Annotated in this window: 33 protein-coding genes; 22 read left to right on the top strand and 11 right to left on the bottom strand. The window is 65.1% G+C overall.

From position 1 onward, the window contains the following. Positions 1–163 precede the first annotated feature (163 nt). Both BN423_RS05565 and BN423_RS05560 read left to right on the top strand, forming a co-directional pair. Positions 164–1678, top strand: coding sequence for a M20/M25/M40 family metallo-hydrolase (locus BN423_RS05565; protein ID WP_019239277.1), 1515 nt, complete (start codon positions 164–166; stop codon positions 1676–1678). Between the two features lie 114 nt (positions 1679–1792). After that, a complete protein-coding gene (locus tag BN423_RS05560) occupies positions 1793–3127 on the top strand; it encodes an MFS transporter (RefSeq protein ID WP_019239276.1) in 1335 nt (444 codons plus the stop codon). A 152-nt stretch (positions 3128–3279) separates the two neighbouring features. Here the strand turns inward: BN423_RS05560 and BN423_RS05555 are convergent, their stop codons facing one another. From BN423_RS05555 to BN423_RS05510, 10 genes are all read right to left on the bottom strand, one after another. Further along, complete coding sequence (locus tag BN423_RS05555) at positions 3280–4557, bottom strand: Fic family protein (protein WP_019239275.1); 1278 nt, start codon at positions 4555–4557, stop codon at positions 3280–3282. A gap of 224 nt (positions 4558–4781) precedes the next feature. Beyond that, the gene (locus tag BN423_RS05550; RefSeq protein WP_019239274.1) at positions 4782–5792 is read right to left on the bottom strand and encodes an ABC transporter ATP-binding protein; all 1011 of its coding nucleotides are present in this window, start codon (positions 5790–5792) and stop codon (positions 4782–4784) included. A 1-nt stretch (position 5793) separates the two neighbouring features. Further along, a complete protein-coding gene (locus tag BN423_RS05545; RefSeq protein WP_019239273.1) occupies positions 5794–6777 on the bottom strand; it encodes an ABC transporter ATP-binding protein in 984 nt (327 codons plus the stop codon). Positions 6778–6966: 189 nt separating this feature from the next. Further along, entirely contained in the window at positions 6967–8505 is a 1539-nt protein-coding gene (locus BN423_RS05540) for an ABC transporter substrate-binding protein (protein WP_019239272.1), read from the bottom strand. Positions 8506–8604: 99 nt separating this feature from the next. After that, the gene (locus BN423_RS05535) at positions 8605–10149 is read right to left on the bottom strand and encodes an ABC transporter substrate-binding protein (RefSeq protein WP_019239271.1); all 1545 of its coding nucleotides are present in this window, start codon (positions 10147–10149) and stop codon (positions 8605–8607) included. Positions 10150–10204: 55 nt separating this feature from the next. Beyond that, complete coding sequence (locus BN423_RS05530; RefSeq protein WP_019239270.1) at positions 10205–11107, bottom strand: ABC transporter permease; 903 nt, start codon at positions 11105–11107, stop codon at positions 10205–10207. A 6-nt stretch (positions 11108–11113) separates the two neighbouring features. Then, positions 11114–12046, bottom strand: coding sequence for an ABC transporter permease (locus BN423_RS05525; RefSeq protein WP_019239269.1), 933 nt, complete (start codon positions 12044–12046; stop codon positions 11114–11116). Continuing rightward, entirely contained in the window at positions 12040–14025 is a 1986-nt protein-coding gene (locus BN423_RS05520) for a prolyl oligopeptidase family serine peptidase (protein WP_019239268.1), read from the bottom strand. Before BN423_RS05520 ends, BN423_RS05525 begins: the two co-directional genes overlap by 7 nt. A 1-nt stretch (position 14026) precedes the next feature. Continuing rightward, a complete protein-coding gene (locus BN423_RS05515; protein WP_019239267.1) occupies positions 14027–15178 on the bottom strand; it encodes an amidohydrolase family protein in 1152 nt (383 codons plus the stop codon). Beyond that, complete coding sequence (locus BN423_RS05510) at positions 15169–16335, bottom strand: amidohydrolase family protein (protein ID WP_019239266.1); 1167 nt, start codon at positions 16333–16335, stop codon at positions 15169–15171. Before BN423_RS05510 ends, BN423_RS05515 begins: the two co-directional genes overlap by 10 nt. 388 nt (positions 16336–16723) lie before the next feature. Here BN423_RS05510 and BN423_RS05505 point away from each other — a divergent pair, with 388 nt between their 5' ends. The 8 genes from BN423_RS05505 (at position 16724) to BN423_RS05470 (ending at position 27798) form a co-directional block, all read left to right on the top strand. Further along, entirely contained in the window at positions 16724–19279 is a 2556-nt protein-coding gene (locus BN423_RS05505) for an ATP-dependent helicase (RefSeq protein ID WP_019239265.1), read from the top strand. Positions 19280–19841: 562 nt separating this feature from the next. After that, the gene (gene brnQ / locus BN423_RS05500) at positions 19842–21194 is read left to right on the top strand and encodes a branched-chain amino acid transport system II carrier protein (protein ID WP_019239264.1); all 1353 of its coding nucleotides are present in this window, start codon (positions 19842–19844) and stop codon (positions 21192–21194) included. 251 nt (positions 21195–21445) lie between these two features. After that, complete coding sequence (locus BN423_RS05495; protein ID WP_019239263.1) at positions 21446–22702, top strand: PTS transporter subunit IIC; 1257 nt, start codon at positions 21446–21448, stop codon at positions 22700–22702. Between the two features lie 128 nt (positions 22703–22830). Continuing rightward, on the top strand, positions 22831–23115 hold the full coding sequence (locus BN423_RS05490) for a PTS sugar transporter subunit IIB (RefSeq protein ID WP_019239262.1): 285 nt from the start codon (positions 22831–22833) through the stop codon (positions 23113–23115). A gap of 39 nt (positions 23116–23154) precedes the next feature. Then, positions 23155–23643 carry a PTS sugar transporter subunit IIA gene (locus BN423_RS05485; RefSeq protein WP_019239261.1) on the top strand — a complete coding sequence of 163 codons (489 nt, stop codon included), beginning with the start codon at positions 23155–23157 and terminating at the stop codon, positions 23641–23643. Positions 23644–23656: 13 nt separating this feature from the next. Continuing rightward, entirely contained in the window at positions 23657–24448 is a 792-nt protein-coding gene (gene trpA / locus BN423_RS11200) for a tryptophan synthase subunit alpha (RefSeq protein ID WP_026097286.1), read from the top strand. 4 nt (positions 24449–24452) lie between these two features. Then, positions 24453–26636 (top strand): BglG family transcription antiterminator, encoded by a 2184-nt coding sequence (locus tag BN423_RS11195; protein ID WP_026089016.1) that lies wholly within the window; start codon positions 24453–24455, stop codon positions 26634–26636. 205 nt (positions 26637–26841) lie between these two features. Further along, positions 26842–27798 (top strand): ROK family protein, encoded by a 957-nt coding sequence (locus BN423_RS05470; RefSeq protein WP_019239257.1) that lies wholly within the window; start codon positions 26842–26844, stop codon positions 27796–27798. Between the two features lie 259 nt (positions 27799–28057). On the opposite strand, the gene BN423_RS05465 is transcribed toward BN423_RS05470, so the two are convergent. Next, complete coding sequence (locus tag BN423_RS05465; RefSeq protein ID WP_019239256.1) at positions 28058–28750, bottom strand: GntR family transcriptional regulator; 693 nt, start codon at positions 28748–28750, stop codon at positions 28058–28060. A gap of 510 nt (positions 28751–29260) precedes the next feature. Here BN423_RS05465 and BN423_RS05460 point away from each other — a divergent pair. The 12 genes from BN423_RS05460 (at position 29261) to BN423_RS05405 (ending at position 44231) form a co-directional block, all read left to right on the top strand. Continuing rightward, complete coding sequence (locus BN423_RS05460) at positions 29261–30883, top strand: mannitol dehydrogenase family protein (RefSeq protein WP_019239255.1); 1623 nt, start codon at positions 29261–29263, stop codon at positions 30881–30883. Positions 30884–30969: 86 nt separating this feature from the next. Further along, a complete protein-coding gene (uxuA, locus tag BN423_RS05455) occupies positions 30970–32055 on the top strand; it encodes a mannonate dehydratase (RefSeq protein WP_019239254.1) in 1086 nt (361 codons plus the stop codon). 328 nt (positions 32056–32383) lie between these two features. After that, positions 32384–34381: a BglG family transcription antiterminator gene (locus BN423_RS05450; RefSeq protein WP_019239253.1), complete on the top strand. Its 1998-nt coding sequence runs from the start codon at positions 32384–32386 to the stop codon at positions 34379–34381. Continuing rightward, the gene (locus BN423_RS05445) at positions 34378–34689 is read left to right on the top strand and encodes a PTS lactose/cellobiose transporter subunit IIA (protein ID WP_019239252.1); all 312 of its coding nucleotides are present in this window, start codon (positions 34378–34380) and stop codon (positions 34687–34689) included. Before BN423_RS05450 ends, BN423_RS05445 begins: the two co-directional genes overlap by 4 nt. Positions 34690–34759: 70 nt before the next feature. Beyond that, positions 34760–35086 (top strand): PTS sugar transporter subunit IIB, encoded by a 327-nt coding sequence (locus BN423_RS05440; RefSeq protein WP_019239251.1) that lies wholly within the window; start codon positions 34760–34762, stop codon positions 35084–35086. Between the two features lie 57 nt (positions 35087–35143). Continuing rightward, a complete protein-coding gene (locus BN423_RS05435; RefSeq protein ID WP_019239250.1) occupies positions 35144–36529 on the top strand; it encodes a PTS sugar transporter subunit IIC in 1386 nt (461 codons plus the stop codon). Positions 36530–36735: 206 nt separating this feature from the next. Beyond that, a complete protein-coding gene (locus BN423_RS05430) occupies positions 36736–37824 on the top strand; it encodes a DUF871 domain-containing protein (protein ID WP_019239249.1) in 1089 nt (362 codons plus the stop codon). 79 nt (positions 37825–37903) lie between these two features. Further along, positions 37904–38464, top strand: a complete 561-nt coding sequence (locus tag BN423_RS05425) for an RDD family protein (RefSeq protein WP_232385512.1) — start codon at positions 37904–37906, stop codon at positions 38462–38464. A gap of 246 nt (positions 38465–38710) precedes the next feature. Next, a complete protein-coding gene (uxaC, locus tag BN423_RS05420; protein ID WP_019239247.1) occupies positions 38711–40123 on the top strand; it encodes a glucuronate isomerase in 1413 nt (470 codons plus the stop codon). A 103-nt stretch (positions 40124–40226) separates the two neighbouring features. After that, positions 40227–41231, top strand: coding sequence for a sugar kinase (locus BN423_RS05415; RefSeq protein WP_019239246.1), 1005 nt, complete (start codon positions 40227–40229; stop codon positions 41229–41231). 62 nt (positions 41232–41293) lie between these two features. Next, complete coding sequence (locus tag BN423_RS05410; protein WP_019239245.1) at positions 41294–42634, top strand: MATE family efflux transporter; 1341 nt, start codon at positions 41294–41296, stop codon at positions 42632–42634. Between the two features lie 280 nt (positions 42635–42914). Beyond that, the gene (locus BN423_RS05405) at positions 42915–44231 is read left to right on the top strand and encodes an ATP-binding protein (protein WP_026089015.1); all 1317 of its coding nucleotides are present in this window, start codon (positions 42915–42917) and stop codon (positions 44229–44231) included. The last annotated feature ends 46 nt before the right edge of the window (positions 44232–44277 follow it).

Here is a 44277-nt window from a genome sequence, read left to right as displayed (position 1 = left end):
TTCCGGGGGTGCCTATAAAACGTTCGTTTCGCGCATTTTGGGATCCGTGCGCCCGAAATCCTGCCTCCCTGCGGACATCCTGGCCGGCTGGCGGGGTAGCCCGCGCGAAAGGGCTACAATACTACCATCCCAACAGGATGGTTGCCGGCTTAGGAGGCATCACATGCACGCGAAGATGTTGATGAAGGGCGCGGCAGCCGCCGCGGCGGTGGGTATCGGCTCCGTTGCGGGGTTCTGCGCGGTGCGGGCGGCGCGGATGAAGCCCGCGCGTCCTGCGGGAGCGCCGCTCGATGCAGGTGTGTACCATGCGGATGACGACGCGGTCAAGCGCTTCCAGGAGCTCCTGCGCGTGCCCACCATATCGCGCGACGACCCGAAACTCGTCGACCGCAAGCCGTTCACCCGCTGGGTTCCCACGCTGCGCCGCCTGTATCCGCTCACGTTCGCCGCGTGCGAGCTCCACATGATCGACGAGTTCGGCATGCTCATGCGCTGGCCGGGGACGAACCCGGCGCTCGATCCCATCGTCATGATGGCGCACCACGACGTGGTGCCCGTCGACGGTCAGCACTGGGAGCACGACCCCTTCGGCGCGGAGATCATCGACGGCGAGATTTGGGCGCGCGGGTCGCTTGATACGAAGTGCATCATCGGCGCGTTCTTCGAGGCCGCCGAGTACCTGATCGGCCGGGGCTATCAGCCGCCGCGCGACGTGTGGTTCTTCTCCTCGAACGCCGAGGAGGTGAGCGGACCCGCCGCGCGCGACGCCGTGGCTTGGCTGCGCGACCACGGCATCCACCCCGCCATGGTGCTCGACGAGGGCGGCGCCGTAGCCGGCGACACACCGCTCGGGGTGAAGGTGCCCGTGGCGATGGTGGGCGTGTCCGAGAAGGGGCACGTGGACCTCACGGTCACGGCGCGCGCCGACGGCGGGCACGCCTCGACGCCCGCGCGCACCGACGCTCCGCTCCTGCTCGCCCGCGTGTGCGACCGCATCGCGTCGAACCCGGGCATGCCGTGCTTCACCGAGGCGCTCGACGCGACGCTCGCCGAGCTCGCGAGCAGGAGCAGCATGCTCTACCGGCTCGTGTTCTCGAACCTGTGGCTCACGCGCCCGCTCGTGGCGAAGATCATGGCATCGAACGGCGAGACCGCCGCGATGCTGCGCACCACCTACGCGCTCACGCAGCTCGAGGGGTCGCCCGCGCACAACGTGCTGCCGCCGGTGGCGCGCGCGAACTTCAACGTGCGCGTCGCCCCGTTCGAGACGGTGGACGACGCTGTGGCGCGCGCCCGCGCCCTCGCGGTGGAGGAGTGCCTGGCGAGCGGTGTGTCGCCCGACCACGTGACGGTCGAGATCGCCCAGGCTGTGCCCTACACCGAACCGGCGCCCATCAGCCCGTTCGAGAACGACGCGGCCTTCGATTACCTGCATCGGTGCGTCTCGGGCGTGTATCCGGAGGCCGGCTTCGCGCCGTACGTCCAGAACTCCTGCACGGATTCGCGCGAGTTCAACGCCATCTGCGAGCACGTGTACCGCTTCTGCGGTTTCGAATACTCCGCCGAGGCCCGCGCGCTCATCCACGCGGAGAACGAGCGCATCGGCGTCGACGTGTACAAGCGGGGCATCGGTTTCTACGTGGCGTTCCTGGCGAACCTCGGTCAGCTCGAGATGTGATGACGGGGCGTTTGCGCCTCGCGCGCTGCGCCGGTGACGCCCGCGGGCAACGGCGTGCTACGGTGACGCGACGGTGCATCGAAGCCCGTCCCCGATGAATGAGAAAGGATTTGCATGGCTATCAGCAAACAGGCGGTGAAGGCGGCGAGCCGACTCGATTACGTGAGCGTCGCCTTCGCCTCGCTGCCCTTCATGGGCATGATCAGCTTCTGGCAGGTGTTTGACGGCATCGTGCCGCTCATGCTCACCGAGACATTCCACCTGGATAACGCCGCGACGGGCGTGGTCATGGCGCTCGACAACGTCTTCGGCCTCTTCCTCTTGCCGCTCTTCGGCATCCTGTCCGACCGCTGCTCGAGCAAGCTTGGCCGCCGCACCCCGTTCATCATGGTGGGCTCCGTGGTGGCGGCCATCGCCGTGCCGCTCATCGCCGTGGCGAACAACCTGCGCAGCTTCCCGCTGTTCATCGCGATGATCCTGCTCACGCTCGTGGCCATCTGCGCCTACCGCACCATGACGGTGGCCATCGTGGCCGACATCACGCCGCGCCCCCTGCGTACCAAGGCGGACTCCATCGAGAAGATCGTGGGCTACGCGGGCACGGGCGTCATGCTCGTGGCCATCACGCTGCTCGTTCCGGACGTGGAGCACCCGGACTACCTGCCGCTCTTCGGGCTCCAGGCGGCGTTCATCCTGGGCTCGGCCATCCTCTACTTCTGGCGCGTGCGCGAGCCCCGTCTCGTGGAGCGCATGCACGAGAAGAGCCTCGAGATGGGCATCAAGGAGGCGGACATCGATACCGACGATTCGCCCGAGGCCGGCGGCAAGCAGCGCATCACCGACCCGTCGGTGCGCATGTCCATCATCATGATCCTCGCCGCGACGTTCTTCTATTACATGAGCTACAACGCCATGACCACGAACATCTCGCGTTACGCGGACGCGTTCTTCGGCATGGCGGGCGGCAGCTACGCCATTATCAACATCGTGACCATCGCGGGCGGGCTGCTGTCGTACGTGCCCATCGCGAACCTCTCGCTCAAGTACGGGCGCAAGGTCATGGCGGTCATCACCTCCGCGGTGGTGGTCATCGGCTCGGCGATCATCTGGCTCGTGCCGGGCTTCAACCCGTTCTTCTATGTCGTATTCCTGTTCATGGGCGCGGCTCTGGGCGGCGTCGATTTGTGCGTGTACCCCATGCTGCTCGAGCTCTGCGATTCGAACAGCGTCGGCCGCTACTCCGGCTACTACTACACCGTCTCCATGGCGGCGCAGGTGGTCACGCCCATCCTCTCCGGCTTCGTCATGGACGCGGCGCCGACGATGCTCTTCGGCTACATCACGCTCATGGGCGCGTTCATGCTGTTCACGGTGCTCGCCGCCAAGCACGGCGACTCAATCCTCATCGACGAGGTCGCCCGCCGCGAGGAGGCGTACGAGGAGAAGTAGCGGGGCGGGCGTTGCTCCGGCTCCAAGCTTGCGTTCTATACCGCACCAAATGGAATATGACCGCGAGGACACATTGGTGGGCTCGCGGTCATAGTTGTATCGAACGAGAAACGCGATGGGCGGTGCCTCGTTTTGGAATGCTCGCGACCGATTTATCGCGGCGGCCGCTGTGGAACCGGCCGCTGCGGCTTTACCGTGGCGGTATCTCCGCCCGGCGTGGCAAGCGCGCGCTCGTAAAGCGTGAAGGCATTCAGAACGTCTGGTGCGACATAGATGCCGCTTTTGCGATTGCGCGCGTTCTGTACGAGGATTCCCGCAGCCTCAAGCGATGCAACGGCGTTGCGCGCCGCTTCGTAGCTTCTTCCGGTGAGCCGTTTGGCGGAGTTAATGCTCACGACAGGGTTGTCGACGAGCTTATCCAACAGGATGTCCGCCGCCGAATGGGCGCGCGGCCGCAGGGTCGAGCGCCAAGAATCCTCAATCGCTGACAGCCGCTGCTCGAACGCAGACGCTCGATCGCAGCTCAAGCTGACGGCGCGTGCGAAATATTCGATCCAATCGTTTGCGGCTACCACGAACGAATCGCTCGCGGGGTCGTCCTCGTCTGTTCTATATGCTGAAAGATTCGCGATATAACGGTCTTTGTCGGTGGCGAGCACAAGCGATACGGGCGGAATCGTGCGCGTTGCGACACCCCTTCGTTTCATGATGATGTGGATGAGCGTGCGACCCGTACGTCCATTTCCGTCTGCGAAGGGGTGTATGGTTTCGAGCTGAGCATGCGCGATTGCAGCGATGGCGACCGCTGGTAACTCCGATGAGTTGATGAAGGACACGAGGTCTTTCATCAGGAGGGGCACGCGCTCGGGAACCGGTGGAACGAAGGCGGCTCCGATAGGGTTCACGTTGTTGCCACCAATCCAGTTCTGTGTTGTACGCAGCACGCCGCCGTAGCTCGCCATATCTGTATGTTCGAGGAGCCTTTTGTTGACATCGCAAATGGTCTCCACCGTGATGGTATGTTCCCGTGCCGCTTCGATGATTCCCTCCTGCATGGAGGAGATATTTGCAAGGATCGCGGCCTCGTTCCGGTCGAGCCGATGCGGGACGCCCAGCTCCTCGAGCGCCTCATATTCCAGGAGCTTACCGGCGTTCATCGTGAGGCCCTCGATCTTTGAAGAGGCCATCGCTTCGGAGCGCAGGATAAGGCGGGCAAGGGGCTCAGTTCCCATGAGATGCTGAACGCGCTCGTTGAGGAGGGAAATGTCCGCTTGCGCTTGCGCGACCGCTTGGGAAGCCGAGGCGGTGAGAACGATATCCTGCTCCATGAGCATGGTGGGGATGTATGGATGGTACGTCCCCGACTGCCGCTCGTTGCGGTTCATGCCCCAGGTGTCATTGAGCCAGTAGCGTTGTTCATAGGTTCCCATGGTTCAACCTAACCTTGTTCAACCGTGTCAGTAAAACAAGGTTATCGCACAACCTTGTTTTTCTGAATGAGAAAAACAAGGTTATCGGATAACCTTGTTTTTTGAGGGACGGAATACCAGGTTCGTGCGTCGCGCGCGGACGCCGCCTACGAACAACGCTCGCGAAGCGGCCGTGGGGCTTCTCCGCGAGCGTTTCGCGTTCACTGCTATGTGCGGCGCGCGGCCTACCCCTCGAGCGGGTGGTGGCAGGCGCAGAAGCGGCCCTCGCCGAAGTCGCGCATCGCGGGCTTCACGGTGCGGCACGTGTCGTCGGCGTAGGGGCAGCGCGTGCAGAAGCGGCAGCCGGCCGGCGGGTTGATGGGCGAGGGGATCTCGCCCTCGAGCAGCTGGCGCTTGCGGTCGGCCTGCGAGGGATCCGGGATGGGCACGGACTCGATGAGGAGCTTCGTGTAGGGGTGGAGCGGGCGCGTGTAGGCGTCCGGCGTGGGGCACACCTCGCAGAGCTGCCCCAAAAACATCACGCAGATGCGCGTGGAGATGTAGCGCACCACGGCGAGGTCGTGCGAGATGAACAGGAACGAGATGCTCGTCTCGCGCTGGAGCTTGCGCAGGAGGTTCAGGATCTGCGCCTGGATGGACACGTCGAGCGCCGAGACGGGCTCGTCGCAGACGATGACCTCGGGCTCGGGCGCGAGGGCGCGCGCGATGCCCACGCGCTGGCGCTGGCCGCCGGAGAGCTGGTGCGGGTAGCGCTCGTAGAACTCCTTGCCCAGGCCCACGCGCTCCATGAGGGCGAGCACGCGCTCGCGCTGCTCGGCCTTGGAGACGCCGGCGGCGCGGAGCGGCTCGGCGATGATCTCGCCCAGGGTGAGGTGCGGGTCGAGCGACGAGAACGGATCCTGGAACACGATCTGCATCTTCTTGCGCGCCTCGCGCAGGGCCTTGCCCTTCACCTTGGTGATGTCCTCGCCGTCGAGGTAGACGTTGCCCGAGGTGGGGTCGATGAGGCGCACCGCCATGCGGCCGAGCGTGGACTTGCCGCAGCCGGACTCGCCCACGAGCGCGAGGGTCTCGCCGCGCGCGATGCTGAACGACACGTCGTCGACGGCCTTCACCACGCCGGCGTTCGTCTTGAAGTGCTTGGTGAGGTGCTCGGCGCGCAGCACCGCGGTCTCGGCGCCGGGCGCTGCCGGAATGGTCTCGGGCGTGGTATCGGTCATGGTCTCGGTCGCCATCTTAGCGCACCTCCTGGGGCTTGAAGCAGCGGACAAGGTGGCCGTCGCCGGCGTCCTCGAGCGCGGGCGCCTGCGTGCGGCAGCGCTCGTCGGCGAACGGGCAGCGGGTGCAGAAGCGGCAGCCCTCGGGGAAGTTCCCGAGCGCGGGCACCGTACCGGGGATGGTGTGCAGGTCGTGCTCCATGTCGCCGTTCACGCGCGGGATGGCGTCCATGAGGCCGATGGTGTAGGGGTGGAGCGGGCGGTTGAAGATCTCGGCCTTCGTGGCGTGCTCCACGATCTGGCCGGCGTACATGACGTTCACCTCGTCGCAGATGTCGGCCACGACGCCGAGGTTGTGCGTGATGATGAGGATGGACATGCCGCTCTCGCGCTGCAGGCGCTTCATGAGCTCGAGGATCTGCGCCTCGACGGTCACGTCGAGGGCGGTGGTGGGCTCGTCGGCGATGAGGAGGTCGGGGTTGCAGATCATGCCCATGGCGATGCAGATGCGCTGGCGCAGGCCGCCGGAGAGCTGGTGCGGGTAGGACTTGTAGCGGCGGTCGGCCTCGGGGATGCCCACCTCGCGGAACATCTGGATGACGCGCTCCTTGGCCTCGGCGCGCGAGACCTTCTCGTGCAAGAGGATCGCCTCGCGCACCTGCTTGCCCACCGAGATGGAGGGGTTGAGCGCCGTCATGGGCTCCTGGAAGATCATGGCGATGCGGTTGCCGCGGATGTCGCGCATCTGCGGCTCGGGCAGGGCGAGCAGGTCCTCGCCGTCGAAGGTGATGTGGCCCTCGGCGACGGAGATGCCCTTGTCCAGGATGCGCATCACGGTGCGCGCCGTCATGGACTTGCCGCAGCCGGACTCGCCCACGAGGCCCACGGTCTTGCTGCGCGGCACGGTGAAGCTCACCCCGTCCACGGGATAGGCGGCCTCGCCGTTCTTGAGCTTCAGGACATCCCTCAACCCATCGATGACCAGCAGGTTCTCATCTGCCATTGCTTCTCCTCCTCGTGATAGCCCGGTGCCTGGGCACCTACGCATCATGTGGTCGGTATCGATTCATGTCGGCCGACGCCGGTTGCGCGGACGCGTGCGCGGCGCGTCGGACGGCATGAAGCGGTACGGTGGACGCCCCCAAGGGCGCGGGCTCGCGCAGAACCCGCGCCCCCAGAGCCTGCGGCTCGCTTACTTGGTGAGCTTGCCGAGGTAGTACACGTAGGTGCCGGCAGAAGAGGGCAGGTAGCCCTCGATGCCCGCGGTGTAGACATCGTAGCTCACGGTGTCGTACAGCGGCACGATCGGGCACTCGACCTGCATGTCGTTCAGGATCTCGACCACGAGGTCGTGACGGTCGACGACGCTCGGGATGGAGTTCATCTCGGCGACCTTGGCCTTGAGCTCGTCGGAGATGGGGTAGTAGTACACCGAGGTGTCGCCGAGCAGCAGCTGGATGAAGCTGTCCGCGGCGAGCATGTCGGTGCCGAGCGCGTTGATGAACATCTGGAGCGTCTGGTCCATGAGCTTGGAGGACCAGGTGTTGACGTCGACGCTCTCGACCTCGACGTTGATGCCGATGGCGGCGAGGTCCTGCTGGATGCACTGGGCGCACTGCGCGCCGGCCTCGTCGGTCGTGGTGATGGAGTAGGTCTGGGAGAGGTCGGTCGTGGACTTGGCGAGCTCTTCCTTGGCCAGCTCGGGGTCGTAGGCGTCGAAGGTCACGACGCCGTCGTACTCCTCGCCGAGGAGCTTCTTGGCGAAGAACTGCTTCGCGGGCTCGGCCGAGCCGCCGGTCACGACGTCAACGATGTTCTGGGTGTTGATGGCGTGGAAGATGGCGCTGCGGAAGGCCTGGTCGCCCACGAGGATGCCGAGCATCTGCTGGCCCCACGCCTCGAACTCGACGACGTTGAGGTTCGCGTCGCCGCGCGCGGTCTCCACAGCGGTGTCGGCCATCATGGAGACGCAGTTCACCTCGCCGTTCTGGAGGGCGACGAGCGAGGTCGAGGAGTCCACGGGCGCCTGGACGACGACCGTCTTGAAGGCGGGTGCGCCGCCCCAGTAGTCCTCGTTGGCCTTGAGGGTGACCGTGCGGGCCTCGTCGACGGACTCGAAGGTGTAGGCACCGGAGCCGATGGGGGGCTCGGAGGCGTAGTCGTTCGCCTCGGGGTCATAGGAGCCGTTGGGGATGATGTAGATGGTCTCGGCGAGGATGTTCATCCACGAGGTGTCGTCGCGCACGACGGTGATCTTGACGGTCTTGTCGTCGACCTTCTCGACGTCCGTGATGTAGTTGGACATGTAGGGACCCTGCGAGGGGTCGGCGCTGAGCATATCCCAGCTGTAGACGACGTCGTCGGCCGTGACGGGGGTGCCGTCGGAGAAGTTCGCGTCGCGGAGCGTGGCGGTGACGACGTTGCCGTCCTGCTCGTAGGTGTCGACGAGCATGGGCTCGACGTTGCCCTCGCCATCGAACATGAACAGGTTGTCATAGATCGAGTGCATGGTGACCTTGTCGGCACCCGTGCCCACGATGGGGTCGAACGAGTCGTTGCTCGCGACCGAGATCATCGTGAACGTGTCGGTGAGCGCGATGCCGCCCGCGGCGTCACCGGATCCGCTGCCAGCGTTGCCGCCGCAACCGGCAAGACCGCCCACGCCCAGCATGGCGAGGACCGCGGCCGAGCCGCCCACGAACTGCCTACGCGAGACCTGTGGAGTGCTCATCTTTCCTTCCTTTCTGGGGCTTGTGCCCCTATTTACTGGGGCGGAAACCCACCCCTGGTTACCCTGTGAGCGCAGCGGGCGCACGCCGTAGCACCGCGCTTACTGCTGCTCGTTCGTGAAATCACCCACGTAGTACACGTAGGTGCCGCTCGAGGACGGCAGGACGCCGCCCAAGCCCTTGGTGTAGACATCGTAGGAGTTCTTGTCGTAGAGCGGCACGATCGGTGCCTCCTCCACCATATCCCCCATGATCTCGATCACGAGGTCGCGGCGGTCGGCGATGCTCGGGATGGCGAGCATGTCCGCGACCTTCTGGCGCAACTCGTCCGAGATGGGGAAGTAGTAGAACGTCCCCTCGGCCAGGAAGAGCTCCACGAAGCTATCGGGCGTGAGCATATCGGTGCCGAAGGCGCCCAGGAACATCTGAGCGGTCTTGTCGATGAGCGCCTGCGAGTAAGTGTTGGAGTCGACGGCGCCCACCTCGATGTTGATGCCGATCTTCGCCAGGTCCTGCTGGATGCACTGGGCGACGTCGGCCGCGTCGTAGGTGTAGATGGTGAACGTCTGCGAGAGGTCGGTCTCGGACTGGGCGATGAGCTCCTGGGCGAGCTCGGGGTCGTAACCGGTGAACTCCACGGAGCCGGCGAGGTCGCCCATGATCTTCTTCGAGAACATGTCGGTCGCGGGCTCACCCTCGCCGTCGTTGCAGATGTCGATGATGTTCTGGCGGTCGATGGCGTGGAAGATGGCCTGGCGGAACGCCTGGTCGCCCGTGCAGACGCCGAGCATCTGCTGCGACCACGAGGCGAAGGTGCTCACCTCGAGGTTGGGGTCCTCGCGCGCGGTCTCGACGGCGGAGAGCGCGATCTGCGTCACGAGGTTCGCCTCGCCGTTCTGGAGCGCCACGAGCGCCGTCGAGCTGTCGACGGGCGCCTGGACGCGCACGGTCGTGAACTCCGGCGCGCCGCCCCAGTAGTCCTCGTTGGCGGTGAGGGTCACGGTGCGCGCCTCGTCCACGGAATCGAGCAGGTAGGCACCGGTGCCCGTGGGCGCGGAATCGGCGTAGGAGCTCGACGCGTCGTAGGTGGCGGCCTCCATGATGTAGATGTACTCGGCGAGGATGTTCTTCCACAGCTCGTCGTCGCGGAGCGAGTGTACGAGCACGGTGGCGTCGTCGACCTTCTCGATGCTCGTGATGTACTGGCGGATGTAGGGGCCGTTCACGGTGTCGTTCTCGTAGACGTCGAACGAGAACACCACGTCGTCGGCCGTGAGCGGCGCGCCATCGGTGAACGAGACGTCGGTGCGGAGCTTGATGGTGACGTCGAAGCCGTTCTGCTCGTAGCTCTCGGCCAGGCAGGGCTGCAGGTTGCCGTCGGCGTCGAAGACGAAGAGCGTGTCGAAGAGGGCGTGCAGGACGACCTTGTCGAAGCCCGCGGCGGCGTTCACCGGGGTGAAGGTGCCGTTCGTGATGAGCGAGATGATGGTGAGCTCGTCCCCGAGCGGGATTCCGTAGGAACCCGAGGCGGCGGAACCCGTGTCCGAGCCGCCCGAGCAGCCGGCGAGGCCGCTCACGCCCATCGCGGCGAGGAGTGCGGCCGAGCCGCCGAGGAACTGCCTGCGGGTGGGTTGCGTCATGCTCATGTGTGTCCTTTCTCTACGGAGCCGTCTGCAAGCGCGGTGGATGCCGCGCGGATCCTTAGCGGCTGTGCGGGTCGAGCGAATCGGTGAGGCCGTCGCCCAGCAGGTTGAAGCACAGCGAGGTGACGAGCACCGCGATGCCGGGGAAGACGATGAGGTACGGGGAGGTACGGATCAGCGGCAGCGCGTCGTTGATCATGGCGCCCCACTCGGGCGTGGGGGGCTGGATGCCCATGCCGAGGAAGCTCATGCTCGAGGCCGAGATGATGGAACCCGAGATGTTCATGAGAATATTCACCAGGATGGGGCCGAAGGCGTTCGGCAGCACGTGGCGCCAGATGATCTGCGGCGTGGTGACGCCGGCGGCGCGCGCGGCCTCGACGTACTCGTTCTGCACGACGCCGATCACGATGGAGCGCACGATGCGCGCCGTGCCCGGCACACTCGTCACCACGAGCGCGATGATGATGCCGTGCATGCCGCGGCCGATGACCGCCACGAGGGCGAGCATGAGCAAAAGCGACGGGATGCACACGAGCGAGTCCATGATGCGCATGACCACGATGTCGAACGTGCCGCCCAGGTAGGCGCAGGCCGAGCCGATGGCCGTGCCGATGACGAGCGAGAGCGCCGCCGTGGTGAGGCCGAAGAACAGCGAGTAGCGCGCGCCGTAGACGGTGCGGGCGAACACGTCGCGGCCGAAGGCGTCCGTGCCGAACCAGTGCTCGAGCGAGGGCGGCTGCAGGCGGGCGGCCGCGGTGATGGCGGTGATCTGCTCCTCCGAGAAGATGAAGCCGGAGACGATGGCCGCGATGAGGATGATGACGAGCACCACGAGCGCCACGACGGACACCTTGTGCTTCATGAACGCGCGGATGATGTCGCGCGTCTGGCTGCCGCCGGTCTCGACGGCGGCTTTCACGAGCTTCTCCTCGCGCTTCTTAGAACGTTTCGTAACCATGCGTCATCACGCCTTCTCGATGCTGTCGCGGAACTTGGGGTTGAGCAGGGCGTTCACCAAGTCGAGCACGAGCATGATGATCATGTAGGTGAACGAGAGGAAGAGCGTCGCGCCCAGCACGATGGGCGTGTCCTTCATGTTGATGGCGTTCAGGATGGCGCTGCCGAAGCCCGGCAGGCCGAAGACCTGCTCGGCGATGATGGCGCCGCCGAGGAGGCCGGCGAAGCTCATGCCGAGGTTCGTGAGGACGGGCATCATGGCGTTGCGGATGACGTGGATGAAGACGATGCGGTTCTCGCTCGCGCCCTTCGCCCGCGCCGTGCGCACGTAGTCCTGGTTGAACTCATCGAGCATGGTGATGCGCACCATGCGCGCCACGTAGGCCGCCGAGGGCAGCGCGAGCGTGGCCACGGGCAGCACGAGGTTCTTCCACGTGCCGATGCCGTGCGAGGGGAGGATGCCCAGCTGCAGGGAGAAGAGCAGCATGAGCATGAGGCCGAGCCAGAAGCTCGGGATGGAGGCGAACACGAGCGCGATCGTGGTGGTGCCCACGTCCACGGCCGTTCCCTTCTTCAGCGCCGCGAGCACGCCGATGGGGATGCCGAGCGCGGCGGAGAAGAGCACCGCCAGGAAGGCGACGGTGAGCGTGGTGGGGAACTTCGGGATGAGGATGGCCGCCACGTCGTTGTGCTGCGTGTAGGACTCGCCGAAGTCGCCCTGGAGGGCGCCCGCCATGTAGTCGATGTAGCGCTCGGGCAGCGGGCGGTCGTAGCCCACGGAGTGGTTGAACGCGTCGATCTGCTCCTGCGTGGCGTTGATGCCGAGCGCCGCCTGGCCGGGCGTGCCCGGCGAGAGCGAGAGCACCACGAAGGTGAGCACCGAGACGATGAACACCGACGGAATGATGAACAGGATGCGCTTGATCATGTATTTCAGCATGAGCCGATTCCCTTCAGGTGCTCCTCCAGGAAGAGGTGCATCTCGGCGATGGTGCGCCAGAACTCCTCGGGCGTGCCGCCGCGGTTATGGCTGCCCTGCGCCAGCACGCGCAGCAAGATGGGGGCGTCCCCGGTCGTCGCGGCCTGCACGCGCGCGGCGAACTTCTTGCCGTGGTAGGGCGGGACGTTGTTGTCGCACTCGCCCGTTTGGATGTAGACGGGCGGGTAGGCGACGTCTTGGACGTTGTGGTAGGGCGAGTACGAGAGCAAGTACTCGAACATCTCCTTCGAGGCGCGCGGGTCGCCGTACTCGGTGATGTACATGGGGCCGCGGTCGTCGTCGGCCACGTGGATCATGTCGGTCTGGGGCACGGAGTCGATCACGCAGCCCCACAGGTCCGGGCGCATGGTCACGAGCGCGCTCATGAGCAGGCCGCCGTTCGAGCAGCCCACGATGCCGATGTTGCCGGCGCTCGCCCAACCGTCCTTGATGAGCTGCTCGGTGACGCCGATGAAGTCCTCATAGCAGTGGCGCTTGGAGTCGAGCATGCCGGCCTCGTGCCACGCCGGGCCGTACTCGCTGCCGCCGCGCAGGTTGAGGTGGACGTACACGCCGCCGGCCTCCACCCAGCGCGGCACCTCGGTCATCGAGACGAGCTCGGTGTACCAGGGGAGCGTGGGGCTGTTGTAGCCGCCGTAGGCGTACATGAGCGCGGGCGCGGTGCCGTCGGGCTGCGCGTCGCGGGCGCGCACGAGGTAGTAGGGGACGAGCGTGCCGTCGCCCGTGGAGGGCGCGAAGTGCTGCTCCACCACGATGTCGGGGTGGGTGGCGTCGCTCGTGGCGTAGACCTTCTCGAAGCGCTCGCCGTCGAAGGCCAGGATGCACGGGGGCATGGTGAAGCTCTGGAACGAGAGGAAGGCGCGGGCGTCGTCCTTGCCGGCCACGCTGAGCTCGCCCATGGGGTCGGGCAGCTCGATGGCCTCGCCCGTGGCGACGTCGATGAGGCGGGCGCTCACGTCCTCGAGGGCGAGGGCGTAGAGCTTGCCCGCGCACGAGAAGCCGCCCGTGAGGAAGAAGCGGTCCTGCGGGGCGAGGACGGTGCGCTGGGAGCCGTCGTTCGCCACGGCGACGACCTCGCCGTGGTCGTTCTCACTCGTGGAGACGAAGCAGTGGCCGTCGGCCGTGGAGTCGATGTACTGCCACGCCTCGGGCGCCTCGGAGAGGCGGTGCACCGCGCCGCTGGCGGTATCGCAGGCGTACCACAGCGCGCGGGAGTAGTCGCTCGCCGCGCCGAAGAGCGCCCAGCGGCCGTCGCCGGACATCTCGACGTAGGCAATGATGTAGTTCTCGTCCGGGGCGAAAAGGGTCTCCTCGGTGTCCGTCGCGGGGTCGTAGCAGCGCCAGGAGCTGCGGCACTCGTGCGTCTCGAGGTTCGACTCGGTGAGCGCGTAGTAGATCTTGCCCGTCGCGCGCGACCACGCGATGGAGAACGTGCCGTCGGCCTTGAAGACGGGCGCCTTGCGCTCGAGGTCGTAGACGACCACGGACGGGCGCGCCGCGCCCATGTGCTGGGCGAAGAGGCCGATGATGTCGGTGCGGCCGGGCGCGGGCAGCGCGCGGAAGAGCTCGAGGTCGCCGAGGCCGGGCAGGTCCTTCAGGGTGCCCGTCTCGTTGAAGTCGGCGTCGAGGATCGCGATGTCGTAGCCGCCGCCGTCGGTGGAGCGCGAGGTCACGTAGCCCTCACCGAAGGGCTCGACCGTCATGTAGTTCTCGGGCAGCTGCGTGGCCTTGAGCTGGGCGATCTTCTCGTCCACGCCGCGCGTGGCGAAGTAGGCGTCCGTATAGGCGTTCTCGCGCGCCACGAAGTCGCGCACCTCGGGGTCGTCCTTGTCGCGCAGCCAGGCGTAGGGGTCGGCGAGCTCGATGCCGTGCCAGTTCTCGACCACGTCGACTGTCTTGCACGCGGGGTAGTTCTTCATGCTAGGCCTCCTCGGAAAAGACCGTCGCGCCGTCGATGATGACGCGCTTGAGCACGGCGTCCGTGGCGAGCGAGGGCAGCGCGGTCCAGATGCAGAGGTCGGCGTCCTTGCCCACCTCGAGCGTGCCCACGCGGTCCTCGACGCCGATGATGTGCGCCGCGTTCGACGTGACCATGGCGAGCGCGCGCACCGGGTCCATGCCCCAGCGCACGGCCTCGCCCATCTCGAAGATGAGCTGGTTCTTCACGGTGATGGGGCCGTCGGTCATGACGGCCACGGGGATGCCGCGCTCGTCCAGGCCGGCGCAGCACTCGGGGTCGAGCTTGCCGCCCTCGCCCGGGAAGAGGGGCTCGGCGGTGGGCCCGAAGATGACGCCGCGCACGTGCGGGTCGGAGAGGGTGTCGTAGAAGTCGCTCGCGCCCTGGGCGTGGTCGATGGTGACCTCGATGTCGAAGTCGCGGGCGATCTCGACCACCTGGGTCATGTCGTGCATGTAGGTGTGGACCTTGAGCGGGATCTCCTTCTTGAGGACGGGGATGCCGTGCTCGAGGCCGAGGTCGAACTCGGGCGCCTGCTTCTCGGGGTCGGCGGCCGCCTCCTCCTTCCGGCGCATGTAGTCCTGGACGTCGCGCAGGTAGGAACGGAGCAGGTAGATGATGCTCATGCGCGTCATCGGGCTCTTGGTCTGCTTGGAGTACACGCCCTTGGGGTTGATGCCCGTGGCGGCCTTGAGCACGGCGGGGTGCTTGATGAGGCGGTCGTCGCCCGCGCTCTTGAGCACGATGCCCCAGCCGCCGATAACGTTGCCGGAGCCCGGCACGAGGCAGCTCGTGGTGATGCCCTGCTCGAGGTTCTTCGCGAAGAACTCGCTCGTGGGGTCGATGCCGTAGAGGGCGTCGAGCTCCGGCGTGCGGGGCGTCGTGAGCTCGTTCAGGTCCTGCTGCTCGCCATGCCCGCCGAAGCCGCCCACGTGGCTGTGCGCGTCCACGAAGCCGGGCGTCACGACCATGCCCATGGCGTCGATGACCTCGGCACCGGGGATGTCGATCGTCTCGGCGATCGCGGCGATCTTGCCGCCGTCGATGGCGATGTCGGCGCGCGTCACGCCCGCCTCGGCCATGGTGTAGAGGGTGGCTCCCTTGATCACATGCATGTCTTCTCGTCCCCTTCCGCGTAGACGACCTCGCCGGCCTGGAAGGTGCGCACCGCATGCGCGTCGTAGGTCTTGAGGGGGTTCGCGCTCCACACGCACACATCGGCGCGCATGCCGGGCGCGATGGCGCCGATGGTGTCCTCGACGCCCAGGATCTTCGCCGGGGCGGAGGTGATGGCGGCGAGCACGCGCTCCTCGTCGTGGAGCTCCTTCATGAGCTCGGCGGCGTTCCAGATGAGGTCTTCGCGCGCGCCGAGGGTGTTGGAGTACTCGCCGGCGAGCGCCACGTCGACGCCCTTGTCCATGAGCTTGGCGACGGCCTTCCACGAGAAGGGCGCGGGGGCGCCGGCCTCGTCGAGCGGGGAGCTGGGGTTGCGCACGATGAGCGAGACGCCGCGCTCGACCATCCAGTCCTCGTCGCCCGTGAGGCCCGAGCCGTTCAGGATGACGAAGCGCACCTTGGGGTACTTCGCGAGGATGTCGCGGACGTGCGCGATGGCCACGCCGCTGTCGCACGAGACGATGAGCGGAAGCTCGCCTTCGACCACGGGCTTGAGCGCCGCGAGCTTGTCGTTCGGCTTCTCCTCGGGCTTGGGGTCGTAGGCCTCGGCCAGGCGGAGCTGCTCGTCGAGGTGGGTGAAGATCCACATGCGGGTCTGCGGGGCGGCGCCGCGCTTGCCGTAGGCGTCGCGCATGCTGCCCATGACGGAGGCCGCCATGGCGACGTTGCGCTTGATGAGGAGGTCGTAGGGGTTCACGCCCGTGAGGCCGACGACGGAGATGGCGCCGCCGAAGAGGTTGTTGTCCGTGGGGGCGACGCCCTGCGCCGTGAGGCCCCAGGCGCCGAGCTGCTGCGTCGAGGCGGCGCGGCCGTTGAACGCGTAGAACGCCTCGAGCTCCGGCGTGATGGGCTCGGAGAGCTCGTCGTTGTCCTGGGAGGACGGGCGGATCTCGGTCATGGAGCCGTTGACGCCCCAGTGGCCGATCGCCTGGACGAAGCCGGGCATGACCTCCATGCCGGTGGCGTCGAAGACCTCCTCGCCCTCGCGGGCCGGGAGATCCGGAGCGACCTCGGTGATCACGCCGTCTTCGATGCGGACGCTCGCAGGGAACGCGTTGCCCCTGCCATCATGGACGGTGCCGTTTGCGATGAGCATGGACCCTCCTTTTTGATATATACGACCATGAAACCCCATCACTTTAACAAAGTGCCATAGAGTTTGTATACAGAGTGACCCCGGTGCCAGAAACGAAACAATTGCTGGAGGCGCGGATGGCATGGGTGCGCACGTATCGCATATAATTGCGTATTCTCACATGTATATTCAATAATATGACAATTTGCTCGAATACCATCGTGCGTCCTAAATATGCCCGTATTCGTGCGCATTTGGTGTCTTGGGTGGGATCGGGCTCCCATGCGGCGGTATGCGCGGTGTCTTGCTGTGACGCACCGTCCGGATCACCACGCCGGGTTCATATCCCTGTCCGGTCGGGCGGGTATACTGGGTGCGCTCGATCCAGAACGTTCGGAGGTCCGCTTCCATGCCCACGTACGCTGTAGACATCGATTCTCTCAACCCCGCGCAGAAGGAGGCCGTGCTCACCACCGAGGGGCCGCTTCTGGTGCTCGCCGGCGCGGGCTCGGGCAAGACGCGCGTGCTCACCTACCGCATCGCGCACATCGTGGCCGACCTCGACGTTCGCCCGTGGCGCATCCTCGCCATCACCTTCACCAACAAGGCGGCGGCCGAGATGCGCGAGCGTCTGCAGGCGCTCCTGCCGGATGGCACGCGCGGCATGTGGGTGTGCACGTTCCACGCCATGTGCGTGCGCATGCTGCGCGAGGACGCCGACCTGCTGGGCTACACCGGGCATTTCACCATCTATGACGACGACGATTCGCGCCGCATGGTGCGCGACATCATGCAGGCGCTCGGCATCGAGCAGAAGCAGTTCCCGCTCAACATGATTCGCTCGAAGATCAGCGCGGCGAAGAACGCCATGGTGGGGCCGGAGGAGTTCATGCGGCAGGCGAACACCCCGCCCGAGCAGAAGGCCGCCCAGGTCTACCTGGAGCTCGAGCGCCGCCTGCGCGCGGCGAACGCCATGGACTTCGACGATCTCCTCGTGCGCGCGCTCGAGCTTTTGCGCACGCGCCCGGAGGTGCTCGAGAAGTACCAGGAGCGCTTCCGCTACATCTCGGTGGACGAGTACCAGGACACGAACCACGTGCAGTACGAGATCGCCAACCTGCTCGCCGCGAAGTACCAGAACCTCATGGTGGTGGGCGACGACGACCAGTCCATCTACTCTTGGCGCGGTGCGGACATCTCGAACATCCTCGACTTCGAGCAGGATTTCCCCCAGGCGCGCGTCGTGAAGCTCGAGCAGAACTACCGCTCCACGGGGCACATCCTCTCGGCCGCCAACGCCGTGGTGCGCCATAACTCGCAGCGCAAGGACAAGCGCCTGTTCACGGCCGAGGGCGACGGCGAGAAGATCCAGGCGTACCAGGCTGCCGACGAGCGCGACGAGGGCCGCTGGATCGCGGGCGAGATCGAGAAGCTGCACGCGGGCGGCATGAGCTACGACGACATCGCGGTGTTCTACCGCACGAACGCGCAGTCGCGCATCCTGGAGGATATGTTCCTGCGCGCGGGCGTGCCGTACAAGATCGTGGGCGGCACGCGCTTCTTCGATCGCGCGGAGATCCGCGACGTCATGGCGTACCTCAAGATGGTGGTGAACCCGGCGGACGAGATGAGCGTGAAGCGCGTCATCAACACGCCGCGCCGCGGCATCGGCTCGACCTCCATCGCCAAGATCGAGGCGCTCGCGCGGCAGAACCGCTGCAGCTTCTTCCAGGCCTGCGAGTTCGCGTGCGCCGAGACGGGCATGTTCAGCGCGAAGGTGCGCAACGCCCTCGGCGACTTCGTGGCGCTCGTGCGCGAGGGGCGGCGCATGGACGGCGAGCTCCAGCACGTGGTCGAGGCCATCGTGGAGCGGAGCGGCCTCATGCAGGCGCTGCGCGCCGAGGGCACCATGGAGTCCGAGGGCCGCGTGGAGAACATCCAGGAATTCCTGGGCGTGGCGGCGGAGTTCGAGGAGAGCCACGACGACATCGAGGGTACCCTCGAGAGCCTGGAGGAGCTGCGCGCCGCCGGCATCGCCGATGAGTCAATGGGGACGGGTTCATTTGACTCACGCGATGCCGGAGATACGGTTGGGGACGGCGTGTTCCCGCGTGAGTCAAATGAACCCGTCCCCATTGACTCGGCGCCGGGCGAGATCGAGCGCGCGTACGGGCCGCTTGCCTGCGCGGCGCTGCCGGCGCTCCTCGAGTGGCTCGCGCTCCGCAGCGACCTCGACTCCCTCGCCGGCGAGTCGCGTGCCATCACGATGATGACCGTGCACTCCGCGAAGGGCTTGGAGTTCCCGGCGGTGTTCGTCGCCGGCCTCGAGGAGGGCATCTTCCCGCACGTCGCGGGCTTCTCCGACGACCCGGCCAAGCTCGAGGAGGAGCGCCGCCTGGCCTACGTGGCCATCACGCGCGCCCGCAAGCGGCTCTTCCTCACCTACGCGGCGACGCGCCGCACATACGGTTCCACGCAGGCGAACCCGCGCAGCCGGTTCGTGGGCGAGATCCCCGCGGAGGACATCGAGTTCTCCGGCGTGGGATCCGCGGGCTTCGAGGGCACGGGCTGGGAGAAGCGCGGCGATCGCCACGGCACGTTCGGCTCCGGCGTGGGGTCGGATATGTACGGAGGCCGGGTGTTCGGCTCGTACACGCGCTCGACCGGCAGCGTCTCGCGGCGCACGCACATCAGCCCGGACGCGGGGCTCAAGCCCGCGACGTTCGGCAGCGGCACGAGCCGGGTCGCGCGCGGGCATGCGGCGGCGCCCAAGGTGGAGCAGCGGCGCCCGGACGCGGCGCGCGCCGCCGAGACCTTCGCGCCCGGCGACACCGTGAGCCATAAGACCTTCGGCACCGGCACGGTCATCAGCGCCTCGGGCGACATGATCGAGGTCAAGTTCGACAAGACCGGCCAGGTGAAGAAGCTCATGAAGGGGTTCGCGCCCATCGTGAAGGTGGGGTAGGGGAGCTGCTGGGGCGGTCGCCGTGCCGCCCTGCAGCGTTGCTGCATCGCCCCGTGGCGTCGGCCGCACCGCCTCATGGTGCCGTCGTGCCGCCCCGTGGTGCCGACCTTCTCTTCCACCGGGAAAACGCGGGGATGTCGGGGATCGCGGCAACGTTTCCGGCTTGCTATCGCTGTTGCGGAGGGGTTTGGTTCCCAAAGTGAGCGAAACGAGCGTTTTATGAGGGGGTGCCCAAGTAGCCGGGAATGCGGCAACCTCCCTACCTGCGCTTTCTTCAGCGTTCAACCCCTTGCTACTTCCGGGGGTGCCCATAAACCGTTCGTTTCGCGCACTTTGGGTTCGGGGAGGGTTGTACAGCGCCGTTTTTACCCGAACAAGTCAGTAGTTCCGCATACTTCAACGGGCGTGGGCGTGTCCGGCTACCTGGCGCGCCCCGCCACGTGCCTCGGCGTGCAGCGCTGCTGCGTTTCACCCTAAGACACGGTAGAATGGGACACCGTTTGAATGTATGAGCCGGCGCACCCGTGACGCGGGGCGCCATGGCGGATGTGGAGGGGCGCGGATGGCCGGCCAGACGGGCGCATCGCATGCAGCTGGGCAGGTATTGACCCCGCGGCAGGCGCTGTACGTGGGCGTGACCCTGTTCTCGATGTTCTTCGGCGCGGGCAACCTCATCCTGCCGCCCTTGCTCGGCGTGCAGGCGGGGTCGGAGGTGCTCCTGGCGCTCGCGGGCTTTTTGCTCACGGGCGTGGGTCTGCCGGTGCTCGGCATCGTTGCCGTGGCGCTTGCGGGCACCGTCCGCGAGCTCGCCGACCGCGTGCACCCGCTCTTCTCGCGCATCTTCGTGGCGGCCGTGTACCTCGCCATCGGGCCGTGCCTCGCGATCCCGCGCACCTCGTCCACGGCGTTCGAGATGCTCGAGCCGCTGCTGCCGACAGGCGTGCCCGTCGAGGCTGCGCGCCTCGCGTTCTCGGTCGCGTTCTTCGCGGTGGCGTACCTGCTCGCCATGCATCCCGGCAAGCTCACGCGGCTGCTGGGCAAGATCACCGGCCCCGCGCTCATTGCGCTCATCGTGGCGGTGGTGGGCGCATCGATCGCCGCGTACCTCGGCGGCGAGGTCGCGCCCGCTCCCGCGCCGAGCGCCCCGTACGATTCCGCCGCAGCCGTGCAGGGCTTCCTCACGGGCTACCAGACGATGGACTTGCTCGCATCGCTCACGTTCGGCCTCGTCATCGCCACGAACATCAACGCGCTCGGCGTGACCGAGCCCGGCCGCGTCATGCGCGCGGTATGCGTGGCGGGCGCCATCGCGGGCGCGCTGCTCATCGCGGTGTACGGAGGCCTTTGCCTCGTGGGCGCGGAGCTCGCCGTGCCGCTCGCCGGCGCGACGAACGGCGCGGTGGTCATCACGGCCTCGGCGACGCTCCACTTCGGCGGCGTCGGCACGGTGGTGGTCGCAGCGATCTTCCTGCTCGCGTGCCTCAACGTGTGCACGGGGCTCATCAGCTGCTGCGGTACGTATTTCGCCGAGGAGCTGCCGCGCGTGCCGTACCGCGCGTGGGCGCTCGGCTTCGCCGTGGTGTCGTGCTGTATCTCGAATTTCGGGCTCGATGCCATCCTCGCGTTCTCGGTGCCGCTGCTGAACGCGCTCTATCCTGTGGCGATCTGCCTGGTGATCATGGGCATGCTGCACCGCGCGTGCGACCGCGTGCCGCTCGTGTGGCGCTGGGTGGTCGGCCTTGTGGCCGTGGTGAGCGTCATCTGCTCCGTGCGCGATGCCTTCTTTCCCGGCGTGCATATCTGGTTCGACGCGCTCCCGCTCGCCGATTGGGGCATGGCCTGGGTCACCCCGGCGCTGCTCGGCGCACTCGTGGGCATTTGCGCATCGCTCGCCAAGCGCAAGCGGGTCGCGTAGGGGTCGGTTGTTCGGAACGTCGAGTCGGAATTAGGCATTTTGACGCATAGCGTTCCAGCTATCTGCACAATGTAAAAATGAAGAAATATCCATTTAAGGCTTGCAGAATGGTCGGGCCTCCCCTGGTCTTGCTTCTTTGCACGCTTTTGCCACAAGTCAAGTGAATCCATTGCATCTGTACCGATCTTCCTTCGAACCATAGGCTCTAGATATGGGGCTATACGCTATGGAATTTGTTCGAAGGAGGAAAGATGGAAGTTCTTGCCGGTGCCCTTGACTGGTTTGCAGGCCTCTCGTCTGCGGTTATTACCATGATCGGCATTTTCATCGTCGCGCTTGTTCTCGCTCGCTTGGGCGTGTTCGGATCGCTTCGTGCTGCCGTCCAGGTTTCGGCTGCGATCGTGGCTATGTCGACCATGACTGGTATGTTTGCAAGTGCGATGTCGCCCGTACTCTCCACCGTAGTTGAGTCGCTGGGGTTCAATCTAGACGTTATAGACCTTGGCAATCCTTCTGCATATCAGATTCTCTTTTCGTTACCATTCTACGCCCTGCTGCTGCCCATTGGCTTTTTGGTAAATGTTGTGCTCATCACCCTAAAGTTCACCGATACGCTTGATGTCGACATCTTCAACTACAGCGTGTTCTCGCTGAGCGGTGCCTACGTTTGGGCGATTACTGGGAACATCCCTCTTGCCATTGTCGCATTTGTGATAACCGAAATCGTGGTGCTCAAGCTCGCCGACATCACGGCGCCTAAGATTCAAGAGGCGTATGGCCTTGATGGTGTTTCGATTCCGCATGGTAACGCAGTCGTGTTCGCTCCTGTGGGCATGGCAGTGAACTGGGTAGTCGAAAAAATCCCCTTCTTGGCGAAGATTGACTGGTCGCCCGAGGCAATTGAGAACAAATTCGGTAAGGCGGTGCAGCCTTGGGTTATCGGTTTTGTTCTCGGTGTCGTTTTCGGCATCGTTGGCGGCCAAGGGTTTGACGGCACGCTCATGCTTGCTATCAGTACCGCTTCATTCATGATTATCTTCCCCCGCATTGCAAACACGCTGATCGAGGGCATCACTCCCGTGGCAGACGGCATGCGTGAACACTTTGGTAAGCGTTTCAATCGCGATCTGAACATCGGCCTTGACGCTGCAATTCTGGTGGGTGAGCCCGATGTCATGGCCACGGGCATCATCGTGACCCCATTTGTTGTGCTCCTTGCATTCATCCTTCCTGGTAACCGCGTCATGCCGCTTGCCGACCTTGCTGTTGCAGCGCCGTTTCTTGTGAGCTGCTGCATGCCGTATGTGAAGAAGAATATCTTCCGCGGTTTTATTTGCGGAATCATCATCATGATCATTTCGCTTTACATGTGCTCGCTTACTGCGGACTGGTATACGCAGGTGGCAGTGCTTGAGGGTACGCCATTCGAATCGATTACCACGTCACTTGGCTTCGCTTCTTCGTGGTTGAGCGCGCTCATCGGTCAAATAACCGCGTTCTTCATGTAGCCGACCAAGCGGAATCAATCTGACGGCATGCATTCCATTTCTGGGCGGTCGCGCGCGCGGCATCTCCCATCTACCGCTCGCGACCGCCCCATCAAACCATTAGTGACATCTAGAAAGTAGGGATTGACATGATTACCAAGAAAATCGTTGTGGCGTGCGGCACCGGTGGTATTACCTCCCGCAATATCGGTCTCAAAATTAAGGACTACCTTGCCGGAAAGGGCATTGAGGCTAGTGTGGAGACCTGCAAGCTTGTCGAGGTCAAGGAAGTGGCCGCTACGCAGCATCCCGACCTTGTGTGTTCAGCGTCTGCGCTTCCCTCGCTCGACTGTCCGACGGTGCGCGCGACGGCAATTCTGACAGGCGTTGGAGCCGATCGCGTTCTTGAGCAGATTTACGACCTCCTCAAATAGACATGCCATTGCAGCGCATTAGATATGAAGGATTTGGCTATGGAAACACAGCAAATAGACCTCGACTTGGAGGTGCTCGGGTCGTATTTCGCGGATGACGCGGATGCGCCAGCAACTTGGGAGGAGGCACTGCGCACGCTAGGTGCGGCGTTCGTGGAGCACGGCTGCGCTACCCCTGAATACATTGAAGCTGCTGTTACGCGCGAGCGTGCCTTCCCAACCGGTCTTGACCTGGGCGCATGGGCGGTCGCGCTGCCTCACGGTGATCCGATTGGCGTCTTGCACGGTGCTATATCTGTTGGCCGATTCGAGCGACCTGTGCGTTTTCGTCGTATGGATGACGCGGAGCGGGAAGTGGAGGTTGAAGCGGTCTTCTTCATGGCGGTCGATGATCCCGAGCGTCATCTCGCAGTGCTCTCGAAGCTCATGGAAGTGATTGGCAGCGGTTCGTGTCGTCGGGAGATGCTTGTCGCGTACGACGGTGAAGCCATTGCAAATGTAGTTAAACAACAGCTCGAGCGTTTCTAGGGGTGTGATTGAAATGAATTGCATGCGAGTTTCGCTTGCCAATAAGAAACTGAGCGGGGATAAGGTGCTTGTCGCATATTATCCGCTTTGTGACCCAGCGATTGGCGATGCTGTTGATGCTGCTGGAATGTATCTTGACGCGGGTGCAGACGTGCTTGAGATGGGTATCCCATACGCAGACCCGTGTCTCGATGGCGCAACGGTGCGGGCATCCATGGAGCGCGCGCTTGCACAGCATGCGCCCGAAGACGCATGGGACGATATCGCCCGCATCAGGTCGGCATATCCTGCGGCAAACTTACAGGTTATGTGCTATGGAGACATCATTAGCGGTATGGGTGTTGATGCATTTGCCGCTCGCGTAGCAGAGAGCGGGGCGAATGCCGTTCTCTCTCCGGATTACCCCGATGCCAATCGCGACGAACTTGATGAGAAGCTTGCTGCTTACGATGTGCTCTCGCTCAAGTTCGTCCCATACAATCTTGACGCTGTAGATATCGAATCTCTGCGCCCTTATGATGACGGCTATCTGTTTATGCAGGCCGTTGATGGCGCAACGGGCGCGCGCTCTGAGGTCGATCCTCACGTTGGGGATAATATCTCCGCACTTAAGCGCGCTGGATTCAAGTCGAATCTTTGTGCCGGTTTTGGTGTATCCTCTGCATCTGATGCGCGGGAGCTTGTCACGCTTGGCGCGGATGGCGTCATTGTCGGCAGCGCAATCATCTCCGCTGCGCTTGAAGGACGGATGGCAGAATTCATCGCGAGCCTTCGGGCGGCGCTTGATAGCTTTGGAACGGCTTAATGAGATGGGTGAGCTGGTGTCAATCAGCAGGCGTTGCCTTCAGGAATTTCGATTGCTGGTTGAGGCTGCCGGCTCGCCTATGACGCTTCGGGCGCTTGCGCAATCCGTTGATGTGAGCGAGCGGACGGTACGCTATGATCTCGAGTCTCTGGAAACTTGGTGCCACGGGCGCGATATCTTGCTCGTTCGTCGCCGTGGGGTCGGGGTGTTTATCGATCGCGAAAGCCTTCCAAGGGCGCGGGATGTGCTTCATGAAGCAGGATCGCTTACCGGCGTATTTCTCAGCGCAGATGAGCGTATGCGAAGCGTTGTTTCAGCCATTCTTACTGGGGAAGAAGAGCGCACCCTCGACGAGCTTGCTAGTCGTTTCGATGTAAGCAGGTCCACAATTCTGCGCGATATGGATGGTGTCGAGGGTTGGTTCAAGAACCATGGGCTGACCGTCGCTCGTCATCAAAAGCGGGGTATTAGGCTTTGCGCAAATGAGATGCAGCGGCGTCTTGTTATGGTTGATTTTTGTCGTGAGGAGGTCGGTCTTTCACCGCTTTCGTGGAGCCACATTGCCACTGCTGAAGCTGAGGTAGAGGCGGCCGGGCTCTTCGGCTTGCTTGATCGACACGATTTCATCGATGCCATTGACGCGCTCGATCGCCAGACCGAGGTGGAGGGTGAGGAGCTTACCGACGATTCGTTCATCATGGTTTCCTACTATCTCGCGATTATGCGGGTGCGTATCGCACGGGGATGCTTTGTTGGTGCTGATGATTGCCGTCTGCCGGCGCGCTCAATGCAAACAGCGGGCGAGCTGCTTGAGCGAATGCTCCGACAAGGTGATTCACGGCTTTGGGAAACATTAGACGATGCTGCTCGCACATCCGAGCAGCACGTACTCGCCGCGGTTCTGGATGCCTCCGGCCGTGCTCAGTCGCGGGATTATCCTGTAGGCGAACTTGCAGTGCGCGTGTACGGTGCGCTTATTACAGCGATGTCAGCTCATTTTGGATTCGATTTCACCATTGAACATGAGCTCATGGCAGCGCTTAAGAACCATATCGATGCAATGCTTGCTCGTAATGAGATTGGAATTGGATATGGCGAGCTTGCTCCGCTCGAAGTAACCGAGCGTTTTCGCGATGCTGCCGAGATTTGTCGGGCGGTCATTGATCGATACTGTGACCAGGTGGGGCTTCACATCAGTGATGCGGAGTTGTCGTACATCGTATTGTATTTCGCGGCCGCGCTTGAGCGTTTTAATACGGCGCCCGAAATGGATCGTTCTCTTCGCGTTGTGCTTGTATGCGGCGCGAATATCGCAACCGTTGCATTTCTTGAACGCGCCCTCAAGCGTACTTTTCCAGCGTTGCGCATCGTAAGGAGCATCTCGGCTTCCCAGCTGAGGGAATGTGACTGTGCCGATTTTGATGTCATTTTAACGACGGTTGCCATAGACCGCGTATTACCGCGCCCCATCATTCGCGTGAGCCCCATGCTCACACGGCTTGATGTACGTCGCATCGGTGCGTTCCTGCATGATCGAAATGGTGGATTTGAGCGTCCAGATCCTGTTTCGGACATTTTAGAGATTGTCGAAGGGGCTTCGGAAATACAGGATGCGGAAGAGCTGCGCTCAAGACTGCAACGGTATTTTGATAAGGCGGGAATGACGCATGGCAATCTTGAGCCAGAAAACGAGTGCCACCCTCATGAAGATGTGCTCCCGAGTCTCGCGGATAGCGTGCCGCGCCGTTTCGTCCGTGCGCATATCCAGGCGCCAAATTGGGAGAGCGCTGTGCGTCTCGCAACAGGTCCCATGCTTCAAGCTGGAGCCATGACCGAAGAATATCTGCAAGGAATCTTCGACTTGAGTCGGCGCTATCAACAGTTCGGTGTTATCTGCCCAGGACTTTGCATGCCGCATGCGAATGCAGATCCTGATAACGAGCTCTCGTTGTCGCTCGTTACGTTCGAGCGCCCATTTGATGTGGACATGGGGCAAGAGCATCGTGTTCCCATCAAGGTCATGTTTGTCATTGCGCCTGTTGATGGTTCTCGTCATAGTCGCATCGTTGATGAACTTATCACGCTATGCGACAGCTTCCCGAAGTTTGTCGATGATCTTGCCGCTGCCGAGTCTTCAGATGAGCTGTATCGTTCCTTTCTGCGCGCGTGTGCACGTCTTGAGGGATGAAGCCGAGCGAATCCTATCTTTTGGAATAAGGTTCGAATACCTCTGGTTCATTTATCATTGTCCCGCTTTCCGCCCTGCCGCGCCGGCGCGCTTACCGAATCTCCGGCGCCATCCGTTCCGCGCCGTGCCACAATAGCAGCTGATGTGGCGAATTCGACCGCGCGGGCGCGCCGGCGCTCGGCGGGCATTACGAAAGGACGGGCATATGGCAGCGAACGACAAGCTCTTCATCGGCCTCGATGTGGGCGGGACCTCGGTCAAGATGGGGCTTTTCACCGAAGACGGCGAGCTCATCGGGCGGGGCAGCGTGCCCACCCCTCCGCTCATCGATTCCGACGGCTACGCCGCGGTGACGGACGGCATCTCGAAGGTGCTCGCTGCCTCGAGCGCCGAGGTCGACGCGGTGCACGGCATCGGCCTCGCCATCCCGTGCCCCGTGCCGGCGGACGGCGTCATCCGCATGCAGGCGAACATCCAGATCAACGCGCCCGGCCTCGAGGCGGCGCTCCAGCGGCACTGCCCCAACGCTACGGTGAAGTTCGAGAACGATGCGAACGCCGCCGCGATGGGCGAGCTGTGGGCCGGTGCGGCGCGCGGCCGTAAGAGCTGCGTCTTCGTGACCATCGGGACGGGCGTGGGCGGCGGCATCGTCGTCGACGGCCATGTGGTCTCGGGCGTGGCGGGCGCGGGCGGCGAGATCGGCCACCTGTGCATGAACCCGGACGAGGAGCGCGTCTGCGGGTGCGGCGGCAAGGGTCACCTCGAGCAGTACGCCTCCGCGACGGGCATCGTGACGAGCTACCTCGAGGAATGCGAGAAGCGCGACCGCGAGCCCGTCGCGCTCGACGGTCCGTCCGACTCGCGCTCCGTGTTCGCCGCGGCGAAGGACGGCGACGAGGCGGCGTGGGCTGCCATCGACATCATGTGCGATTACCTGGGCCGCGCGCTCTCGATGATCGCGAATGTGGTGGATCCCGAGGCGTTCGTGCTCGGCGGCGGCACCTCGAACTCCTCCGACCTCTTCCTCGAGCGCCTCGAAGCGAGCTACCGCCGCTACGCCATCCCGGTCACGGCGGACAAGCCCATCGAGATCGCGTCGCTCAACAACGACGCGGGCATCTACGGCGCCGCGTACGTGGCGCTGCAGGCGGCGGCCGCGTAGATAGATAATAGACATAGCTAGGCGTTCGCTCGCATTCCGAAAGCGTCGCATATCTCGGGGGTGGATCGCGTATAAGCGGTTCATCCCCGACTTATGCGACGCTTTTCGCGCGGGCGGGCGGGAAAGTCGCGCGCCGCGTGTTCGCGCGGACAGGCGGAAAAGTCGCGCGCCACGCGTTCTCGCGGGCAGGCGGGAAAGCCGCGTGCCACGCGTCTGCGCGGGCAGGCGGGAAAGCCACATGCCCGCGCCCCCCCCGGCGTTACAGGCGGTCGAAGTAGTCGGGGAAGGCGTCGGTCACGGCGAGGTACTCGGAGAACATGAGGTGCGCGTGCGCGATGGAGAGGAAGTTCGCTTCCTCGGGGTCGTGGCTCGTGATGGCCTTGAGCATCTGGTGGTGCTGGTTCATGATGGTGTCCCACTCGAGGCCTTTGACCTGCGTGCGAAGCCAACGGAAGCGCTGGAGATGCGTGTTGTGCGCCTCCAGCGTGGACCATACGGTGTGACGGCCGGCGATCTTGAAGATGAGCTCGTGGAAATCGTTGTCGTGCTCGAAGAACGCGCGCGCGTCGCCGCTTGCCACGGCCTGTTCCTGCAGGTCGATGACGTGCTCGAGCGAGTCGCGGCCCTCGTCGGTGAGGCGCGCGCAGCATTCCATGATCACGCTGCTCTCGAGGTGCTCGCGCATGAAGCGGGCATCCTCGGCGCGCTGCAGGTCGATGCGCGAAACGTAGGTGCCGCTCTGCGGGATGGTGTAGACGAGGCCGAGCTCGGAAAGGCGCACGAGCGCCTCGCGCACCGGCGTGCGGCCGAGGCCGAACTGCTCCTCGAGGTCGCGGACGGAGAGCTTCTGGCCGGGGGTGAGGTCGCAGTAGATGATGTCGCGGCGCAGCGTATAGTATGCGACGTAGGAGAGCGACGGGTAGCCGGCTTGTTCGGTGGTGGTTTCGGCCATGATGGCACCTTTCTGGGGCCGTGTGCGGGCGGCGGTCGTGCTGTATAGATGCGGCGCGGAGGGTGCGGCGCCATGAGTATGGTAGCCCCTCCCCGCGTACCCTCTGTTATATCAGTTCGACGCGCGCCGTGCCAGCTGAGGCGGGGGATGCGCGCGAGCACGGCGCGTCGCGAAGGGGTCTTGGAGCGGCCGCAGGCTGCTCGTTCGGGCGCGACGGCCGCTCCCATAGAGCCGTTACGCGGAGCGCCCGAACCTCGCGCTGGACCTCAGACTGATATATCAGATACGCTGAATGTACAACTCAGCGCGGAAAATCGACCGTTCGCAGAAGCATTATCAGGAAAAACGTTACTGCAGCATAGGGCTCCCCTCAATCTGATATATTAGAAATCGGTTCGATACAGAGGAACCTGTACCCTGCGTATCGACGCGATGCGACGGCCGGGAGGCATCCGCATTGCCTCACCGCGCTGTGGTCGTTCCGGGATCTGGATGATGGGAGTTGTTCGCATGGTCTCGCTGAAGCATTGGCAACTGTCCCGCGACGAGCTTACGAAGATGGGGGTGAAGCTCCCCTCGTTCGACGTCGACGCGACGCGTGCCGCCGGCGCGCGCCAGCCGGCTTGGATCCACTTCGGCGGCGGCAACCTCTACCGCGCCTTCCACGCCGAGATCGCCCAGGATGTCATGGACGCCGGCGGGCTCGACCGCGGCGTCGTGGTGGTCGAGACCTTCAGCCCCTTCACCGTCGACGAGGTCTACGCCCCGTACGATGAGAACATCCTGCAGGTCATCATGCACGAGGACGGTGCGCTCGAGGAGCGCGTGCTCGCGAGCACCGCGGCCTCGCTCTTCTGCAACCCCAAGCGCCCGGACGACTACGCCCAGGTTCAGAAGTATTTCGAGAGCGACGAGCTGCAGTTCGCGTCGTTCACCATCACCGAGAAGGGCTACGCGCTCAAGGATCCCTCGGGCGAGTTCTTCGGCTACGTCGCCGCCGAGATCGCGAACGGCCCCGAGGCCGCGGCGAGCACGATGGGCATCGTGGCCGCGCTGCTGCTCGCCCGCTACGAGGCGGGTGCCGCGCCCATCGCCCTCGTCTCGACGGACAACTTCTCGCAGAACGGCCGCCGCTTCCGCGACGCCGTGCTCACCATCGCGAACGGCTGGTACGAGGCCGGGCACGTGAGTCAGGGCTTCATCGAGTACGTCTCGGACGAGTCGCGCGTGAGCTTCCCGTGGTCCATGATCGACCGCATCACCCCCAACCCCGCCGAGGCCGTGGCGCAGCGCCTGGCCGCCGAGGGCTGGAGCGACCTGCCGCTCATCCCGAACGGCCCGGTGAACTTCGCCGGCTTCGCGAACACCGAGCAGGTGCACTACCTCGTGGTCGAGGACAGCTTCCCCAACGGCCGCCCCGCGCTCGAGCTCGGCGGCGTGATCCTCACGGATCGCGAGACGGTGGACAAGGCCGACACCATGAAGGTCACCACCTGCCTGAACCCGCTGCACACCGGTCTTGCCGTCTACGGCTGCCTGCTGGGCTACACGAAGATCGCCGACGAGATGCGCGACGAGGACCTCGTGGCGCTCGTGAAGCGCCTCGGCTACGACGAGGGCATGCCCGTGGTCGTGAACCCCGGCGTCATCGACCCCAAGGAGTTCATCGACGTGCTCGTGGAGCATCGCCTGCCGAACCCGAGCCTGCCTGATGCCCCGCAGCGCATCGCGCAGGACACCTCGCAGAAGCTGCCCATCCGCTACGGCCACACCATCAACGCCTACCTCGCGGCGGGCAAGAGCACGAGCTCGCTCGTGGGCATCCCGCTCGTGATCGCCGGCTGGCTGCGCTACCTCGAGGCCGTGGACGACACGGGCGCCGCCTTCACGCCGAGCCCCGACCCGCTGCTCGCGGGGCTGCAGAAGCGCCTCGCCGACGGCGGCATCGAGCTGGGCGTGACGGACGCCGCGGCCATCCACGCCACCATGCAGCCGATCCTCTCCAATTCGGAGATCTTCGACTGCGACCTGTACGAGGCCGGCCTGGGCGATCGCATCGAGGGCATGTTCGCCGAGCTCAACGCCGCGCCCGGCGCCGTCCGCGCGACGCTGCACGCCCATCTCGCCGCGTAGCCGCACGGGGCTGGCGCGGGCTAAGCCTGTCCCCGAATGTAGCAAAAAGTAACGTTTTGAACCCGTCCCTAAATGAGAGGAAGATCATGGAGCTGACATTCCGCTGGTATGGACCGAACGAGGAGAAGATCACCCTCGAGCAGATCCGCCAGATCCCCGGCTGCTCGGGCATCGTGGGCACGCTGTTCGACATCCCCGTGGGCGAGGTGTGGCCGCGCGAGCGCATCCACGCCCTGCGCGAGATGGTCGAGGCGAACGGCCTCACCCTCAAGGTCATCGAGAGCGTGAACGTTTCGGATGACATCAAGATCGGCACCGCCAAGCGCGATGAGCACATCGAGGCGTACAAGGAGACCATCAAGAACCTCGGCCAGGAGGGCGTGAAGGTCATCTGCTACAACTTCATGCCGGTCTTCGACTGGGTGAAGAGCGACCTCGACTACAAGCTGCCCGACGGCTCCTCCACGCTCGCGTTCGTGAAGGCGAACATCCCGGACGACCCGCAGGAGATCATCGACACCGTGGCCGAGGGCTCCGGCGACTTCACGCTCCCCGGCTGGGAGCCCGAGCGCCTGGCGCAGGTGAAGAGCCTGCTCGACGCCTACAAGGACGTGGACGAGGAGAAGCTGCGCGAGAACCTCGTCTACTTCCTCAAGGCCATCATGCCCGTGTGCGAGGAGTACGACGTCAAGATGGCCATCCACCCGGACGACCCGCCGTACAGCATGTTCGGCCTGCCGCGCATCATCAAGAACCGCGAGGACCTCGACTGGCTCTGCAACGCCGTGGACACGCCCTACAACGGCATCACGCTCTGCTGTGGCTCCATCGCCGAGGAGCCGGGCAACGACATCTACAGCATCCTCGCCGAGTTCACGCGCCGCGGCCGCATCCACTTCGTGCACATGCGCAACATCAAGTACATCAACCCCGAGGAGCCGGGCAACAAGGACTTCTACGAGGCCCCGCACCCCAGCTGCTGCGGCTCGCTCGACATGTACAAGATGATGCGCGCCCTGCACGACAACGGCTTCGAGGGCTTCATGCGCCCCGACCATGGCCGCATGATCTGGGGCGAGACCGGGCGCCCGGGCTACGGCCTCTACGACCGCGCCCTCGGCATCGCCTACATCAACGGCATGTGGGAGGCTATCGAGAAGTCGAGCAAGTAGGGGCCTTGGGGCGGGGCGGCGGGTATTCCCCGCTGCTTCAGACAGTCCTCGCTCGCTTCGCTCGCTGCGGAACTCGCATCGGGGAATACCCGCCGCCCCGCACAGAGCGGTGACGTGCTCGACTCCTCGTAGGCGAGAACTGGTTTTCAATCCCTGGCCCTTTTGGGGCTGGGGATTTTTTCTACCTGTGGGTGATAAAAAGGTGACTGACACCAAATTATCACTGGGCGCGGGGATTCGTGCAACGCGCGGGGCGGGGGAGGGGGCGAAGACTTGCACGAATCGCGCGGGCTCCTTCCCGTACCATGGGGTCATGAGGGGGGGTTCCATGATGACCGAATTGCTCGACGACGCGCAGTGCCGTTTGGTGGACTGCATCGATGCGCATCCCGGCGCGACGGCGGGCGAGCTCGCGGTCATGCTCGGGAGCGACCCCGCCCACGTGCGCGCGAGCATCGAGGTGGCGAACCGCTCGCTCAGCCCCTGCGCGCGCATCGCCGTGGAGCGCGACGGCTTCAAGCTCCTCGTGGACGACGAGGACGCGTTCGTCGCGTGGCGGCGCCGCTTCGGCGGGATGCTGTGGCCGCAGATCCCCGAGACGCGTCAGGACCGCATCTCCTTCCTGGTGAACGACCTGCTCACGCGCGACGACTGGGTCACGGTCGAGGCGCTCGCCAAGACCCTCTTCTGCTCGCGGCGCACCGTGGCCTACGACCTCACGGGCGTGGAGGAGTACCTCGCCCACTTCGACCTCACGCTCGAGCGCCGCCCGCGCTATGGGGTGCGCGTCGAGGGTACCGAGGTCAAGCGCCGCATCTGCCTGGCGAACAATGCGCTCGACCGGCTGGCCGAGGCGGATGAGCTCGCCGAGGGCAGCGAGCGCGGCGCGTCGGGCGACGGCGTCGTGCGGCACAACTTCCGCCTCGAGAGCATCGCCGCCTGCGTCGACGAGGCCGTCGAGCGCCACGGGTTCACCGTGAACTCCGTCGCGTACCAGAACCTCCTCGTGCACATCGCCATCGCGGTGGCGCGCATCCGCTCCGGGCGCTACGCCGCCGAGGACGTGATCGACGTCGACCGCATCAAGCGCGACCAGGTGTGGGAGGTCGCCCAGGAGATCGCCGGGAACCTCTCCCGCGCGTTTACGATCTCCGTTCCGGAGCCCGAGGTTGCCTACCTCGCGGTGCACCTCGCCGGCAAGCGCGTCCAGCTGCCCGACTCCCCGTCGGAGTCCGCCGAGGGCGCGGCCGTCTCGGACGAGGCGTGGGAGGTCGCCGGCCAGATGATCGCCGCGGCCGACACCGCCTTCAGCACGGGGCTCGGCGACGACCTCGAGCTGCACATGAACCTCGCGCGCCACCTGGGGCCGCTCTCCGTGCGCCTGCGCTACCACATGCGCCTCGAGAACCCGCTCCTCGGCGACATCCGGGCGCGCTATCCCTTCGCATTCGCCTGCGCCCTCGAAGCGGCGCGCGTGCTGTTCGAGCGCTATGGCTCCCCCGTGAGCGACGATGAGGCGGGTTACCTCGCCCTCGCGTTCGCGTTGGCGCTCGAACGCCGCCGCGCCCGCCAGTCGCGCCCCAAGAACATCATGATCGTGTGCGCGTCGGGCCGCGGCAGCGCGCGCCTGCTCGCCATGCGGTGCCGCGAGGAGTTCGGCCCGCAGCTCGGCACCATCAAGACCTGCGACGTCTCGCGGGTCGCCGGCGCCGATTTCTCGCAGATCGACTACGTCTTCACCACCGTGCCCCTGCCCGTGGCCGTCCCCGTGCCGGTGCGCGCCGTCGGCTACTTCCTCGATGCCCGCGACGTCGCCGGCGTCCAGGAGCTCTTCCACGCCTCCGAGCGCGCCGCGGCCCGCGCGTCGCAGTGGTTCGACCCGCGCCTGTTCATGCCGCACCTCGCCGCCACGACGCGCGATGAGGTCATCGCGGCCCTGTGCGAGCGCGCCGCCTCCGTCATGCCGCTCACGGGCGACGTCGCGGAGCTCGTGCGCCAGCGCGAGGAGAGCGCGCCCACCTCGTTCGGCAACCTCGTGGCCATGCCGCACCCGCTCGTCTCGGTGACGGGCCGCACGTTCGTGTGCGCGGCCTGCCTCGACGAGCCGGTCGACTGGGCGGGCAAGCCCGTCCGGGTGGCGCTGCTCGTGTGCGTATCGGACGACCCGGATGAGGACCTCCATGATTTCTACCAGGCCATGCTCTCCTTTGCGGGAAGCGCATCGGCCGTATCGCGCCTGCTTGGCGACCAGCGCTTCGAGACCCTGCTGGACGTCATGGGCTGCGTCGGGACCGCATCGGATGCACGAGGGGAGGTACAAGCATGACGGACGAGGAAATCGTGATGAAGCTCATCGTGCCGGCGGGCGAGGCCAAGGCCCGCGCGATCGAGGCCATCGCCGCCGCCCGCACGGGCGCGTTCGACCGCGCCGACGAGCTCATGGCCCAGGCGGACAAGGCGATCGTCGAGGCGCACGAGCACCAGAGCGAGGAGATCCGCCGGATCCTGAACGGCGGCGAGAGCGACGGCGTCTCGCTCATCATGGTGCACGGCCAGGACCATCTCATGAACGCGATCACCACGATCGACCTGGCGAAGCAGATCGTCGCGCTCGTGCGCGAGCGCGCGGTATAGCCTCGCGGCGCGGACACGCGCGCCGAGGCACCCGCTTATCCAGCAAGCAAAGGAAGAAAGGAAGGATACGATGACGCGCAAGATCTACCTGTTCTGCAGCGCCGGCATGTCGACGAGCATGCTCGCCCAGAACATGCAGAAGGCGGCGGATGCCCACAAGCTCGACATCCACGTCGAGGCGTTCCCCACCGGCAAGATCTCCGACCTGGTCGAGAGCGACCATCCGGATGTGATCCTACTCGGTCCGCAGGTGAGCTTCAACTTCGAAGAGGTGAACGAGAAGTACGGCGCCACGACCCCCGTGGGCGTGATCGACTCCGCCGACTACGGCACCCTGAACGGCGAGCGCGTGCTCAAGTACGCGATCTTGCTGCTGAAGAAGCACAAGGCGGCATAGGTCGTTGCGCCAACATCGGTTCCGCATACCGCCTTGCACTATACGAAAGGATACTATATGAGCTCCTCATCCAAGGTCCTCGACGTCATCGAGGATAAGCTCATGCCGCTCGCGACGGTGGTGGGCAAGAACAAGTACCTGCTCACGCTGCGCGACACGTTCGCGACCATCATGCCGCTCGTCATCGCGGGCTCGCTGTTCACGCTCGTCAAGAGCTTCCCGGTCGAGGCCTGGACGAACTTCCTCACGACCACGATGCTCGGGTCGATCTCGCTGTCCGACCTCATCAACGTGCCCTCCGCGTGCACGCTGTCGCTCCTCGCGATGTTCGTGGCGTTCCTCGTGGGCTACAACTTCGCCGAGCACGAGAAGATCTCCGACCGCATCGCCGCCGGCCTCATCTCCTTCGTGGCCTGGATCATGCTCATGCCGCAGATCACCGAGTTCACGCCCGAGGGCTCGATCGAGGTCTTCAACGTGGCGAGCATCCCCACCGGCTGGGTGGGCTCCAAGGGCGTGTTCGTCGCCATCGTCATGGGCTTCCTCTCGGTGAAGATCTACGGCCTCATGGTGAAGAACGGCCCCACCATCAAGATGCCCGAGGGCACGCCGCCTTCGGTCTCCCGCTCCTTCGCCGCGCTCATCCCCGGCACCGTGACCATCTTCGTGGCCCTCGTGCTGCGCCTCGTGTTCGCGCTCACGCCCTGGGGCGACGCCTTCTCGTTCATCTACAGCTTCCTGCAGATCCCGCTGCAGAACCTCGGCGGCACCGTGTTCGCGCAGGCCTTCGTGTACCTCTTCGCGCACGTCCTCTGGTTCTTCGGCATCCACGGCACGAACATCACGGACTCCGTGTACGCGCCCATCCTGCTGTCGCTCTCCGAGCAGAACACGGCCGCCCTCGCCGCCGGCCTGCCCGCGACGAACATCATCAACCACCAGTTCCAGGCGTGCTTCGCCAAGTACGGCGGCGCCGGCTCCACGCTGTCGCTCGTGATCGCGATGCTGCTCTTCTGCAAGTCCAAGCGCATCACCATGCTCGGCCGCCTCTCCATCGCGCCCGGCATCTTCAACATCAACGAGCCCATCATGTTCGGCCTGCCCATGGTGCTCAACCCCATCATGCTCATCCCGTTTTTGCTGTGCCCGATGATCAACATCTTCGGCTCCTGGGCCGTCATGGCCGCCGGCCTCGTGCCCGTCGCGACCGGCCCGATCCTCACCTGGTCCACGCCGGCCATCCTCTCCGGCTTCCTGCTCGCCGGCTGGCAGGGCGCGGTGCTCCAGGTGGTGCTCATCATCATCGGCGTGTTCGTGTACCTGCCGTTCATCAAGACGCTCGACAAGCAGTACCTTGCCGAGGAGGCTGCCGCCCAGGAGGCGGACGCCGCGAGCGAGCTCGACGACCTCGACCTCGATTCACTCGACCTCGACGCGCTCTAATGCACTGAGGGGAAGGGCGCGGGGCGGAGTCTCTCCCCGTCCCGCGCCCGCCGGTGCCGCCCGTCTCCTTTCCGGCACCGGCGCCCCTGGGCATCCTGCCGGCTCCGGCACGCGGCTGGCGCCGGCACGCGGCGAGCGCGTCTGCTGCCGCGCCATCGCCGGCCTGCTACAACCCTACGGTTTCGATTTCTGAAAGGGGCGTTCCCATGCGTCGCCTAGGTATCTCCGTCTATCCCGAGCACTCGACCCCCGAGGCCGACCGCGCGTATCTGGAGCGCGCGGCGGCGCACGGCTTCACCCGCATCTTCACCTGCCTGCTTTCGGTGGACAAGGGCGCGGAGGAGACCGTCGAGGAGTTCGGCTCGTTCATCTCCTATGCGCACGACCTGGGCTTCATGGTCGCGGTCGATACGAACGAGACCGTGTTCGAGCGCCTGGGCGCCACGCCGTTCGACATCGCGCCGTTCGCGAAGATGGGCGTGGACATCATCCGCCTCGACAGCCACTTCGGCGACCGGGGCAACATCGTGCTCACGCGCAACCCCTACGGCATCGGCATCGAGTTCAACGCGAGCCATAACCACCCGCTCGCGAACCTCATCGAGCGCGGCGCGAACGCGAAGAACATGGTCGCGTGCCACAACTTCTACCCCGAGCCCTACACGGGGCTCTGCGAGGAGTACTCCGAGCGCTACTCGAAGATCTACAAGGATCTGAGCATGCCGCTCGCGGCGTTCGTCTCGAGCCAGCAGCCCGACACCTTCGGCCCCTGGCCGGTGTTCGCGGGCCTGCCCACCTGCGAGGACGACCGTCACCGCCCCATCGACCTGCAGGTGCGCCACGTGATCGCGAGCGGGCTGGTGGACGACGTGATCATCGGCAACTGCTTCGCCTCCGAGGACGAGCTCGCCGCCATGGCCGCGGTGGACCTCACGCGCGTGCGCTGCCGCATCGACCTCGATGAGGGCATCTCCGAGGCCGAGCGCGAGATCGTGTTCGACTTCGACCACGCCGCGCGGCACGACCCGTCGCCGTACATGATCCGCTCCTCGTGGTCGCGCTCGTCCTTCCGTGAGCGCCAGATCGCCCCGCGCGCGTTCGACGCGCCCGTGTTCACGAAGGGCGACGTGCTCGTGGTGAACGACAACATGGCGCACTACCGCGGCGAGATCCAGATCGCCACGCGCGACATCCCCAACGACGGCGTGCGCAACCGCGTGGGCCGCATCCCCGAGGAGGAGCAGTTCCTGCTCGACTACATCCTGCCGGAGCACCCGTTCGGGTTCATTCGGTAGGGCATACGGACGATCTGCCCCGCGGGAGGCGCCTCGCGCGCCGGCCTGCGCGGGGCGTGCGATGAAAGGCGAGGACGAGATGGGCAAACGGTCTGGTAGCAGCGCAAAGGTGCTGGCACCCGCGACGTTCTGGCGGCGCGGCGCGGCGTTCGCGTTCGATTGGTACGTGGGCGCGCTCGCCACGTCGCTGCCCATCGCCTTCGTCGCCTCGATGCAGGGGCGCGAGGTCACCGACCAGCTCATCTCGACCTTCGCCGCGCCCTACGGCCTGTATGCGGGCATCGCCGGGCTGCTCGCGGGACTCGTATATTACGCGGTCGTGCCCATGGCGTGCGCGGGTCAGACGCTCGGGAAGCGCCTGCTCCGCGTGCGGATTGTCGCGGTGGGCGGCGGCGAGGCCTCGCCTGTGGCGCTCGCCGTGCGCCAGGTGCTGGGCATGATGCTCATCGAGGGCGCCGCGGTGGGCACGAGCACGGTGATCCGCGGGCTCGTGGAGATCGCGACCGGTTCAGTCCTGCCCACGTGGGCATACGCGGTGAGCTTCGCCATCACGCTTGCGAGCGTGGCGCTCTTCGCCTTCAGGCGCGACGGCCGCGCGCTCCACGACCTGCTCGCCGGGACGATGGTCGTGGACGCGTAGGGCAAGCCGCGACCGCGTGCCTGTCCGGTAGCGGCCCGCTTCGACGCCCCGTCGAGCCGTTGCGCCGTCGGGGGCTACCGCTCGCGTATTTCCGCCATCCAGCCTGCAGCGACGTTTCCCATTTCTGATATATTAGTGGCAAGATCAGCGCATGCAGGCGGGTGCTTGATGCGTCGGCTTCACTGGGAGCCGCGGAGGTACCGATGGGCTTGGTTCCCGTCCCAGGCCCGTCTCAAGGAGGCGGTCATGCTACTCAACGACGATTTCCTGCTCACGACCGATTGGGCGAAGAAGCTCTATCACGACCACGCGGAGCACATGCCCATCATCGACTACCACTGCCACCTCTCCCCGAAGGAGATCTGGGAGAACGAGAGCTTCGGCAACCTCGCCGAGATCTGGATCTGCAAGGACGGCGCCGGTGACCACTACAAGTGGCGCCTCATGCGCGCGGCGGGCGTGCCCGAGGAGCTCATCTCGGGTGACGGCGACGATTACGAGAAGTTCCTTGCGTTCGTGAAGACCGTCGAGCAGGCGCCGGGCAACCCCATCTTCGAGTGGAGCCACCTGGAGCTGCGCCGCTTCTTCGGCATCGAGGACGTCATCTGCGAGAAGAACGCCCAGAGCATCTGGGAGCGCGCGAACGAGCGCATCGCCTCCGATGACTTCCGCCCGCGCCAGATCATCAAGAACGCCGGCGTGAAGGCGCTCTGCACCACCGACGACCCGGCGGACGATCTGGCCTACCACAAGCAGCTCGCCGAGGTCGAGGACCTGGGCTTCAAGGTGCTGCCCACCTACCGTCCCGACGGCCTCATGGGCATCGACCGCCCCGACTTCGCCGCGTACTGCGACCGCATCGGCGAGGCCGCCGGCGTTGACGCGCACAGCTTCGCCGGGCTCGTCGAGGCCGCGGCGCAGCGCGTGGACTACTTCCACAGCGTGGGCGGGCGCCTGGCCGACCACGGCACCGACGTGGTGCGCTTCGTGCCCGCCACGCCCGAGGAGCTCGAGGACATCGTGGCGCGCCGCCTCGCCGGCGAGGAGCTTCCCGAGGTGGCCGTGTGCAAGTACCAGACGGCGCTCTGCCTCGAGCTCATGCGCCTCTATGCCGAGCACAACTGGGTGTTCCAGTTCCACGTGAACGCCCTGCGCAACGCCAACACCCGCGGCTTCGAGGCGCTCGGCCGCGACAAGGGCTTCGATTCCGCCGGCGACCAGCCCGGCCTCGCCAGCGAGATGGCGCGCTACCTCGACGCCGCCGAGCGCGAGGACGCGCTGCCGCGCACCATCCTCTACTCGCTCAACGAGAACGACTGGCTCGGCCTCTCGACGCTCATGCAGTCGTTCCAGGGCGGCTGCAAGCAGAAGCTACAGCTCGGATGCGCCTGGTGGGTGAACGACCAGTTCGACGGCATGAAGAAGCAGCTCACCATGATGGCGGAGCAGAGCCTCATCGCCAACTTCACCGGCATGCTCACGGACTCCCGTTCGTTCTTGAGCTACCCGCGCCACGAGTACTTCCGCCGCGTGCTCTGCCACACCATCGGCGAGTGGGTCGAGCAGGGCCGCGTGCCCGAGGACGAGGCGTACCTGGGCAAGATCGTCGAGGACATCTGCTACAACAACGCACACGACTACTTCGGCTTCTTCGAGTAGCGAGCGCTTTGCGCGATTCGGGTGGCTTGGGCTCGGCCCGGGCCACCCGGTTGTATGTCAAAAACCCCTGGGGTAATTTTACATGGGGAGAAGGGGCGGGTTCATGGCAAGGGTTCTGACACTCGGCGAGATCATGCTGCGGCTTTCCGTGGGCGGCGGCGTGCGGCTGGCGGACGCCTCGGTGCTCGCGGCGAATTACGGCGGCGCGGAGGCGAACGTCGCGGTATCGCTCGCGCAGTTCGGGCATCAGGCCGCCTTTGCGAGCGTGGTGCCCGAGAACGCGCTGGGCGACGGCGCGGTGCGGCACCTCTCCCGCTTCGGGGTCGACTGCTCGCGCGTGCTGCGCGGCGGCGCCCGCCTGGGGACGTACTACCTGGAGGAGGGCGTGGGCGCCCGCGGCTCGCAGGCCACCTATGACCGCGCGGGCTCATCGTTCGCCGCGGTGGACGCCTGCCCGTGGGATCTGGACGAGCTCTTCCGCGACGTCGACCTGCTGCACATCTCCGGCGTGACGCCGGCGGTCTCTTCCACCTGGCGCGTCATCGCGCCCGAGGTGGTGCGCGGGGCGGTCGAGCGCGGCGTGCGCGTGAGCTACGACGTGAACTTCCGCGCGAAGCTCTGGAGCTGGGATGCGTGCATGGAGGTCTTCCTCGAGCTGCTGCCCTACATCTCCGTCCTTTCCGCGGCGATCGGCGACGTGCAGGGCGCGCTGGGGCTCGAGCGCACGGCGTGGGACGAGGATGCCCTCGCCGATGCCTACACGCGCCTGTTCGAGGCCGCGCCGCTGCTGGAGACCGTGTACTCCACGCGCCGCACGGTGCATTCGAGCAGCTCGAACGACCTCACGGGCTACCTTATGGCGCGCGGCGGCGCGCTCGCGCACTCGCGCACGCACCGCATCGAGCCCATCGTCGACCGCGTGGGCGGCGGCGACGCCTTCGCCGCGGGCGTGCTGCACGGCGTGCTCTCGGGTTGGGATGCGCGGCGCACCATCGAGTTCGGCTGCGCGGCCGGCGCGCTCAAGCACACGGTGGCGGGCGACTGCAACCGCTTCACCGCCGCGGAGGTCGAGCAGTTCCTGCACTCGGGCGCCGACGTCGCCCGGTAATGTAAAAATACCCCAGGGGTTTTTCGACATCCCGCGGGGAGGGACGGGCACAGGGGAGCGCGATGCCGAACGTCACCACAGACCTGACGACGGGGCGGCCGCTCACGCAGCTTCTGCGCTTCTCCGTGCCGCTTGTGCTGGGCTCGTTCGTCCAGCAGCTCTACAACTTCGCCGATACCGTGGTGGTCGGCCGCTTCGTGGGGCCGGACGCGCTCGGCGCCGTGGGCGCCACGTACGCGCTCAACTTCCTTGTGCTCGGCTTCGCGCAGGGCGCGGGCATCGGGTTCGGCATCCCCGTGGCGCAGCGCTTCGGCGCGCATGACGAGGAGGGGTTCCGCCGCTACCTGTGGAACGGCGCGTGGGCATCCGCGGTCTTGAGCATCGTGCTCGCCGTCGCCATGATCGTGGCCGCGCGGCCGCTGCTCATGCTCCTGGGCACCCCCGCCGACCTGCTCGACATGGCGACCATCTACATCGCGATCGTGTTCGCGGGCATCCCCGCCACGCTCTTCTACAACTACTCGGCCGCCGTGCTGCGCGCGGTGGGCGACTCGCGTCACCCCTTCATCTTCCTTGCCATCTCGTGCGTGGTGAACGTGGGGCTCGACCTCGTGTTCATCCTCGCGTTCGACATGGGCGTGGCGGGCTCTGCCCTGGGCGATGTGCTCGGCACGCTGCTCTCGGTGGCGCTCAACTGCTGGTGGGCGTTCTCGCGCGTGCCCTGGGTGCGCGTCGAGCGCGCCGCGATGGCGCCGTCCGGCCGGCACCTGCGCCGGCTCTGCGTGATCGGCCTGCCCATGGGCTTCGAGTACTCGGTCTCGGCGGTGGGCGCGCTCGCCATGCAGGGCGCCGTCAACTCCTTCGGCGCCGTGACCGTGACCGCGCAGACCACGGGCGAGAAGATCCGCCAGCTCTTCACCCTGCCCATGGAGAGCGTGGGCATGGCGGTGGCCTCCTACGCGGGGCAGAACTACGGCGCGCGGCGATTCGACCGCATCCGCGCGGGCATCGGGAGCGCCCTCGGCATCCAGCTCGCGTACTGCGCCGTGGCGTGGCTCGCGATCTTCCTGTTCAAGGGCGCGCTCGTGGGCTTCGTGCTCGGCGACGGGGCCAGCCCCGCCATCACGTCCGAGGCCGTCGAGTACCTCTCGGTCATCAGCTGCTTCTTCATCCTGCACGGCTCGCTCATGGTGTTCCGCAATACCCTGCAGGGCATGGGCCACAGCGTGCAGGCGATCATCTCGGGCGTGGGCGAGCTCGCCGGGCGCTGCCTGGGCAGCCTCGCGGCCGTGGCCGGCGGCGGCTTCCTCATGATCTGCCTGGCGAACCCCTTGGCCTGGGCGCTCGCGCTCGCGTACTGCGCGACTCTGGTGGCCCTCATCCTGCACAAGCACCGCCCCTGAGTCATTGGTGAGTCATTGGGGACGTGAGTCATTGGGGACGGGTTCATTTGACTCAGCGAGTCATTTGAACCCGTCCCCAATGACTCAGGGCAGCGTGCACCCGAGGTGGGGTTTGGCGCGAGGCGTCAAGCTCTTGTCAGCGTCTCAGAACGATTCGTATTCTTGGTGTATTTCCATTCGCAATTATGGTGCAAGTTTATTCGTAATCATGGTACTCTATAATTCGTAATCTTGGAATGACCTGGTAGATTCCGTGTAATATCGAGAACGGATGGGGAACATGGAGGGCATGGGAAGCGCGCCCGATACGCTAACGCCGGAGGGTTATAGGCCGAGGATTGTCGATCGGCAGATGGAGCGGTATCTGCGCTTGTTCGGTGCTGTGGAGGTTTCCGGCACGAAATGGTGTGGGAAAACATGGTCTGCGCTCACTCAGGCGAAGAGCGTGACATATGTAGATCGAGGCGGCAATCTGGAAGCCTCGCAGGCAGATCCTGCATTCGCGCTCGCAGGCGCGTCGCCGCACCTTATCGATGAGTGGCAACGCGTGCCTGCCATCTGGGATACCGTGCGCCACACTGTCGACGATGCCGGCGGCATCCACGGGCTTTGGATTCTCACGGGATCCTCTACGCCAGAAAAAGAACAGGTTGCCCATAGCGGTGCCGGTCGAATCGGGCGCATTTCGATGCATACAATGACGCTGCAGGAATCGGGCGATTCAAGCGGAGCGGTGAGCTTGGCGGGACTCTTCGAGGATCGCTTCGAACACGCGTCAGCGAAGGCCGACATCGATGGCCTTGCACGGCTCGTCTGCCGTGGCGGCTGGCCTGAAGCTACCGATGCCTCACCAGAGGATGCCCAGGTGATTGTCCGTTCGTATCTTGCCCAAGTGTATGAGCAGAGCATTCCCCGTCTTGGCGGAAATGCCCGTATCGCCGAACGCTTGTGCCGTTCGCTTGCCCGCACCGTCGGCCAGAGCGCGACGAACGTGACGCTTGCGCAAGATGTCTTCGGCCATGAGAAGAAAACCGAGGTTCGCGATGCTGAACAGCGGGAAGTGTCACGCCATCTCGACCTGCTTGCCGGTATCTACCTCGTCGATGACATCGAAGGCTGGGTGCCGGCATCCCGTTCGCCCCAGCGCATGCGCGTGTCTCCCAAGCGCTATTTTGCCGATCCCTCGCTTGGAGTCGCGCTCTTGCGCATGAGCCCTGAGCGCCTTTTGCAAGATTGGCAGACGTTCGGCATGGTGTTCGAGAACCTTGTCATCCGCGATTTGCTCGTCTATGCCTCTGCGCATCCCATGGCTTCAGACCATCCCGTTCGCTACTATCGCGATGACTCCAATCTGGAGGTTGATGCGATTATCGAGCTTGCAGATGGCAGATGGGGCGCGTGCGAGATAAAGCTGAGTCATAGCAAGGTGGAAGAGGGGGCGAAAAACCTGCTGATGCTGCAGAAAAAACTGCTCCGAGACACGCAGAAGCGCGTTGAGGCTCCGTCGTTTCTGGCGGTGATCGTCGGTGCCGGCGATGCAGCATATCGACGTGCCGACGGGGTGTTCGTCATTCCCATCCGTACCCTAGGGGTTTAGGACATGAGACAACGGGGACGGGTTCAAATGACTCGCTGAGCCATTT

This window comes from Enorma timonensis (assembly GCF_000321165.1).
GTDB lineage: Bacteria > Actinomycetota > Coriobacteriia > Coriobacteriales > Coriobacteriaceae > Enorma.
This window is presented reverse-complemented; position numbering and strand designations above follow the sequence as displayed.

Bases quoted from the DNA above. Each gene is read 5' to 3' on its own strand.
- uxaC (WP_019239247.1), top strand. From the start codon at position 38,711: ATGCTACTCAACGACGATTTCCTGCTCACGACCGATTGGGCGAAGAAG.
- BN423_RS05425 (WP_232385512.1), top strand. From the start codon at position 37,904: ATGGGCAAACGGTCTGGTAGCAGCGCAAAGGTGCTGGCACCCGCGACG.
- BN423_RS05525 (WP_019239269.1), bottom strand. From the start codon at position 12,046: ATGCTGAAATACATGATCAAGCGCATCCTGTTCATCATTCCGTCGGTG.
- BN423_RS11195 (WP_026089016.1), top strand. From the start codon at position 24,453: ATGGGTGAGCTGGTGTCAATCAGCAGGCGTTGCCTTCAGGAATTTCGA.
- BN423_RS05435 (WP_019239250.1), top strand. From the start codon at position 35,144: ATGAGCTCCTCATCCAAGGTCCTCGACGTCATCGAGGATAAGCTCATG.
- BN423_RS05415 (WP_019239246.1), top strand. From the start codon at position 40,227: ATGGCAAGGGTTCTGACACTCGGCGAGATCATGCTGCGGCTTTCCGTG.
- BN423_RS05485 (WP_019239261.1), top strand. From the start codon at position 23,155: ATGGAAACACAGCAAATAGACCTCGACTTGGAGGTGCTCGGGTCGTAT.
- BN423_RS05440 (WP_019239251.1), top strand. From the start codon at position 34,760: ATGACGCGCAAGATCTACCTGTTCTGCAGCGCCGGCATGTCGACGAGC.
- BN423_RS05495 (WP_019239263.1), top strand. From the start codon at position 21,446: ATGGAAGTTCTTGCCGGTGCCCTTGACTGGTTTGCAGGCCTCTCGTCT.
- trpA (WP_026097286.1), top strand. From the start codon at position 23,657: ATGAATTGCATGCGAGTTTCGCTTGCCAATAAGAAACTGAGCGGGGAT.
- BN423_RS05405 (WP_026089015.1), top strand. From the start codon at position 42,915: ATGGAGGGCATGGGAAGCGCGCCCGATACGCTAACGCCGGAGGGTTAT.
- BN423_RS05450 (WP_019239253.1), top strand. From the start codon at position 32,384: ATGATGACCGAATTGCTCGACGACGCGCAGTGCCGTTTGGTGGACTGC.
- uxuA (WP_019239254.1), top strand. From the start codon at position 30,970: ATGGAGCTGACATTCCGCTGGTATGGACCGAACGAGGAGAAGATCACC.
- BN423_RS05465 (WP_019239256.1), bottom strand. From the start codon at position 28,750: ATGGCCGAAACCACCACCGAACAAGCCGGCTACCCGTCGCTCTCCTAC.
- BN423_RS05510 (WP_019239266.1), bottom strand. From the start codon at position 16,335: ATGCTCATCGCAAACGGCACCGTCCATGATGGCAGGGGCAACGCGTTC.
- BN423_RS05470 (WP_019239257.1), top strand. From the start codon at position 26,842: ATGGCAGCGAACGACAAGCTCTTCATCGGCCTCGATGTGGGCGGGACC.
- BN423_RS05530 (WP_019239270.1), bottom strand. From the start codon at position 11,107: ATGGTTACGAAACGTTCTAAGAAGCGCGAGGAGAAGCTCGTGAAAGCC.
- BN423_RS05545 (WP_019239273.1), bottom strand. From the start codon at position 6,777: ATGGCAGATGAGAACCTGCTGGTCATCGATGGGTTGAGGGATGTCCTG.
- BN423_RS05430 (WP_019239249.1), top strand. From the start codon at position 36,736: ATGCGTCGCCTAGGTATCTCCGTCTATCCCGAGCACTCGACCCCCGAG.
- brnQ (WP_019239264.1), top strand. From the start codon at position 19,842: ATGGCCGGCCAGACGGGCGCATCGCATGCAGCTGGGCAGGTATTGACC.
- BN423_RS05490 (WP_019239262.1), top strand. From the start codon at position 22,831: ATGATTACCAAGAAAATCGTTGTGGCGTGCGGCACCGGTGGTATTACC.
- BN423_RS05535 (WP_019239271.1), bottom strand. From the start codon at position 10,149: ATGAGCATGACGCAACCCACCCGCAGGCAGTTCCTCGGCGGCTCGGCC.
- BN423_RS05505 (WP_019239265.1), top strand. From the start codon at position 16,724: ATGCCCACGTACGCTGTAGACATCGATTCTCTCAACCCCGCGCAGAAG.
- BN423_RS05550 (WP_019239274.1), bottom strand. From the start codon at position 5,792: ATGGCGACCGAGACCATGACCGATACCACGCCCGAGACCATTCCGGCA.
- BN423_RS05540 (WP_019239272.1), bottom strand. From the start codon at position 8,505: ATGAGCACTCCACAGGTCTCGCGTAGGCAGTTCGTGGGCGGCTCGGCC.
- BN423_RS05565 (WP_019239277.1), top strand. From the start codon at position 164: ATGCACGCGAAGATGTTGATGAAGGGCGCGGCAGCCGCCGCGGCGGTG.
- BN423_RS05410 (WP_019239245.1), top strand. From the start codon at position 41,294: ATGCCGAACGTCACCACAGACCTGACGACGGGGCGGCCGCTCACGCAG.
- BN423_RS05445 (WP_019239252.1), top strand. From the start codon at position 34,378: ATGACGGACGAGGAAATCGTGATGAAGCTCATCGTGCCGGCGGGCGAG.
- BN423_RS05460 (WP_019239255.1), top strand. From the start codon at position 29,261: ATGGTCTCGCTGAAGCATTGGCAACTGTCCCGCGACGAGCTTACGAAG.
- BN423_RS05520 (WP_019239268.1), bottom strand. From the start codon at position 14,025: ATGAAGAACTACCCCGCGTGCAAGACAGTCGACGTGGTCGAGAACTGG.
- BN423_RS05560 (WP_019239276.1), top strand. From the start codon at position 1,793: ATGGCTATCAGCAAACAGGCGGTGAAGGCGGCGAGCCGACTCGATTAC.
- BN423_RS05515 (WP_019239267.1), bottom strand. From the start codon at position 15,178: ATGCATGTGATCAAGGGAGCCACCCTCTACACCATGGCCGAGGCGGGC.
- BN423_RS05555 (WP_019239275.1), bottom strand. From the start codon at position 4,557: ATGGGAACCTATGAACAACGCTACTGGCTCAATGACACCTGGGGCATG.